The 57671-nt window shown below is 68.2% G+C and carries 47 protein-coding genes and 1 tRNA gene (1 of these 48 running past the window's edge); 37 read left to right on the forward strand and 11 right to left on the reverse strand.

What is annotated here, in order from left to right; all coding sequences use genetic code 11:
- Window positions 1-309 precede the first annotated feature (309 nt).
- Both E3O22_RS01795 and E3O22_RS01800 read left to right on the forward strand, forming a co-directional pair.
- Window positions 310-2829: an RNA helicase gene (locus tag E3O22_RS01795; RefSeq protein ID WP_194085908.1), complete on the forward strand. Its 2520-nt coding sequence runs from the start codon at window positions 310-312 to the stop codon at window positions 2827-2829.
- 39 nt (window positions 2830-2868) lie between these two features.
- On the forward strand, window positions 2869-3918 hold the full coding sequence (locus tag E3O22_RS01800; RefSeq protein ID WP_134393855.1) for a Gfo/Idh/MocA family oxidoreductase: 1050 nt from the start codon (window positions 2869-2871) through the stop codon (window positions 3916-3918).
- A gap of 98 nt (window positions 3919-4016) precedes the next feature.
- Here E3O22_RS01800 and E3O22_RS01805 read toward each other — a convergent pair whose 3' ends face one another.
- The 4 genes from E3O22_RS01805 to E3O22_RS01820 all read right to left on the reverse strand — a co-directional run bounded on the left by E3O22_RS01805 (window position 4017) and on the right by E3O22_RS01820 (window position 7930).
- On the reverse strand, window positions 4017-4508 hold the full coding sequence (locus tag E3O22_RS01805; RefSeq protein WP_134393854.1) for a LysM domain-containing protein: 492 nt from the start codon (window positions 4506-4508) through the stop codon (window positions 4017-4019).
- Between the two features lie 75 nt (window positions 4509-4583).
- Complete coding sequence (locus E3O22_RS01810) at window positions 4584-5957, reverse strand: L-serine ammonia-lyase (RefSeq protein ID WP_134393853.1); 1374 nt, start codon at window positions 5955-5957, stop codon at window positions 4584-4586.
- 42 nt (window positions 5958-5999) lie between these two features.
- A complete protein-coding gene (locus E3O22_RS01815) occupies window positions 6000-6518 on the reverse strand; it encodes a CoA-binding protein (RefSeq protein ID WP_370448397.1) in 519 nt (172 codons plus the stop codon).
- 119 nt (window positions 6519-6637) lie between these two features.
- The gene (locus tag E3O22_RS01820; RefSeq protein ID WP_134393851.1) at window positions 6638-7930 is read right to left on the reverse strand and encodes an O-acetylhomoserine aminocarboxypropyltransferase/cysteine synthase family protein; all 1293 of its coding nucleotides are present in this window, start codon (window positions 7928-7930) and stop codon (window positions 6638-6640) included.
- A gap of 120 nt (window positions 7931-8050) precedes the next feature.
- Here E3O22_RS01820 and E3O22_RS01825 point away from each other — a divergent pair, with 120 nt between their 5' ends.
- Window positions 8051-9226: an FAD-dependent oxidoreductase gene (locus E3O22_RS01825; RefSeq protein ID WP_134393850.1), complete on the forward strand. Its 1176-nt coding sequence runs from the start codon at window positions 8051-8053 to the stop codon at window positions 9224-9226.
- 56 nt (window positions 9227-9282) lie between these two features.
- Here the strand turns inward: E3O22_RS01825 and E3O22_RS01830 are convergent, their stop codons facing one another.
- The 3 genes from E3O22_RS01830 to E3O22_RS01840 all read right to left on the reverse strand — a co-directional run bounded on the left by E3O22_RS01830 (window position 9283) and on the right by E3O22_RS01840 (window position 13173).
- Entirely contained in the window at window positions 9283-10275 is a 993-nt protein-coding gene (locus tag E3O22_RS01830; protein ID WP_134393849.1) for a YeiH family protein, read from the reverse strand.
- Window positions 10276-10402: 127 nt separating this feature from the next.
- A complete protein-coding gene (locus E3O22_RS01835; RefSeq protein WP_134393848.1) occupies window positions 10403-11503 on the reverse strand; it encodes an acyl-CoA desaturase in 1101 nt (366 codons plus the stop codon).
- Window positions 11504-11685: 182 nt separating this feature from the next.
- On the reverse strand, window positions 11686-13173 hold the full coding sequence (locus E3O22_RS01840) for a dolichyl-phosphate-mannose--protein mannosyltransferase (RefSeq protein ID WP_134393847.1): 1488 nt from the start codon (window positions 13171-13173) through the stop codon (window positions 11686-11688).
- 39 nt (window positions 13174-13212) lie between these two features.
- Here E3O22_RS01840 and rsmI point away from each other — a divergent pair, with 39 nt between their 5' ends.
- From rsmI to E3O22_RS01955, 23 genes are all read left to right on the forward strand, one after another.
- Window positions 13213-14079, forward strand: a complete 867-nt coding sequence (rsmI, locus tag E3O22_RS01845) for a 16S rRNA (cytidine(1402)-2'-O)-methyltransferase (protein WP_134393846.1) — start codon at window positions 13213-13215, stop codon at window positions 14077-14079.
- 125 nt (window positions 14080-14204) lie between these two features.
- Entirely contained in the window at window positions 14205-15767 is a 1563-nt protein-coding gene (gene metG / locus E3O22_RS01850) for a methionine--tRNA ligase (RefSeq protein WP_134393845.1), read from the forward strand.
- Entirely contained in the window at window positions 15760-16737 is a 978-nt protein-coding gene (locus E3O22_RS01855) for a TatD family hydrolase (protein ID WP_370448396.1), read from the forward strand. The genes metG and E3O22_RS01855 overlap by 8 nt, the downstream gene beginning before the upstream one ends.
- A gap of 236 nt (window positions 16738-16973) precedes the next feature.
- Window positions 16974-17774, forward strand: coding sequence for a 16S rRNA (adenine(1518)-N(6)/adenine(1519)-N(6))-dimethyltransferase RsmA (gene rsmA, locus E3O22_RS01860; protein ID WP_241973333.1), 801 nt, complete (start codon window positions 16974-16976; stop codon window positions 17772-17774).
- Between the two features lie 52 nt (window positions 17775-17826).
- Window positions 17827-18762, forward strand: coding sequence for a 4-(cytidine 5'-diphospho)-2-C-methyl-D-erythritol kinase (locus E3O22_RS01865; RefSeq protein WP_134393843.1), 936 nt, complete (start codon window positions 17827-17829; stop codon window positions 18760-18762).
- 148 nt (window positions 18763-18910) lie between these two features.
- Window positions 18911-20716: an ABC-F family ATP-binding cassette domain-containing protein gene (locus tag E3O22_RS01870; RefSeq protein ID WP_134393842.1), complete on the forward strand. Its 1806-nt coding sequence runs from the start codon at window positions 18911-18913 to the stop codon at window positions 20714-20716.
- A 196-nt stretch (window positions 20717-20912) separates the two neighbouring features.
- A complete protein-coding gene (locus E3O22_RS01875) occupies window positions 20913-21782 on the forward strand; it encodes a MetQ/NlpA family ABC transporter substrate-binding protein (RefSeq protein ID WP_134393841.1) in 870 nt (289 codons plus the stop codon).
- A 66-nt stretch (window positions 21783-21848) separates the two neighbouring features.
- Window positions 21849-22910, forward strand: coding sequence for a methionine ABC transporter ATP-binding protein (locus tag E3O22_RS01880; RefSeq protein WP_134393840.1), 1062 nt, complete (start codon window positions 21849-21851; stop codon window positions 22908-22910).
- A 1-nt stretch (window position 22911) separates the two neighbouring features.
- Entirely contained in the window at window positions 22912-23571 is a 660-nt protein-coding gene (locus tag E3O22_RS01885) for a methionine ABC transporter permease (protein ID WP_134393839.1), read from the forward strand.
- A gap of 261 nt (window positions 23572-23832) precedes the next feature.
- Window positions 23833-24303 carry a hypothetical protein gene (locus tag E3O22_RS01890; RefSeq protein ID WP_134393838.1) on the forward strand — a complete coding sequence of 157 codons (471 nt, stop codon included), beginning with the start codon at window positions 23833-23835 and terminating at the stop codon, window positions 24301-24303.
- Window positions 24300-25112, forward strand: coding sequence for a lytic transglycosylase domain-containing protein (locus E3O22_RS01895; RefSeq protein ID WP_241976477.1), 813 nt, complete (start codon window positions 24300-24302; stop codon window positions 25110-25112). Before E3O22_RS01890 ends, E3O22_RS01895 begins: the two co-directional genes overlap by 4 nt.
- An 8-nt stretch (window positions 25113-25120) precedes the next feature.
- On the forward strand, window positions 25121-26962 hold the full coding sequence (locus E3O22_RS01900; RefSeq protein ID WP_166784530.1) for a PASTA domain-containing protein: 1842 nt from the start codon (window positions 25121-25123) through the stop codon (window positions 26960-26962).
- 168 nt (window positions 26963-27130) lie between these two features.
- Window positions 27131-28171, forward strand: a complete 1041-nt coding sequence (pstC, locus tag E3O22_RS01905) for a phosphate ABC transporter permease subunit PstC (RefSeq protein WP_134393836.1) — start codon at window positions 27131-27133, stop codon at window positions 28169-28171.
- Window positions 28171-29496, forward strand: a complete 1326-nt coding sequence (gene pstA, locus E3O22_RS01910; RefSeq protein WP_134393835.1) for a phosphate ABC transporter permease PstA — start codon at window positions 28171-28173, stop codon at window positions 29494-29496. Before pstC ends, pstA begins: the two co-directional genes overlap by 1 nt.
- Window positions 29493-31142 (forward strand): phosphate ABC transporter substrate-binding protein PstS, encoded by a 1650-nt coding sequence (gene pstS, locus E3O22_RS01915; RefSeq protein WP_241976478.1) that lies wholly within the window; start codon window positions 29493-29495, stop codon window positions 31140-31142. Before pstA ends, pstS begins: the two co-directional genes overlap by 4 nt.
- Entirely contained in the window at window positions 31139-33838 is a 2700-nt protein-coding gene (locus E3O22_RS01920; RefSeq protein ID WP_134393834.1) for a hypothetical protein, read from the forward strand. Before pstS ends, E3O22_RS01920 begins: the two co-directional genes overlap by 4 nt.
- Before the next feature lie 112 nt (window positions 33839-33950).
- Window positions 33951-35057 (forward strand): hypothetical protein, encoded by a 1107-nt coding sequence (locus E3O22_RS01925; RefSeq protein WP_134393833.1) that lies wholly within the window; start codon window positions 33951-33953, stop codon window positions 35055-35057.
- A gap of 36 nt (window positions 35058-35093) precedes the next feature.
- Window positions 35094-36158 carry a hypothetical protein gene (locus E3O22_RS01930; RefSeq protein WP_134393832.1) on the forward strand — a complete coding sequence of 355 codons (1065 nt, stop codon included), beginning with the start codon at window positions 35094-35096 and terminating at the stop codon, window positions 36156-36158.
- Window positions 36159-36265: 107 nt separating this feature from the next.
- Window positions 36266-37360, forward strand: a complete 1095-nt coding sequence (locus E3O22_RS01935; RefSeq protein ID WP_134393831.1) for a WxL protein peptidoglycan domain-containing protein — start codon at window positions 36266-36268, stop codon at window positions 37358-37360.
- Between the two features lie 45 nt (window positions 37361-37405).
- Window positions 37406-38224, forward strand: coding sequence for a hypothetical protein (locus tag E3O22_RS01940; protein WP_134393830.1), 819 nt, complete (start codon window positions 37406-37408; stop codon window positions 38222-38224).
- A gap of 158 nt (window positions 38225-38382) precedes the next feature.
- Entirely contained in the window at window positions 38383-39261 is an 879-nt protein-coding gene (locus E3O22_RS01945; RefSeq protein WP_134393829.1) for a sortase, read from the forward strand.
- Between the two features lie 220 nt (window positions 39262-39481).
- The gene (locus E3O22_RS01950; RefSeq protein ID WP_198410555.1) at window positions 39482-40294 is read left to right on the forward strand and encodes a phosphate ABC transporter ATP-binding protein; all 813 of its coding nucleotides are present in this window, start codon (window positions 39482-39484) and stop codon (window positions 40292-40294) included.
- Between the two features lie 44 nt (window positions 40295-40338).
- Window positions 40339-41859: a CYTH and CHAD domain-containing protein gene (locus E3O22_RS01955; RefSeq protein WP_134393828.1), complete on the forward strand. Its 1521-nt coding sequence runs from the start codon at window positions 40339-40341 to the stop codon at window positions 41857-41859.
- 3 nt (window positions 41860-41862) lie between these two features.
- Here E3O22_RS01955 and E3O22_RS01960 read toward each other — a convergent pair whose 3' ends face one another.
- The gene (locus E3O22_RS01960; RefSeq protein ID WP_134393827.1) at window positions 41863-42354 is read right to left on the reverse strand and encodes a MarR family winged helix-turn-helix transcriptional regulator; all 492 of its coding nucleotides are present in this window, start codon (window positions 42352-42354) and stop codon (window positions 41863-41865) included.
- A 123-nt stretch (window positions 42355-42477) separates the two neighbouring features.
- Here E3O22_RS01960 and E3O22_RS01965 point away from each other — a divergent pair.
- The 3 genes from E3O22_RS01965 to E3O22_RS01975 all read left to right on the forward strand — a co-directional run bounded on the left by E3O22_RS01965 (window position 42478) and on the right by E3O22_RS01975 (window position 45014).
- A tRNA-Gln gene (locus tag E3O22_RS01965) sits at window positions 42478-42549 on the forward strand.
- A gap of 62 nt (window positions 42550-42611) precedes the next feature.
- Entirely contained in the window at window positions 42612-44036 is a 1425-nt protein-coding gene (gene glmU, locus E3O22_RS01970) for a bifunctional UDP-N-acetylglucosamine diphosphorylase/glucosamine-1-phosphate N-acetyltransferase GlmU (RefSeq protein WP_134393826.1), read from the forward strand.
- Complete coding sequence (locus tag E3O22_RS01975; RefSeq protein ID WP_104100824.1) at window positions 44037-45014, forward strand: ribose-phosphate diphosphokinase; 978 nt, start codon at window positions 44037-44039, stop codon at window positions 45012-45014.
- A gap of 97 nt (window positions 45015-45111) precedes the next feature.
- Here the strand turns inward: E3O22_RS01975 and E3O22_RS01980 are convergent, their stop codons facing one another.
- Complete coding sequence (locus tag E3O22_RS01980; RefSeq protein WP_134393825.1) at window positions 45112-45480, reverse strand: hypothetical protein; 369 nt, start codon at window positions 45478-45480, stop codon at window positions 45112-45114.
- Between the two features lie 166 nt (window positions 45481-45646).
- On the opposite strand from E3O22_RS01980, the gene E3O22_RS01985 reads away from it, so the two are divergent.
- Entirely contained in the window at window positions 45647-46606 is a 960-nt protein-coding gene (locus E3O22_RS01985; RefSeq protein WP_134393824.1) for a hypothetical protein, read from the forward strand.
- A gap of 122 nt (window positions 46607-46728) precedes the next feature.
- On the opposite strand, the gene gndA is transcribed toward E3O22_RS01985, so the two are convergent.
- Complete coding sequence (gene gndA / locus E3O22_RS01990; RefSeq protein WP_241973334.1) at window positions 46729-48132, reverse strand: NADP-dependent phosphogluconate dehydrogenase; 1404 nt, start codon at window positions 48130-48132, stop codon at window positions 46729-46731.
- A 145-nt stretch (window positions 48133-48277) separates the two neighbouring features.
- The gene (locus tag E3O22_RS16530) at window positions 48278-48412 is read right to left on the reverse strand and encodes a hypothetical protein (protein ID WP_255570035.1); all 135 of its coding nucleotides are present in this window, start codon (window positions 48410-48412) and stop codon (window positions 48278-48280) included.
- Between the two features lie 112 nt (window positions 48413-48524).
- Between E3O22_RS16530 and E3O22_RS01995 the strand changes: the two genes are divergently transcribed.
- The 7 genes from E3O22_RS01995 to E3O22_RS02025 form a co-directional block, all read left to right on the forward strand.
- Complete coding sequence (locus E3O22_RS01995) at window positions 48525-49136, forward strand: 50S ribosomal protein L25/general stress protein Ctc (protein ID WP_134393822.1); 612 nt, start codon at window positions 48525-48527, stop codon at window positions 49134-49136.
- A 38-nt stretch (window positions 49137-49174) separates the two neighbouring features.
- Window positions 49175-49756, forward strand: coding sequence for an aminoacyl-tRNA hydrolase (gene pth / locus E3O22_RS02000; RefSeq protein ID WP_134393821.1), 582 nt, complete (start codon window positions 49175-49177; stop codon window positions 49754-49756).
- Between the two features lie 52 nt (window positions 49757-49808).
- Complete coding sequence (gene mfd, locus E3O22_RS02005) at window positions 49809-53435, forward strand: transcription-repair coupling factor (RefSeq protein WP_134393820.1); 3627 nt, start codon at window positions 49809-49811, stop codon at window positions 53433-53435.
- Window positions 53436-53484: 49 nt separating this feature from the next.
- On the forward strand, window positions 53485-54204 hold the full coding sequence (locus E3O22_RS02010; RefSeq protein WP_134393819.1) for a MazG family protein: 720 nt from the start codon (window positions 53485-53487) through the stop codon (window positions 54202-54204).
- A gap of 287 nt (window positions 54205-54491) precedes the next feature.
- Complete coding sequence (gene hisS, locus E3O22_RS02015; RefSeq protein WP_134393818.1) at window positions 54492-55748, forward strand: histidine--tRNA ligase; 1257 nt, start codon at window positions 54492-54494, stop codon at window positions 55746-55748.
- A 105-nt stretch (window positions 55749-55853) separates the two neighbouring features.
- Entirely contained in the window at window positions 55854-57134 is a 1281-nt protein-coding gene (gene eno, locus E3O22_RS02020; RefSeq protein ID WP_134393817.1) for a phosphopyruvate hydratase, read from the forward strand.
- A 125-nt stretch (window positions 57135-57259) separates the two neighbouring features.
- On the forward strand, window positions 57260-57671 hold the 5' portion of the coding sequence (locus E3O22_RS02025) for a septum formation initiator family protein (RefSeq protein WP_134343481.1). 65 nt of this gene lie beyond the right edge of the window; only the first 412 of its 477 coding nucleotides appear in the window; the start codon lies at window positions 57260-57262; its stop codon lies off the right edge, out of view.

Here is a 57671-nt window from a genome sequence, read left to right on the forward strand (position 1 = left end):
CGGCCAGTGCGGCGGCCACGCCGGCCGTCGCGGGCCGCCCGAGCCGTGCCGAGGCCGATCGGGCCGGCGGCCCGGGCGCGGGAGGCGTCGGCGACGTCGGAAGTGAGGACGAGGAAACGTCGCGGCTGGCCATGTCGCCAGCCTAGATTTGCGGCCTGTGAGTCCTCCGCAATGGCCCGTGACGGCCGCGGTGATCGGACATATCGTCCCTGTGTTCACGCTCAGCCGGAGGAGAGACCCTGCTCGGTTCCGACCCGGCCGCCGGGCGCGGAGCGGATGCCCAGTGGAATAGGGCAGGATCGAAGGATCATGGCAACTCTCACCGCCCTCCCGCATGTCACCGATCCCGATGTGCTGTTCGAGGCCTTCGAAACGTGGGCGGGGGAGCAGGGTCTGTCCCTGTATCCCGCGCAGGAAGAGGCCCTGATCGAGATCGTCTCCGGGGCGAACCTGATCCTCAGCACCCCGACCGGCACCGGTAAGTCCCTGGTCGCCGTCGGTGCGCACTTCGCCGCGCTCTCGGCCGGCAAGCGCACCTTCTACACGGCGCCGATCAAGGCCCTCGTCAGCGAAAAGTTCTTCGCGCTGGTGGAGATCTTCGGCGCCGAGAACGTGGGCATGATGACGGGGGATTCCTCGGTCAACTCCGACGCCCCGATCATCTGCTGCACGGCGGAGATCCTGGCCAACCTCGCCCTGAGAAACGGTGCGGACACTCCTGTGGATCAGGTCGTGATGGACGAGTTCCACTTCTACGGCGACCCCGACCGCGGCTGGGCCTGGCAGGTGCCGCTGCTGCTCCTGCCCGGGGTGCAGTTCATCCTCATGTCGGCGACCCTCGGCGACGTCACGTTCATCGCCGACGACCTCTCGCGCCGCACCCGTCGGACCACCGCGGTCGTCACGGGCGTGGAGCGCCCGGTGCCGCTGCACTACTACTACGAGACCACGCCCGTGCACGAAACGGTGGAGGAGCTACTGAAGACCGGGCAGGCTCCGATCTACATCGTGCACTTCGCCCAGGCGGCCGCGCTCGAACGGGCTCAGGCCCTCAGCAGCGTCAAGGTCGCCACCAAGGGACAGAAGGAGGCGATCGCTGAGCTGATCGGCGAGTTCCGCTTCACCACGAGCTTCGGCAAGACCCTGTCCCGGCTGATCCGGATGGGCATTGGCGTGCACCACGCCGGTATGCTGCCCAAGTACCGCCGCCTGGTCGAGCAGCTCGCCCAGCGCGGCCTGCTCCGCGTCATCTGCGGCACCGACACCCTCGGCGTGGGCATCAACGTGCCGATCCGCACCGTGCTCTTCACCGCACTCACCAAGTACGACGGCGTCAAGATGCGCCAGCTGAACGCCCGCGAATTCCACCAGATCGCGGGCCGCGCGGGCCGGGCCGGCTATGACACGGCCGGCACCGTCGTCATCCAGGCGCCCGACCACGAAACCGACAACCTCAAGGCCATCGAGAAGGCCGGCGACGACCCTAAGAAGAAGCGCAAGATCATCCGCAAGAAGGCGCCCGAGGGCTTCGTGTCCTGGGGTGAGCCCTCGTTCCAGCGGCTTGTGGCGGCCGAGCCGGAAACGATGCACTCGAGCATGCAGATGACCGCGGCGATGCTGATCAACGTCATCGGGCGCGGCGGCGACGCGTTCACCCACGTCCACGACCTGATCTTCGACAACCACGAACCCTGGAATCGCCAGCTCGCGCACGCCCGGCGTGCCCTCGGGATCTACAAGACCCTGCGCGCGGCAGGGATCGTGGAGCAAAGCGCGGCCGGGGACATCCGTCTCACCGTCGACCTGCAGCCCAACTTCGCCCTCAACCAGCCACTGTCGCCGTTCGCGCTCGCCGCGTTCGACCTGCTCGACGCCGACCCCGATGTGGCCGGCCCCGGCAGCGGCCACTACGCCCTCGACATGATCTCCATTGTCGAGGCCACCCTCGACAACCCGCGCCCGGTGCTGATGGGCCAGCAGTTCGCGGCCCGCGGCGAGGCCGTGAACGCCATGAAACGCGAGGGCATCGAATACGACGAGCGGATGGCGCTGCTCGAGGAGATCACCTGGCCGAAGCCGCTCGAGGAGTTGCTGCACGTCACCTTCACCACCTACAAGGAATCCCAGCCGTGGATCGCCGACTTCGAGCTCAGCCCGAAGACGGTCGTGCGGGACATGTACGAGCGGGCCATGTCCTTCGGTGAGTTCGTGGCCTTCTACAAGCTCGCCCGCAGCGAGGGCGTCGTGCTCCGCTATCTCTCGGATGCGTACCGGGCCGCCCGGCAAACCATCCCCGACGACGCCAAGACGGAAGACCTGCTCGACCTGATCGAGTGGCTGGGCGAGCTGGTGCGCCAGGTCGACTCGAGCCTGCTCGACGAGTGGGAGGAACTCATCCACCCGGACCTCGCCGTGCACTCGGATGCTGCCCAGTCGGTGCTGCCGCCCGCGCCCCGCCGCCTGACCACCAATACCCGCGCGTTCCGCATCCTGGTGCGCAACGAGCTCTTCCGCCGGGTGCAGCTGGCCGCGCTCGAGAACTACGACGCGCTGGGCGAGCTCGACCGGGAACACGGTTTCCACACGGATGCCTGGGTCGATGCCATGGACGGCTACTTCGCCGAGCACGACGAGCTGCTGACCGGGGCGAATGCGCGCAGCGCGGACCTGATCATCTTCGACGAGGGCGCATCCGTCTGGACCGTGCGGCAGATATTCGACGACCCGGCGGGGGACCACGATTGGGGCATCAGCGCCACGGTCGACCTGGCCGACTCCGACGAGCTGGGCGCCGCCGTCGTGCGCGTCACCGGCGTCGACCGGCTGTAGCGGGCCGGGCGGAGGCCGCACCGGGAGTACCGTGGGAGCATGACGCAGTCGCCAGCATCCGTCGCCCCAATCCGCACCGGACTGATCGGGTTCGGCACGTCCGGACGCGTGTTCCACAGCCCGCTCCTCGCCGCGAACCCCGAGTTCTCGCTCGACCTGATCGTCACCCGCGACCCCGTGCGGCGAGAGCAGGCCGGTGAGCGTCACCCGGGGGCGCGCCTGATGTCGACCGCCGAGGACCTGTTCGCCGCCGCGGACGACCTGGACCTGGTCGTGATCGGCTCACCGTCGGGCACGCACGTCGAACTCGCCCACGCCGCCCTCGACGCCGGGCTCGCCGTGGTCGTCGACAAGCCCTTCGCGGTGACGGCCCGGGACGGCCGCGGCTTGATCGAGAAGGCTGTGAGCCTCGGCCTGCCGCTCACCGTGTTCCAGAATCGGCGCTGGGACGGCGATTTCCTCACCCTGCGCGGCCTAGTCGCCGCGGGGGCGCTGGGCGATGTGCGCCGGTTCGAGTCCCGGTTCGAATGGTGGAAGCCGGAGCAGACCAAGTCGTGGAAGGTCGGCGCGACCATCCAACAGGGCGGCGGGGTGCTCTTCGACCTCGGCGCCCACCTGATCGACCAGGCCCTGCAACTGTTCGGCCCGGTCGACGACGTCTACGCGGAGACCCTCATTCGACGCCCGGGTGGGGCCGCCGACGACGACACCTTCGTGGCGCTGCACCACGGGTCGGGGGTGCGCTCGCACCTGTGGATGAACGGGATCGCCGCCCAGGTCGGCCCGCGCTTCCACGTCCTCGGCTCCGAGGCGGGCTACACCAAGTGGGGCCTCGACGGCCAGGAGACCGCCCTCGGGGCGGGTGCCCGACCGACCGACCCGGGTTTCGGCGTCGACCCGGAGTCCGCCTGGGGCGTGCTCGGACGGGACGGCGCGCTGACCCGGGTGCCGACCGAGCGCGGCAACTATGCGGCGTTCTACACCGGTCTGGCCGACGCGATCCTGCGTGGGGCGCCGATCCCGGTCGACCCGCGGGACTCGCTGCGCACGATCACCCTGATCGAGCGCATCAACCTGCTGACGCACTAAGGCACATGCGTCCCGGCCCCGCCGTTACGGCGGCCACAATCTCCGTCGAATTCGTACCGGAGCCGTAGCGAGACGCTGGGAACGTACCCCCGAGCGCGCTACCCGGTGGTTGTCCAGTCGAGGTTGATCACGTCCCGGATGTAGATATTCTCACCGAGACCCGACACCGACGGATTCATGCGCAACAGCTGCTGCACCGGTAGGTCGAAGCGCTGCGCGATGGCGAAGAAGTCGTCGCCCTCCAGCACGGAGTAGCTGGTCGGGGCGCCCGCACCATCGGTGACCGGGGCGCCGGTGGCACCCGTACTGGCGCCAAGGTCGACGGCCGGGCCCTCGGGCAGCGGCTCCACGGGCACGGCATCGGCGTTGGGCGTGATAGTCGGATTCGGCACAACCGGGGCCTCGGGCTCGGGGGACGGCGTGGGGGTGGGTGTGGGAGTCGCAGTGGGCGTCGGCGTGAAGGTGACCGTCGCGGTGACCACCGGAGCCGGGGCGCCGGCGCACCCGGTGAGGCCGAGCGGGAACAGCAGCATGGCGGCCAGAGCGACCCGCGCCCGGACAGGAGTGGTTGTCGGTCGCGCAGAATTCATCGGATGTCCCCCTCGCAGAAAGTTCCGTTCGTGCCCCCGAGCGGATGCGTCCAGCTTAGGGCGCGAGTGGCGATGTCAGCATTCGATCACGTTGACGGCGAGGCCACCCTCGCTGGTCTCCTTGTACTTGGTCGACATGTCCAGGCCGGTCTGGCGCATGGTTTCGATCACGGCGTCGAGGGAGACGAGGTGCGTGCCGTCGCCGTGCAGGGCCAGCCGGGCCGCCGACACGGCGGTCGACGCGGCGATGGCGTTGCGCTCGATGCACGGCACCTGCACGAGCCCGCCGACGGGGTCACAGGTGAGGCCCAGGTGGTGCTCCATCGCGATCTCGGCCGCGTTCTCCACCTGCCGCGGCGTGCCGCCGAGAACGGCGCAGAGTGCGCCGGACGCCATGGCGCAAGCGGAGCCGACCTCGGCCTGGCAGCCGCCCTCCGCCCCGGAGATGGAGGCATTGGCCTTCACGAGCGAACCGATGGCGACGGCGGTGAGCAGATAGCGACGGATTCCCGCGGCATCCGCCCCGGGCACGAAGCGCAGATAGTAGTGGCCGACTGCGGGGATGATGCCGGCCGCGCCGTTGGTGGGGGCGGTGACCACGCGGCCGCCGGAGGCGTTCTCCTCGTTGACGGCGAGGGCGAATGCATGCAGCCATTCGGTCGAGGTGTCGCGTTCACGCAACGGCAGCCGGTCATATTCCTCTAGCTGCATGCGCACGGCCGCCGCGCGGCGCTTGACCTGAAGGCCGCCGGGGAGGGTTCCGGTGGCCGCGAGCCCGGACTCCACGCAGTCGCTCATGGCGTTCCAAATTGCGTCGAGGCCGACGTCGAGCGTCTCGGTCCCGTGGATCGCCTCCTCGTTGGCGCGGGCGATGTCGCAGATGGCGACGGCGTAGAGGTCGCAGAGGGCGAGGAGTTCGGCGCTGGAGGAGTACTGCCGCGGCTGTGGCACGGCACTGCTCGGACCGATCGGGTCGCCGTCGCGCCGGATGAAGCCGCCACCGATCGAGTACCAGGTCTCCTCGAGCAGGGGGACGGCGTCGTGCCCCCAGGCCGTGAGGGTCAGCGCGTTGGGGTGGCCGGGCAGCCGGGTGCGCGCCTCGAAGGCCACGTCGTCCTTTCGCACGGGGATGGCATGGCTGCCGCCGAGCATCAGCACGGCGTCGTCGGCCAGGCCGGACCAGGCGGAGCGCACGTCATCCGGGTCGCAGGTCTCGGGGCGGAGCCCGGAGAGGCCGGCCAGGACTGCGTCGGGCGTGCCGTGGCCGAGTCCGGTCGAGCCGAGCGAGCCGTAGAGCGAGCAGCCGATTCGGGCCACGTCGGCGAGTAGTCCGGCATCGCGAAGGTGGTCCGCGAAGGTGAGCGCCGCCCGCATCGGGCCCACCGTGTGGGAGCTGGAGGGGCCGATGCCGATGGAGAAGAGGTCGAGTGCCGACACATACGCAGTCATCCGACCATCGTAACCGTGCCGGGGTTTCACCCCGGGGACGGATCAGCGGATGATTTTGCGCGCCGTGATCTGGCCGGTGTCGAACCCGAGGAGGTGCAGCCCGCCGTGGAACCGGGCGTGCTCGATCTTGATGCAGCGGTCCATCACCACGGTGAGTCCCTGCGATTCGCCGTATTCGGCGGCCTCCTGGTTCCAGATGCCCAGCTGCACCCAGACGGTGGGCACCCCGATTGCGAGCACCTCGTCGATCACGGCCGGGATGTCGCCGGCGCGACGGAACACGTCGACGATGTCGGGCACCTCGGGCAGCGACGTGAGGTCCGGGTAGGCCGTCTCGCCGAGGATGGTCGTCGCGTTCGGGTTGACGAAGTAGACCCGGTAGTCGCTCGACTGCTGCAGGTAGGTACCGACGAAATAACTGGAGCGGGCCGGATTCGGCGACGCGCCGACGATGGCGATGGACTTCGCCGCCCGCAGGATCTTCAGCCGGGCCTTGGCGTCGGGACCCACCCAGGTGCGCTGGGATTTCAGCAGCTTCGCGAGGGGGGAACCGGCGGGCACTGAGCAACTGAGCCCATTGGCGAGGTGCACGGTGTCGTGCGCGGTAGCATCCGTGACCGGTGCGGCGTCGCTGTCGGGGGTGGCGCCGGGGGTGGCGTCGATGTTCACGTGGTGCTCGCTCATCTGGTCCCCGCAATCCGGCTAAGGGCCTGGTCGAGGTCGTAGATGATGTCCTCGACGTCTTCGATGCCCACGCTGATGCGGACCAGGCCGGGCAACACGCCGGCGTCGGCGAGCTGGGTCTCGTTCAGCTGAGCATGGGTGGTGGAGGCCGGGTGGATGACCAGGGTCTTGGCGTCGCCGATGTTGGCGAGGTGGCTGGCCAGGTCGACCGATTCGATGAAGGTTCGCCCGGCGTCGCGGCCGCCCTTCACGCCGAAGCTGAAGACCGATCCGGGGCCCTTCGGCAGGTATTTGAGGCCGCGGTCGTAGTGCGGGTGGGCCGGCAGCCCGGCCCAGTTGACGTACTCGATCCGGGGATCGGCGTCGAGCCACTCGGCCACCGCGCGCGCGTTGTCCACGTGCGCCTGCATCCGGAACGGCAGTGTCTCGACGCCCTGGGCGAGCAGAAACGCGGAGTGCGGGGAGAGGGCCGGGCCGATGTCGCGCAGCTGCTCGGCGCGCAGGCGGGTGAGGAACGCGTACTCGCCGAAGTTGCCGGCCCACTCGAGACCGCCGTAGCTGGGCACCGGCTGGCCGAACAGCGGGAACTTGTCGCTGTGCCAGTCGAAGCGTCCACTCTCGACGACGACGCCGCCGAGAGTGGTGCCGTGCCCGCCGAGGAACTTGGTGGCGGAGTGGATCACGATATCGGCGCCCCATTCGATCGGCCGGGTCAGGTAGGGCGTGGCGATGGTCGAGTCGATCACCAGGGGGATCCCGGCCGCGTGGGCGACGGCGGCGAGACCCTCGATGTCGGCGACCTCGCCGGAGGGGTTGGCCACCGTCTCGGCGAAGATCAGCTTGGTTTTCTCGGTGATCGCGGCGGCGTAGTCGGCCGCGTCGGCGCTGCGCACGAACGTCGTCTCGACCCCGAACCGGCGCAGCGTCACGTCGAGCTGGGTGATCGAGCCGCCGTAGAGGTTGGCACTGGAGACGATGTGGTCTCCCGAGCCGGCGAGGCTGGCGAAGGTGATGTACTGCGCGGACAGGCCGCTGGCGGTGGCGACGGCGCCCAGCCCGCCCTCGAGGCTGGCCACGCGCTCCTCGAAGGCCGCCACGGTCGGGTTCGCGAGACGGGAGTAGACGTTACCGTACTTCTGCAGGGCGAAGCGGGCGGCGGCATCCGACGCGTCATCGAAGACGAATGCGCTGGTCTGGTAGATCGGCAGGGCCCGCGCGCCGGTGACGGCGTCGGGGATGTTCCCAGCGTGGATTGCCCGGGTCTTGAAACCGTACTCGCGATCAGCCATGGCCTTACGTTAGCGATGATCGCCGGGGAGACGGGACACGGGCGTAACAGTGCGAAACGGATGCCGACTTGCGGCCGCCCCGGTGCCCGCGCCTGCCGCCCGGTCGGGCAGGATAAGGGCATGGAAGAGCGCGTGGAGACGGTCGTCATCGGCGGCGGGGCAATGGGGTCGGCGACGGCCTGGCAGCTGGCGCGGCGGGGCCGGCCGGTCACCGTGCTGGAGCGGTTCACGCCCGGGCACCTCAACGGTGCCTCGCACGGCGCCTCCCGCAATTTCAACACCGCCTACGCCGAACCGACCTACGTGGCGATGCTTGCCGAGGCGTTGTCGCTCTGGCGCGAGCTGGAAGCCGAGACGCAGAGCACACTCCTGCGTCAGGTCGGCGTCGTCAATCACGGGGCGAATCCGTCGTTCGACCGAGTGGCGGCAATGCTGGCCCGGGTGGGCCTTTGCGCCGAGTTCCTCACGCCGGAGGCCGCAGCCGAACGCTGGCCGGGAATCCGCTTCGACGGCCGGGTGCTGTTCGCCCCCGACGCCGGCCGGGTGAACGCGGATGCCGCGGTGACCGCCCTGCAGACCGCCGCGGCCACCGCCGGGGCCGACGTGCGGCACGGCATCCGCGTGCAGCGCCTGGAGGTGCAGGGCGACGACCGGGTGCGGGTGACCCACGAGGCCGGCACGATCATCGCCCGCCGCGCCGTCGTCACGGTCGGCGCGTGGACCAGCGCACTGCTGGCCGGGGTGATTCCGATTCCGCGCCTCACGGTGACGCAGGAGCAGCCGGCGCACTTCGCCTTGCGCGACGCCTCCCCGGCCGCCGCCGCACACGCCGAGACCGAGTGGCCCGGCTTCAACCATGCGCCCGCCTGGTCCGACCCGCGCTACGGATACTGGTACTCGCCGGTCTACGGCATGTACACGCCCGGCCAGGGGATCAAGGCAGGCTGGCACGGCGTGGGTCCCGGCACCGACCCCGATGCGCGCAGCTTCCAGCCCGAGCCCGTTCAGCTGGCTGCCCTGGCGCGCTATGTGCGCGAATGGCTGCCCGGCGCAGACCCCGACACGCTCGACCCGGTCAGTTGCACCTACACGACCACGGCCGACGAGGACTTCGTGCTCGACCGGGTGGGCCCCGTGATCGTGGGGGCCGGCTTCAGCGGCCACGGCTTCAAGTTCACGCCGACGGTCGGGCGCATCCTCGCCGACCTGACCACGGGCACCGCAGCCGCTCCGCCGCGGTTCGCCCTGAACCGGGCGCCGAACGCCGCGGCCGGGGGCTGGCTCTCCCGCCGCTGAGCGCCACCGCGCTGATCGGCGTCGAATTCGTTCGGGACGAAGCCGCTGACACCGGCTCAGGGCAGCTGCACGGCGGCGAAGGCGAGGGTGGCGATCAGCGTCCAGGAGGTCAGCCCCACGAGGAGGGCCCTGCCTCCGGTGCGCAGGATGGAACCGAGGTTCACGGCGGCGCCGAGCCCGAAGAGCGCGGCCGCGAGCAGGTAGGTCTGCACGGTGTCCGCGCCGGCCAGCACGGTGTCCGGCAGCGGGACGAACGTGCGCACGAGAACGGCGGCCAGGAAACCGGCCACGAACAGGGGCACGAGCGGTGGGCGGAACGCGGGGGCATCCGTCACCGTGGCGACGCGCGTCTCGCGGCGGCGCTCGCCGACGGCGACGACGGCGACGATCGGCGCGAGTAGCAGCACCCGGGTGAGCTTCACGACGACGGCCACGGCCAACGCGGCGGGCCCGGCGATCTGCGCGGTCGCGACGACCTGGCCGACGTCGTGCACGCCGGCGCCGACCCAGTGCCCGAACTGCAGATCGGTCAGACCGAGCGGATGCCACAGCACCGGCAGCACCGCGATGGCCAGCGTGCCGCAGAGGGTGACCAGGGCGATCGGGGTGGCGGTGTCGACATCCTTCGCCTTGACCACCCCGCTCATCGCGCCGATCGCGGACGCCCCGCAGATGGAGAAGCCGGTGGCGATCAGGATCGGTTGGCGGCCGGGCAGGCGAACCGCGCGCCCGAGCCAGTAGGTGCCGACGAAGGTGATCAGCACGATCAGGACGGTGGTCATGATGGTCATCCAGCCCAGGCCCAGAATGTCCACCAGGCTCAGCTTCAGGCCGAGCAGCACGATGCCGATGCGCATGAACCGGGTGGCCGCGAGCTTCAGGCCCGGGGAAAGGACTCCCGTCAACGCACGGTGGGCGGCCGGGAGATTACCGGCGACGATTCCGAAGGTGACAGCGAGCGTGAGCAGCGGCAGGGCGGGGAAGACCGCGTGTACGATTCCGGCGAGCAGCGCGGCCGCGGCCGCGACCAGCACACCGGGCAGCCACATGCCACCGAGTTTACGGCCAGCTTTGCCTGCGGCGGGCCTGCTACCCGTAGCCGATCCATGAGAAAAGCCCCTCTCCCGCACGGGGACAGGGGCTGTGCTCACGGCTTGTCGGGGTGCGTCAGCCGATCTACCGGTGGTGGAAACGGGCGACCATCGGGCAGTCGAACGGGTCGCGAGCGCCGAGTCCGACCTTGTTCAGGTATGCGATGACGATGCCGTAGGACTCGAAGAGAGACGTCTCCGTGTAAAGGATGTCGTGCGTCTTGCAGTATTCCTTGGTGATCTCCTGGGCCTTGCGCAGGTGCGGCCGGGCCATGTTCGGGAACAGGTGATGCTCGACCTGGTAGTTGAGCCCGCCCATGAACGTGTCCATGAACGTGCCGCCGCGGATGTTTCGGGAGGTGAGCACCTGGCGGCGAAGGAAGTCCACTTTGCTCTCGTGGGGGAGCTGCGGCATGCCCTTGTGGTTCGGCGCGAAGGACGCCCCCATGTAGACACCGAAGACGGCCAGCTGCACGCCGATGAACGCGAACGCCATGCCGACGGGGAGGAAGTAGAAAATCGCGGCGACGTAGAGCACGATGCGGGTGGACAGCATACTGATCTCGAGCCAGCGCTTGTCCACCTTCTTCTTGCCGAAGACGGTTTTGAAACCCTGCACGTGCAGGTTGAACCCCTCGGCCATCAGGAGCGGGAAGAAGAGATAGCCCTGCTTGCGGGTGACGAACGAGCCGAGCCAGCTGACCTTCGCTGCGTCCTCTTCCCGGAAGACGATGAAGTCGGGGGCGATGTCCGGGTCCTTGCCGATGACGTTCGGATTAGCGTGGTGACGACTGTGCTTGTTCATCCACCAGGCGTAGCTGATGCCGACGAACAGGTTGGCGAGGATGCGCCCGGCGCGGTCATTCGCGCGGCCGCCCTCGAACACTTGGCGGTGCGACGCCTCGTGGGCGAGGAACGCGTACTGGGTGAGGATGATGCCGAGCACGCCCGCGACGATGAGCTGGTACCAGCTGTCGCCGAGCAGCACGAACGCGGTCCCGGTTCCCAGGGTGGCGAGCACCAGCATGGCGAAGACGAACCAGTAGAAACCCGTGGCACGCTTCAGCAGGCCAAGGTTGCGCACGGTGTGCAGCAGCGATGAATACTCGGTGGTGGGGTTTTTCGAATCGCCACCCGGGCGGGTCTTGACAATGCGCACCGTGGGTGCGGCAACAGCTTCCGACATGAGGCCTTTGGTTTGTATCCGGACTTCTCAGTCGGTGATAGAGCAAACACTCGTAAAACAGATACTCATATCCTATGGGCCGGACCCCTCGGACACGGGTGCTTTCACACCGCTTTCCCAGTCGCTATATGCCCACAGGGGCATATAGCTGGCTATCAGTTTCCCGGAAAAGCACGTGCAAATCAGCGCCAGCTGGGAAGCCAGATGTGCAGTTGCCAGAACGTAAACGGGGTCTGGATGCCCGTCCAGAGCGGGTAGAAATACGCGCTGAGGAGCGCGGCCGCCACCAGGAAGCCCAGCACGACCCAGCGTGCCCGGGGGAGGAGGAGACCGAGCACGAAGGTGAGGCCGAGGAGCAGATAGGGCTCGAACGCGATCGTGTAGAACTGGAACACCGTGCGGTTCAGATACATCAGCCACGGCAGGTAGCCGGCGACCAGCCCCATCAGGATCAGGCCGACCTGCCACTCGCGGTAGCGCGCCAGCCGGTACACCAGGTAGAAGGTCGCGGCCGTGGCCGCCCACCAGATCAGCGGGTTCGCGATTCCGGTAATCGCCTCGGAGCAGGTGGCGACGTCGCATCCGTTCTCGCCCAGCGCCGATCCGCGGTAGTACATGCTGGTCGGGCGCACCATGAACAGCCAGGTCAACGGGTTCGCCTGATACGGATGCGGCGTGGAGAGCCCCACGTGATAGGTGTAAGCCGCCACCTGGTAGTGCCAGAAGCTTTGCACCGAGTCGGGAATCCAGGCGAGGGCGCCGGTCCACGCGGCCTCCGGCGTAGTGGCCCAGTCGCGGTAGTAGCCTCCCCGGGTGACGAACCAGCCGGTCCAGGAGGCCAGGTAGGTGGCGACGGCTACCGGCACGATCAGCAGGAAGGTCGCCGGCGCCTGCTTGAGTACGGCGGCGCTGAACCAGAACGGAAGCCCGGCACGGCGCCGGGCGAGGGCGTCGACGAGAACAAGGTAGACGCCGAAGGCGGCGAGGAAGTAGATGCCCGACCACTTGACGCTGCAGGCGAGCCCGAAGGCAAGGCCGGCCGCGAGCAGCCAGGGCCGCCGCCACAGGGTCGGACCCCAGCCCGGCTGCCGCCCGGCCTCACGCGCCTGGACCAGGAGAGCAGACAGCCTGATGGCGTGCCGGTCCCGGTCGAGCAGCACAGCGCCGAACCCGAGAAGTGCGAAGAACATCACGGAGTTGTCCAGCAGGGCCACGCGCGACATCACGATGGCGTTGCCGTCGATGGCGAAAAGGAACCCGGCGATCACGGCCAGCACGGTCGACCCGAACAGCTTCTTCGCGATCAACATCAGCAGCACGACCGCCAGCACACCGATCAGGGCGGTGGCGATCCGCCAGCCCCAGCTGTGTTCGGGGCCGACGAGGGCCATACCCAGTGCGATCAGCCACTTGCCGAGCGGCGGATGCACCACGAACGACGGGTCGGACAGGAAGACATCGGTCTGCCCGGCGGCGAAGAGGGCGTCCGCCCCCTCGGGCCAGGTCGACTCATAGCCGAGGTTGTTGAGAGTCCACGCGTCTTTCACATAGAAGGTTTCGTCGAACACCAGCGAGCGCGGCACGCCGAGATTCCAGAGTCGCAGCACCGCCGCGAGCAGGGTCACCGCCAGCGGCCCGGCCCAATGGAAAACGCGGCTTGTCAGGAACACGTGACCATCGTAGTGAGCCGGGGCTGCGAGACTGGGATCATGATCCTCCTGGCTGCCACCCCGATCGGAAACCTGGGCGACGCGTCAACGCGTCTGATCGAGGCGCTCGGCACGATGACGATTATCGCCGCCGAGGACACCCGGGTCACCGTGCACCTGCTCAAGGCCCTGGGCATTGAGAACCGCCCGCGGCTGATCAGCCTGCACGACCACAACGAGCGCGGCAAGGCGGCCGAACTCGTCGAACTCGCCCGCGACACCGACATCCTGGTGCTCAGCGACGCAGGGATGCCGACGGTCTCCGACCCGGGTTTCCACCTGGTGGATGCCGCGGTGGCGGCCGGTGTCGTCGTGTCGGTGTTGCCCGGGCCGTCGGCCGTGCTCGCCGCGCTCGCCGTGTCCGGGCTGCCGACGGACCGGTTCACCTTCGAGGGCTTCCTGCCCCGCAAGCACGGCGACCGGGTCTCGGCCCTCCGCGAGGTGGCCGCGGAGCGGCGCACAATGGTGTTTTTCGAATCGCCCAACCGGCTGGCGGCCTCCCTGACGGATCTGGCTGCGGTGCTCGGGGCCGGGCGCCGCGTCGCGGTCTGCCGTGAGCTGACCAAGTTCTACGAGGAAGTGAAGCGCGGTACCGCGATCGAGCTGGCTGATTGGGCCGCCGGCGGGGTCAAGGGCGAGATCGCCATCGTGGTCGCCGGGGCGGAGGCACGCGTGCTGGATCTGGAGACCGGGGTGGTCGAGGTGCTCGCGCTGGTGGGGTCGGGCATCCGTCTCAAGGATGCCGCCGCCGACGTGTCCGCCGCCACCGGGCTCGGCAAGCGCGCCCTCTACGAGGCGGCGCTGGAGCGCAAGACGGGCAAGCCCGCCGCGGCCCGCACGGACTTTCAGGCTCTGCCTCTGCCCTGACGTTCCCTGCTCCGAACCGATTCGACCGAGATTTTGGCCGCCGCGGCTGCAGGACGCCCACCGCGACGAACGCGGCACAAGGTAACACGGCCAGTGGCATCCGCCGCTCCTAATAGGATAAGAGCATGTCCGACGGTTCATCTTTTTACATCACCACGCCCATTTTCTACGTGAATGATGTCCCCCACATCGGGCACGCCTATACCGAGGTGGCTGCCGACGTGCTCGCACGCTGGCACCGGCAGTCCGGCGAGGATGCCTGGCTGCTCACCGGAACGGACGAGCACGGGCAGAAGATCCTGCGCACCGCGACCGCCAACGGCGTCACGCCGAAGGAGTGGGCCGACCGTCTGGTCGAAACCGCCTGGAAGCCGCTGCTGAAGACGGTCGACATCCGCAACGACGACTTCATCCGTACCACCGATGTGCGCCACGAAGTGAACGCGCAGAAGTTCCTGCAGCACCTCTACGACTCCGGCCACATCTACACCGGCGAGTACGAGGGCTTCTACTGCGTCGGCTGCGAGGAGTACAAGCAGCCGAGCGACCTCATCGATGGGGTCGGCGAGTACGCCGGGCAGCAGGTCTGCGCCATCCACTCCATCCCCTGCGAGCTGCTGCACGAGAAGAACTACTTCTTTCGGATGAGCACGTTCGCCGACCAGCTCCTCGCCCTGTACGAGGAGAACCCGAACTTCGTACAGCCCGCGTCGGCGCGCAACGAGGTCATATCCTTCGTCAAGCAGGGCCTCAGCGACCTGTCGATCTCCCGCTCCAGTTTCGACTGGGGCATCAAGGTGCCTTGGGACGACAGCCACGTCGTCTATGTCTGGTTCGACGCCCTGCTCAACTACATCACCGCCGCCGGCTACGGCCACGACGACGAAAAGTTCAGCCGCCTCTGGCCGGCGACGCACGTCGTGGGCAAAGATATTTTGCGTTTTCACGCCGTCATCTGGCCTGCAATGCTCCTCGCCGCGGGCATCGAGGTGCCTCGCCAGGTCTTCGGCCACGGCTGGTTGCTCGTGGGCGGCGAGAAGATGAGCAAGTCCAAGCTCACCGGTATCGCCCCAAGCCAGATCACGGATACGTTCGGCTCCGACGCCTTCCGCTACTACTTCATGCGCGCGATCAGCTTCGGCCAGGACGGCTCTTTCTCCTGGGAAGACCTGTCCGCCCGGTACCAGTCCGAGCTGGCCAACGGCTTCGGCAACCTCGCCTCCCGCGTGATCGCCATGGTCGTGCGCTACTGCGACGGCGAGATCCCCACCGCCGTCGACTTCAGCGAAGCCGACGAGCTCATTCGCGGCACCGAGAAGAGGGTGACGGATGCCGCCACGCTGTCCATCGGACACCTCGCCATCCACGACGCCATCGCCGCGATTTGGGAACTGGTCGACGAGCTCAACGGCTACATCACCGCCCAGGAGCCGTGGTCGCTCGCGAAGGACCCGGCCAACCGGGACCGACTCGAAGCCGTGCTGGTCACCGCCGTGCGCGGACTGGGCACGCTCGCCGTGCTGCTCTCGCCGGTCGTACCGCAGGCCACGGCGAAGCTCTGGACCGCCCTCGGCGGCTTCGGACTGGTCACCGACCAGCGCATCGACCGGGCCTGGGAGTGGACCGGCGGCCCGCGGGTCTCCCCGCTCGAGGCGCTGTTCCCTCGCATCGAGGCCACGGTTGGCTAACGAGCCCGAGCCCGAGCCCGAGCCCGAGCCCGAGCCCGAAGCCGGCCCCGTGCGCCAGCGCGAAAAAGGCGCCGGCCGGGACCTGAGCTACCCGCCGCGGCCCGACCCGCTCGTCGTTCCGGTCTACGACAACCACACCCACTTGGAGATCGCCGACGGCGAGCAGTCGCTGAGCGTGGCCGAGCAACTCGACCGCGCGTCCAGCGTCGGCGTGCGCGGCGTCATCCAGGTCGGCGGCGACCTGAAGACCTCGCGCTGGTCGGCCGCGATGGCTGCCCGGGAGCCGCGCATGCTCGCGGCCGTCGCCATCCACCCCAACGAGGCCCCCGTCTACGAGGCCGCCGGCACCCTCGACGACGCCCTGGCCGAGATCGCCGAACTGGCGACGCGCCCGCGCGTCGTCGCCATCGGGGAGACCGGCCTGGACTTCTTCCGCACCGGCCCCGAAGGACACGCCAGCCAGCTCCGCTCCTTCGAGGCGCACATCGACATCGCCAAGCAGAACGGCCTCGCGCTGCAGATCCACGACCGCGACGCCCACGCCGCGGTGATCGAGACCCTGCTGCGGGTCGGTGCGCCCGATCGCACCGTCTTCCACTGCTTCTCCGGCGACGCCGAGATGGCCCGCATCCTCGCCGACAACGGCTGGTACCTCTCGTTCGCGGGAACCGTGACCTTCAAGAACGCCCGGAATCTGCGGGAGGCCCTGGCCGCGGTGCCGCGCGCTCTGCTGCTGGTCGAGACGGATGCCCCGTTCCTCACCCCCGCACCCTTCCGCGGCCGCCCGAACGCGCCGTACCTGCTGCCGCACACCCTGCGCGCCATGGCCGACCACCTCGAAACGGAGGCCACCATTCTCGCCACCCAGATTTCGTCCAACACCGAACTCGTCTACGGACGGTGGGACGCCGAACCGGTGACGGTCACCGAGCCAAAGCCCGACACGAGCCCGTTCGGAGGCCTCGCATGACCCCGCCCCGCCACGGCTACGCTCCCGGAGACGAACCCGAGGCCGGCACCCGACCCGTCAGCGACGAAGTGACCGGCGGCCGGCACGCCGCGCCGGCCGCCGTGCCGGAGTCGGCATCCGCTCTCGAAACGGATGCCGAGCCCGCGGACCCCGCGGCTGCACCCGCTGCGGCTCCAGCCGCCGCTCCCAGCGCACGGTCCCTCCTCGGCCCCGCCGAGATCCGCGACCTGGCCGAGATGCTGGGCGTCAACCCCACCAAGAAGCTCGGCCAGAACTTCGTCATCGACGGCAACACCGTGCGACGCATCGTCAAGGTCGCAACCGTCTCACCCGGCGACACCGTGCTGGAGGTGGGCCCCGGGCTGGGATCCCTCACGCTGGGGCTGCTCGAGACCGGCGCGACCGTCGTGGCCGTGGAGATCGATGACCGGCTCGCCGAGCAGCTGCCGCTGACGGTCGAGCTGATGCATCCCGGAGCGCCGCTCACCGTCATCCGCAACGACGCGCTCAAGATCACCGAACTGCCCGGCGACCCGAGCCGCCTCGTGGCGAACCTGCCCTACAACGTGTCGGTGCCGGTGCTGCTCTATCTGCTGGAGCACTTCTCCTCCATCCGGGCCGGAGTGGTCATGGTCCAGGCCGAGGTGGGGGAGCGCCTCGCGGCGCCATCCGGCAACAAGGTCTACGGCAGCCCGAGCGTCAAGGCCGCCTGGTACGGGGCATTCCGCACCGCCGGCAAGGTCAGCCGCCAGGTGTTCTGGCCGGTTCCCGGCGTCGATTCGATCCTGATCGCCTTCGAACGGCGCGCCCGGCCGCTTGAATCCGAGGAATTGCGCCGCGCCACCTTCGCCCTCGTCGATGCCGCGTTCCAGCAGCGCCGCAAAATGCTGCGCCAGTCGTTGTCCGCCGTTCTCGGTGACCCATCGAGTGCCACCGAGATCATGACGCGCGCCGGAATCGACCCTACCGAGCGCGGCGAGCAGCTCACGGTCGAGGACTTCCTGGCGATCGCCCGCGCCCAGCTCGCCGCACACTGACGCGTGCCGCCGCGGGGCAGTCGCGACTGTGCGGCTGGGCTAGGTTAGTCACATGACCAACCCGGCCCCTTCCCCCGTGGTGCATGCGCGGGCGCCCGGAAAGATCAACGTGTTCCTCAAGGTCGGTGCGGTCCTCGAAGACGGGTACCACGAGGTGGCCACCGCTTACCAGGCCGTGTCACTGTTCGAAGACGTGCGCGCTTGGCCGGCCGACGACTTCTCGGTCGTGTTCACCGGTCCCATAGACGCCTCGGGTCTCGCCGTCGACGGCAGCAACCTCGCCATCAAGGCCGCGCGCGCCCTGGCCCGTAAGGCCGGCTATCGCGGGGGAGTGCGCCTCTCGATCGAGAAGAACGTGCCCATCGCCGGCGGCATGGGTGGCGGGTCGGCGGATGCCGCGGCCACCCTCCTCGCGTGCGACACCCTCTGGGGAACCGACGCCACCCGCGACGACCTCATCGAGATCGCCGCGACCCTCGGCGCTGACGTCCCGTTCGCCTTCACCGGCGGCACCGCCATCGGCACCGGGCGCGGCGACCAGCTCAGCCCAGCCCTGGCCAAGGGGCAGTTCCACTGGGTGCTCGCCCTCGCCGACTTCGGCCTCTCGACCCCCGGCGTCTACAACGAGCTCGACCGCCACCGCGAACGCCACGCCCAGGACATCTTCCCTGCCCAGATCCAGCCCTCCGTCGACACCAACGTGCTCCAGGCGCTTCGGGCCGGCGACCCGCGGATGCTGGCCGAGGCCCTGCACAACGACCTGCAGGCTCCCGCGCTGCACCTGGCCCCCGGCCTGGGCAAGGTGCTCGAGTTGGGTGAGGCGAACGGCGCCCTGGCCGGCCTGCTCTCCGGCTCCGGCCCGACTGTGGCTTTCCTGGTCGCGGATGCCGACAGCGCCCTCGAACTCCAGGTCGCCCTGAGCGCGTCCCGCCTGCGCGTGGTACGCGCCACCGGTCCGGTGCACGGGGCCCGGATCATCCACGACTAGCTCCCCTTTTTTTGCCGCAACTGTGGCCCGATCGGACATCTGTTGCCGGTGTGTCGGCAACAGATGTCCGATTCGGCAACAGTCAGGCCACCGGGTGCGAAACCGGTGCGCGCGGGGCTCTCAGCCGCGCCAGCTAAACTTGAAGGCTATGGCACATTTGCTCGGGGCCGAGTCCCTGCACCTTGAATTTCCCACTCGCGTCATTTTTGACAGCGTCACCGCCGGTCTCAACGAAGGCGACCGGATCGGCGTCGTCGGCCGCAACGGCGACGGCAAGTCCACCCTGATGCGCCTGCTCGCCGGCCGGATGGAACCCGACGCGGGCCGCGTCACGCGCCGGCGCGGCGTCACCATCGGCATGCTCGACCAGTCCGACGACCTCGCTTCGGGCCAGACCGTGGGCCACACCATCGTCGGCGGCATCGACGAACACGTCTGGGCGGGCGACGCCAAGGTGCGCGACGTGATTGCGGGACTCGTGCGGGACATTCCCTGGGACGCCCTCGTCGATGACCTCTCCGGTGGCCAGCGCCGCCGGGTGGCTCTGGCCGCCGTGCTGATCGGTGACCACGACGTCATCTTCCTCGACGAACCCACCAACCACCTCGACGTGGAGGGCATCTCCTGGCTGGCCGGTCACCTGAAGACCCGCTGGGCCACGAACTCCGGCGGGCTGGTGGTCGTCACCCACGACCGGTGGTTCCTCGACGAGGTCTGCAACATGACCTGGGAGGTGCACGACCGCCTGATCGAACCCTTCGAGGGAGGCTACGCCGCCTACATCCTGCAGCGCGTCGAACGCGACCGGATGAGCAGCGTGATGGAGGGCAAGCGCCAGAACCTGATGAAGAAGGAACTGGCCTGGCTGCGGCGCGGTGCCCCCGCCCGCACCGCGAAGCCCAAGTTCCGCATCGACGCCGCCAACGAGCTGATCGAGAACGAGCCGCCGCCCCGCGACACCGTGTCGATGCAGTCGATGGCCATGCAGCGACTCGGCAAGGATGTCGTCGACCTGATCGACATCGGAGTGAAGTTCGGCGAGAAGACCGTGCTGAACGACATCACCTGGCGCATCGCACCGGGCGAGCGCACCGGCATCATGGGCGTCAACGGCGCCGGCAAGAGCACGCTGTTGAACCTGGTGGCCGGCACGCTGATGCCCACTACGGGCACGGTCAAGCGTGGCAAGACCATCAAGGTCGCCGTGCTCACCCAGCAGCTGTTCGAGCTCGACGGCATCCAGAACGACCGCGTCAGCGAGGTTATCGGCCGCCAGAAGACGTCGTACATGGCCGGCGGCAAGGAGATCACGCCCGGCCAGATGCTCGAGCGCATGGGCTTCATGAGCGCCCAGCTGACCACCCAGGTCAAGGACCTCTCCGGTGGCCAGAAGCGGCGCCTGCAGCTGCTTCTGATCGTGCTCGACGAGCCGAACGTGCTGATCCTCGACGAGCCCACCAACGACCTGGACACCGACATGCTCGCGGCCATGGAAGACCTGCTCGACTCCTTCCCCGGCACCCTGCTCGTCGTCTCGCACGACCGGTACCTGATCGAGCGCGTCACCGACAACCAGTACGCGGTCACCGAGGGCGGCTTCCGCCACCTTCCCGGCGGTGTGGACCAGTACCTCGAGATGCGCAGGAAGCAGACGAGCGGCATCGACAAGCCCGCCGAGGCGAACGCGGCGAACACCTCCGGCGGGAAGGCGTCGCGTAAGCTCGCCATCGGCGGCGCCGACCTCCGCAACGCGCAGAAGGAACTCGCCTCCATCGATCGCAAGGTCGCCAAGCAGAATGCGCGGGTCGCGGCCCTGCACGAGAGCCTCGCCGTGCACGACCAGTCCGACTTCGACGGCCTTGGCGTGCTCAGCACCGAACTACAGACGCTGGAGTCCGCCATCGCGGGCTTCGAAACCCGCTGGATCGAACTCTCTGAGCTGATCGAGGGTTAGTTTCGCAGATGCTGTGACCGCGTGTGACGGAGGAGCGCACGCGGCGCAGCATCTGCCGATAGCCTTGGGACGTGCCTCGCGATGCAGCGGCACAGACTCCCACCCCTTCTCGACCCGTGGTTCTTCTGTGCCCGAAAAACGCGCCGGCATCCGCCGCCGACCAGACGGCACCACAGCTGACAAAGGGAACCCCATCGTGAAGAAGAAACTGCTCGCCGCCCTCGCGGTCGTACCGCTCGCCGCACTGCTCGCCGGTTGCTCCGGCGCGGCCGCCGACGAGACCGTTAAGATCGGCGTCGTCGGTGCGAGCGACCCCTACTGGGCCGTCTACGAGGAGGCCGCGGCGGATGCCGGCATCACGGTCGACATCGTCGACTTCGCCGAATTCGGGCAGCCGAACCCGGCCCTCTCCGCGGGCGAACTCGACCTGAACCAGTTCCAGCACATCGTCTACCTCGCCGAATACAACGTGGCCAGCAAGGACGACCTGACGCCGGTCGGCGCCACCGCGATCTACCCGCTCGCCCTGTACTCCACCCAGTACGACGACGTCAATGAGATCAAAAAGGGCGACACCGTCGCGGTGCCGAACGACGCGAGCAACCTGGCCCGCGCGCTGCTCGTGCTGCAGTCCGCGAAGCTGATCACGCTGAGCGACGGCGGCAGCATCTACTCGACCCTCGACGACATCGACACCAAGAAGTCCAAGGTCACCGTGACCGCGCTCGAGGCGTCGCTCACCGCCACATCTCTTCCTGACGTTGCCGCTGCGATCATCAACAACGACTTCGTCGAGAAGGCCGGCCTAAAGGTCGATGACGCCCTCGCCCAGGACGACCCCACCGACCCCAACGCGTTGCCGTACGTGAACGTTTTCGCGGCCCGCGCCGAGGACAAGGACAACCCCACGTACCAGAAGCTGGTCGAGATCTACCAGACAACGAAGGCCGTTCAGGACGGCGTGCTCGACGTGTCCGCCGGGTCCGCCGTGATGGTCCAGACTCCGGTCGCCGACCTCGAGTCGTCCCTTGCCACGGTCGAGAAGGACACCGCAGCCCAGAAGTAGCGCTGTCCGACCTCAGCCCAGCACAGCCGCCCAGCCCGGCGCCACGCCAGTCAGTAAGGACGTCCCATGCCCGCCCCCACCCCCGTTGTCGAACTGCGTGACGTGAGTAAGGTGTACCTGCCCACGACCCGGGGCGGGGCCGAGGTCGTCGCCATCGACAAGGTCAGCCTCACGATCGACGCCGGGGACGTCTACGGCATCATCGGTTATTCGGGGGCAGGCAAGAGCACCCTGGTGCGGCTTGTGAACGCCCTCGAACGGTCGACGTCGGGCGAGATCCTGATCAACGGCACCGACATCGCCCGCCTGCCCGAGCGGGAGCTGCGCCCGGTGCGGCTGGGCATCGGGATGATCTTCCAGCAGTTCAACCTTCTGGGGTCACGCTCCGTCGCGGCGAACGTCGCCTATCCGCTCGAGGTGGCCGGCCAAACGAAGGAGAAGCGCCGGGCCCGGGTTGCCGAGATGCTCGACTTCGTCGGGCTCGGCGACAAGGCGGGCGCCTATCCCGACCAGCTCTCCGGCGGCCAGAAGCAGCGCGTGGGCATCGCGCGGGCCTTAGCCAGCCAGCCGGACATCCTGCTCGCCGACGAGGCCACCAGCGCCCTCGACCCGGAGACCACCTCCGAGGTTCTGGACCTGCTCGGGCGGGTGAATAAGGAATTCGGGGTCACCATCATCGTGATCACGCACGAGATGGATGTCATCCAGACCCTGGCGACGAAGGTCGCCGTGATGGACCAGGGCCGGGTGATCGAGCGCGGCGACGTATTCGACGTGTTCTCGAACCCGCAGCAGGCGGCCTCCGCCCGGTTCGTCTCGACCGTGGTCAAGGGTCTCCCTTCTTCGTCGGAACTCGCCGTGCTGCGGCGGCGTCACCCGGGTCGCCTCGTCACGCTGGCGTTCCGCGACAGCAGCGTCGATCAGGCCCGCGTGTTCGGCGAGTTCGTCTCCGCCGGCGTCACCTTCGAGGTCGTCTACGGCGGTATCAACGAGATCCAGGGCCGGTCGTTCGGGCACCTGACGCTGGCACTGGCCACGCCGGGGGCGACGGATGCCGCGGCCGACGCCGCCATCGACGCCGCGCTCGACCGGGTGCGAACCCTCACGACCGTGACCGAGGTGCGCTGAGATGGACAGTCTGATCGACCTGTTGCCCGAACTCTGGATCGCCGCGGGGGAGACCCTCTACATCGTCGGTCTCACGCTCTTCTTCGGCGGGATTGGCGGCCTGCTCGTGGGCCTCGGCCTGTATCTGACCCGCGCCGGCAGCATCCTCGAGAACCGCGGGGTCTTCGTGGTGCTGAACCTGCTGGTGAACATCGTGCGGCCGATCCCGTTCATCATCTTCCTGGCCGCCGCCCAGCCGCTGGCGCGGGTCGTGGTGGGAACCGGCATCGGAAACGCGGCGATCATCTTCACGATCTCTCTCGCGGCATCCTTCGCCATGGGACGGATCGTGGAGCAGAACCTGCTCACCGTGACGCCGGGCGTGATCGAGGCGGCCCGCAGCGTGGGGGCCGGGCCGATCCGGATCATCTTCACCGTGCTGCTGCCCGAGGCGCTCGGCCCGCTCATCCTCGGCTACACCTTCATCTTCGTGGCGCTCGTGGACATGTCGGCGGTCGCCGGCTACGTCGGCGGCGGCGGGCTCGGAAACTTCGCGCTGCTCTACGGCTACCGCCAGTTCAATCCTGTGGTGACCTGGGCGGCCGTGCTGCTGATCATCGTGCTCGTACAGCTGGTGCAGTTCCTCGGAAACTGGCTGGCCCGGAAGGCATTCCGCCGGTAGGACGACCCCCGAGTGTGGGACATCTTTCGCGCGTTCTTACAGCGCCGGCCATCCCTCGTTCACCTCCGGTTCAGGTGATGCTCCCGGACCGGACATTCGTGGGCTGGAAAGTACACGCGGGGTCGGCCTATCCGAGCCGCTTACACGTCACAGTGGCCCCTTCGCTGCATCATCCTTGCCCAGGGAGTCATCTTGTCGCCGAGCCCGAGCATCGTCTTCTCGGCGTTTGAATCCGCCGCCGACCCCCGATTGCACGGATGGGTGGCTTTCCGTGAAAGTGTGCAGAATGTCGCCACTCCCGTTAGGGCGGTCGCCGTGCGGGACGGGCACCGCGCCGGTCCCTTGCTCACGGGAGCGCCGCGGCACTCCGGCATCTGGCGACTGCTCGCCTCGAACCGGCGCGAGCTCGGCCGTAGCTCCTCCGTCTACGCAACGTTCTCCAGCGCGCGAACCCACGTCCTCGAACTCAAAGGCCAGTGCGATTCGATGGTTGCCACGGTTGTCACGGGTCCCAGGGCCGGCACACACGGGTGGGTGATCAGCGTCGGTGATGTAGTCGTGATGACTGCAGGGCGCTGGTATGGCGCGGCGTCGACCAGCCGTGAGGCCTCGGCTGGAACCATTGAGGCTTTCCACAGCGCGCTCGTCGGTGCGGACGCCCGTCACGCCACGGAGGCCGGGCAGCGCGGCAACCGGGTCCTCTCCGACGAGGAACGGGCACTGTCCTGGTGACCGTGCGCAAGCACCGCGGAACCACCATGATCGCCACGGTCGCCGGCCTCTCCGTACTCGGCTGGCTGGTCTTCGGCTGGCTGGTACCCGGTTTCCAGGCACCCGAGGGCGTGCGGGCCAGTGTCGCACCGGCCGCGGCGGCGGTCATCACCACCGTGCCGCCAGAGCTTGCCCGATCGCTGCCCGCGGCCGAACCAGCGCCCGCCACGCTTGCCCTGCCGACGGCTGCGCCTCCGATTGATGGCAATGCGGCGCTCGCCGACCCTGCCTGGGCCGTCCGCGTCTCCCAAGCGGCCGGCATCCCCGTGCGCGCCCTGCTTGGCTATGCGGGGGCGTCCCTGGCCCTGGCGGCCGAGCGGCCGAGCTGCCGCCTCGGCTGGACTACCCTGGCAGCCCTCGGCAACATCGAATCCGAGCACGGCACCCACAACGGTTCGGAGCTCGGAGCCGATGGCGCCGCCCGCCCGGGCATTTTCGGCCCGGCACTCGACGGCAATGCCTTCGACGCGATGGGCGACACCGACCGTGGGGCCTGGGACGGCAGCACCGAAGGGGACCGTGCGGTCGGGCCACTGCAGTTCATCCCCGCGACCTGGCAGCGGTGGGGTGCCGATGGGAACGGCGACGGCGTCGACGACCCGCAACAAATCGACGATGCCGCCCTCGCTGCCGGCCGTTACCTCTGCCACTATGGCGAGCTGTCCCGGCCCGATCGCTGGCGCGCCGCCGTGTTCGCCTACAACCACGTCGATTCCTACGTGAACGCGGTCGCCGCGACGGCCGATTCCTACGCCGATCTGGCAGGTTGAGGAGTTTCGTGACGGACAAGACCCCGGCTGGAGACGGCCTGATCTCCGGCAGGTACCGGCTCGGCGATCTTCTCGGTACCGGTGGGTCGGCATCCGTTTTCGCCGCCGTCGACACCGCCACGTTTTCGGACGGTGACGTCGGCGCCCACCGGGCGGTCGCACTCAAGATCCTGCACCCGCACCTGTCGCGGTCCGACCACTCCCGGCGGGCGTTCCTCGCCGAGGCCACGGCGGCGGCCGGCCTGCGGCACCCGAACATCGCACAGGTGCTCGGCATCGGCGTGCACGACACGGGAGAGGAACCGCAGGCCTGGATTGCCCTCGAACTCGTGCCCGGCATCACCCTCGCGGAGCACATCGAGCGGAACGGTGCCCTCGAGCCGGGCCAGGCGCTCACCATCGCCTCGGCCGTGTTGCGAGCGCTCGAGGCCTCACATGCTCGTGGACTGATCCACCGGGATGTGTCCCCGGCGAACATCATGGTCGACACCGACGACGGGGGAGGATTCTTGATCGGGGATGTTCGGTTGCTCGATTTCGGTCTGGCGGATGCCGCCGGCAGGCCGGTCCTCGGAACCGACGTCCTGCGCAGCGCACCCGCGCCGCAGGCCCGGGAGGATCAAAAGGCTCCGGGTCTGTCAATCGAAGCCGTCGCCCCGGGCGTCCTGGGCAGTGTGTACTACATGTCGCCGGAGCAGGCCCGCGGCGGCGTCGTCGACGAACGAGGCGACCTCTACCAGCTCGGTGGCGTACTTCACTTCGTGCTCACCGGGAAGCCGCCGTTCTCGCGAGATTCGGCTGCTGCCGTGATGCGGGCTCACGTGCTGGCGCCCCCGCCGGTGCCCTCGGTCCTGCGTTCCGGTATTCCTCGCGCCGTCGACCGGATCGTAGTCAAAGCGCTGATGAAGGATCCCGCGAGCCGATTCCAGTCTGCCGCCGAGATGGCGGGCGGTATCGGAATCCTGATAGCCTCCGGCGTTGTCGGCCCGGCCGGGCGGGGCCGAGCGGCGGGAGATGAGCGCACCCGGGTATTCGGGCAGACCGCCGCACCGGCATCCGACGAACCGGGATCCGTCGCACCGGGATCCGAGGCCCCGGCCGGCGACTTACCGGGTCCCGACTGGGCGCGCAGCGGCCGCACCCGGAGCGGCAGCGGGCTCTGGCTTCTGGCCCTGCTGGTCGTCGGGGGCATCGCCGTCGGCTGGGTCGTGGCCGCGGGCGGGTCCGAGCCGGCGTCGATCGCCGTCGCGAGCAGTCTCCCCACGTCGCCGCCGACGCCGAGCCCGGTGCCCGCGACCGACGGCATTTCAACGGACATCCTGATTCAGAGAGTTCGGATGCCCGAGCTCACCTCCTTGACCCTCGCTGCAGCCCGAGCAGCGCTCGCCGAGGCCGGACTGGAGGTCGGCGCCGTCGAGACGCAGGCCTCGGCCCTGCCGGCCGACACCGTCCTGGCGAGCCTCCCGGCCGAGGGAACCCGCATCGATCCAGGCCGCACGGTCGACCTCGTCATCGCCTCCGGATCGAACGCGATCCCGACGGTGCGGGGACTCACCCAGGCCGCGGCTGCTGTCGCCTTCGAGGAGGCCGGTTTCGTCGTGCTGACTGAGTCCCGTGCGGACTCTACGGTGCCGCCGGGCACGGTGCTCGCAAGCCTTCCGGCGGCACAAACGGTGTGGCGTCTGGGGACAACCGTTACATTGATCGTGGCGAGCGCGGCCTTTCCCGTGCCTGAGGTACCTCCGACTCCCGCCCCGACGTCCACATCGCAGACGCCGACGCACGCGCCGACGAACGCCCCGGACCCGGGCGCGACCCCGGCGCCCGCGGCCACGTCAGCCTCCCGCTGAGCCGACGCCGCGGCGGCGGCGATCACGCCCGGTCAACTCTCCACTCCGCGTCCATCTCTAGCTGGACAAATCGACGCTCAGTGTTAACCCAGCGCCCCAAACATATGTCTCGGACGTGCTACCGCCGCGTTCGTTCCGCTCCCCACACCCGAATGTGCAAGGACACCCATGTCGTTTTCGACCCTCTTCGACGCGCCTGCGGTCGAGCCGCCAACGGTCGATCCGGCGAACCCGGACTCGTCCCCGCGCCGCTTACTCACAGCACGTCCCTCGGTCTCGGACTCGGTGTTCCGTTCGGTGGCCTTCTTCGCCGGCTGCATCACCGTGGCGATCATGCTCGCCGTGGGCGTGTTCCTGTCGTTGCGTGCCTCGGAGGCCCTCGGCGTCGCCGGATTCAGTTTTCTGGTCGAGCAGGACTGGTCGCCGGAGTCGCAGAAATTCGGCATCGCATCCGTCTTGTTCGGCACCATCACGATCGCGGTGATCGCGATGTGCGTCGCCGTGCCGCTCGCCCTCGGCACGGCCCTGCTCATCTCCGAGGTCGCCCAGGGCCGGATGCGCTCCACGCTCGTCACGCTCGTCGACCTGATGGCCGCCGTGCCAAGTGTGGTCTTTGGCCTCTGGGGTGTCTTCTTCCTGCAGGCCAACGTGATCCCGGTCGCCACCTGGATCTCCACCTACTTCGGCTGGATCCCGTTCTTCCGGGTCGAGGACATCACCGGCCAGACCCTGACCGAGGCGAGCGCCTTCACCTCCTCGGCGTTCATCGCCGGCATCGTGGTGGGCCTCATGGTGGTGCCCACCCAGACCTCGGTGATGCGCGAGGCCTTCTCCCAGGCTCCGATCGGCGAACGCGAGGCCGCGTTCGCCCTCGGGTCGACGCGGTGGGGCATGATCCGTGCGGTCGTGCTGCCCTTCGGTCGCGGCGGCATCATCGGCGGCACCATGCTCGGCCTCGGCCGAGCCCTCGGTGAGACCATCGCCGTCTACATGATCATTTCCCCGATCTTCACAATCAACTGGGAGGTGCTGAAGACCGGCACCAACTCCGTCTCCGCACTCATCGCCCTCCGCTACGGCGAGTCCAGCTCGTTCGGCCTCTCCGCGCTGATGGCAGCCGGGCTTGTCCTGTTCCTGATCACCCTCGTGATCAACTTCACGGCCTCGTCGATCGTGGCACGGTCCCGATCCGGGGCAGAGAGCGACTGATGACGATCCTCCTCGAACCCACCGGAACGGTCACCCCCGAACCGACACCGACGGCCCCGGCGCACACCACCACGATCCCGTCCCCCGGGGGCGCCCCGATCGGCCCGCGACGCCGGGTGCGCGGCGCCCGCCTCGACGACCGGTTCAATGTGCTCGGCGCCGCCTCCGCAGGCATCGCCGTCGCTGTGCTGCTGTTCGGTTGGTTCAGTCCGCTCTCCGGCGGCGTCGGCTGGCTGCTCGTGGCCTTCATCGCCTTCATCGGCTTCTACGCCCTGCTCGTGAGCTTCGCCAGCGACTGGCAGGAGGTCAAGGACCGGGTGATGGGGGTGTTGCTCGCCAGTGCCGGGGTGGTGCTGTTCGGCGCGCTGGTCTTCGTGGTGGCGTTTACGCTGGTGCGCGGCCAGGAGGCCCTGCCGCACCTGAACTTCTTCACGCAGAGCATGGAGCTCGCCGGCCCGCTGGACGGCCTCGAGGTCGGTGGAATCGTGCACGCGATCCTGGGCACGCTGATGCAGATCTCGATGGCCCTCGCCATCACGATCCCGCTCGGAATCCTGACGGCGCTCTTCCTCAACGAGGTCGGCGGCAAGTTCGCCCGCTTCGTGCGCACGATTTCGGATGCGATGACGGCCCTGCCCTCCATCGTCGCCGGACTCTTCGTCTATTCCGCGATCATCGTGTTGATCACCCATCAGCGCTCGGGCTTCGCTGCGGCGATGGCCATCACCGTCATGATGCTGCCCATCGTCATCCGGGCCTCCGACATCGTGCTGCGGCTTGTGCCCGGCAACCTGCGCGAGGCCGCCTACGCCCTCGGGTCGACCCGGTGGCGCACGGTGTGGCACGTCGTTCTGCCGACGGCCCGGCCCGGTCTGGCCACGGCCGTGATCCTCGGCACGGCTCGCGGAATCGGCGAGACCAGTCCGGTGCTGCTCACATCCGGGGTGACCGCCGTCGTCAACTGGAACCCGTTCGAGGGTCCGATGATTTCCCTGCCGCTGCAGGTCTTCGACTTCGTCAAGTCCCCGGAGCCGAACATGATCGCCCGCGGCTTCGGCTCCGCTGCCGTGTTGATCCTGTTGGTGCTCGCACTCTTCGCGATCGCCCGCCTGATCGGGGGTAAGGGTCCCGGCCAGCTGGGCCGCCGGCAGCAGGAGCGGGTCGTCGCGGCATCCGCTCGCGACCTTCAGCGCATCACCCTTCAGGGCGACCGCCGAGTCCTGCTCGACGCCTCGGCCGCGCAGGACGACCACCGGCCACCGCCATCCGCGCCTACGCCATCCGCCCCACCGTCAGACCCCAACCCGAAGGAGACGTCCTCGTGACGCGCCAGCCCCGGCGGATTCGTGCAATCCGCGCCCTGTTCGCCCTTACCGTCGTGCTGGTCAGCGTGCTCGGCACCGTGCCTGCCCAGGCCGTGAGCTACGACCCGATCACCGGCACCGGCTCGACCTGGTCGCAGAACGCCCTCGACCAGTGGCGCAAGAACGTGGCCTCGAACTATGGCATGACCGTCAACTACTCGGGCGTCGGCTCGTCGGCCGGCCGGCGTGACTTCGTCGCTGGCAACGTCGACTTCGCCGTCAGCGAGATCCCGTTCCAGACCCGGCCGGAGGACAACTCGGCCCCCGAGGTGCCGTCCCGCGGCTACGCGTACATGCCGATTGTGGCCGGCGGCTCCTCGTTCATGTACAACCTCAAGATCGGCGGGGTGCGGGTCTCCAACCTGCGCCTCAGCGGTGAGGTGATCACCAAGATCTTCACGGGCGTCATCACCAAGTGGAACGACCCGGCGATCCAGACCGACAACCCCGGCCTGGCGATGCCCGACAAGGGCATCGTGCCGGTCGTTCGCTCCGACGGCTCCGGGTCGACCGCCCAGTTCACCCTCTGGATGTCCAAGCAGCACCCTGACCTGTGGAGCGCCTTCTGCGCCAAGGTCGGCCGCACCTCCTGCGGTCTCACCTCCCAGTACCCGACTTACGGCAACGCCAAGGCACAGAGCGGCTCCTCCGGCGTGGCCGGTTATGTGAGCCAGGACTACGGCGAAGGCGCGATCACCTACGTCGAGTACTCCTACGCCCTCGAAGCCGGATTCCCGGTGGCCAAGGTGCTCAATGCGGCCGGCTATTACGTGGAACCCACCGCCGACTCGGTCGCGGTGGCCTTGCTCCAGGCGCAGATCAAGACGGATGTCCCCGTCACCAGCCCCGACTACCTCACCCAGATCCTCGACGGCGTCTACAACAACGCCGACGCGCGCAGCTACCCGTTGTCGAGCTACTCCTACATGATCGTTCCGACCGCGGTCGGCGGTGTCTTCACGGAGAAGAAGGGCCTCACCCTGGGGGCCTTCGCAAACTACATGCTCTGCGAGGGGCAGCAGCAGGCGGAGGCTCTCGGGTACTCGCCGCTGCCGATGAACCTCGTGCTGGCCGGGTTCGACCAGATCAAGCGGGTGCCCGGCGCGGATGTCTCCGGCGTGGACATCAACAAGTGCAACAACCCGACGTTCAAGCCCGGCGATTCGCCCTCGAGTAACCAGCTGGCCGTGACGGCCGCGCAGCCCGCCGAGTGTGACAAAGTCGGCACCAGCCAGTGCACGACCGGCACCGCCGGCGCGCCGGGCGATACTCCGACCTCCGGTACGGGCACCGGCGGCACCGCCGCGGGCGGTGCCGCGGCGGCCGATGCCGCTGCGGGTGCTGCTGGGGGTGGCGTGGCGGCCGGCCCAACGGATGCCGTGGCCGCGGTCTACGACGAGAACGGTGCCCTGGTCTCGGCCGGAGGCACCGGTTCCGGGGTTGTGGGCAACGCGGTGGCCTCGCCGTTCACCCTCCCCGACACCGGCTGGGGAGCCCAGCAGGGCATTATGCTCTTCGCCGGAATCCTCCTGATCGGGTCGGCTGTGCTGCCGCCGGTGCTCTGGCGGCGGCTGAAGCCGCTGGCCGCGAAAGCGGGCTTGAAATGACGCGCCGTACCGTTGCCACGGAGTCGATCTGGGTCCGTGCGGGTGCCAGCGGAATCGTCGTCGGTTTAGTCGTGGGGATCGGGGTATCGGTTCTCGGCGCGCTAGCCCCGTCGCCGGCGTCCGCCGACACCTCGAGCGCCGTCACGGTCACCGCGGCGAGCGCGATCACGCCCACCGGGTCACCGTTTCCCGACCTCGCGGTGACGGTGTCGAAGACGACGGACCTCACATCTGAGGGTGTGCTCGTCAGTTGGACCGGTGCAGGCAATAAGAAGTCCACCCGGCCGCAGGGCAACGTGGGCGGTGAGAATTTCCTGCAGATCGCGCAGTGCTGGGGCGAGGACCCGTTGCATCCCGGGCATCCCGACCGCACGACCTGCCAGTACGGCGCTTTCGCAAACGCGGGGCGCGACTCTGGGGTCGTACCCAACGTCGACCCCGAAGATCCTGAAGCGGTCGAGGCCGCCAAGGGTCTGGCCCCGAACATCGCGGCAGAGGATGAGCAGTACACCACCCCGAACTACGGCGCTTCCGCGGGCCCGTTCACGGCTATCCCTTTCAGGGCGGCCAGCGGCGAGTCCATTTCGGCGGTCTTCAAGAACACCGGTTCCTCCGTGCCGACCCACTACATCACCGACACAGCAGGCAAGGTACAGACCGCCCGCGGTGACGCGACCGCCGATGGCGTTACCCTGCCGAGCGGCATCGTCGGCGTCGACCTGGCGTCGAACCAGTTCTACACCCCGTTCACCTCGAATGAGATCAAGTGGGCCGGGTCCGATGACACCGGCACCGGGTCAGCGAAGTTCGAGATGCAGACGTCGATGCAATCACCGGGCCTCGGCTGCGGCCAACCGGTCATCGTCACCGGGCAGCCGACGACGGGCCAGTCCTGCTGGCTCGTGATCATCCCCCGAGGCACCGGTGACTCTGGAGTGACCCAGATCATCCGCCCCGGCCTGTTCTGGGATGCATGGCAGCACAGCGTCGCCGTCAAGCTCGATTTCAAGACCGTCGGCATCCGTTGTGAGATCGGCAGCTCCGAAGCGCAGCTGAGCGGCAGTGAGCTCATCGCCGGTGCGATCTCCTCCTGGCAGCCCGAGTTGTGCGCCGGCACGAACGGTTCGGCCTTCGTGCTGTCGACCGGCAGTGAGGCCGATTCCCTCGCCTCGGCTGCACAGAAGGTCCCGGGACCACTTGCCTTCACGTCTAGGCCCTACAGCACCACCGCCGCGGACCCCCTGCAATACGCCCCGGTCGGCATCGCCGGTATCACGGTGAGTTTTGCGATCGACAGACGTGTCAGGCCATCCGGGGATGTTCCGCAGGCCTACATCGACGCCGAGACCCAGGCTTTCAAGACGGTGAATCTCACGCCGCGACTGCTGGCGAAACTTCTCACCGCGTCCTACATCGGTTCCCTGCCGCCGGGCGCCGACCTCACCCACGTGAACTACACGAGCTACGCCGAGCAGGGAAAGAATGCGGCCAACATCACGCGTGACCCGGAGTTCCTCAAGATCAACGACCCGGAGTGGGCCTACCAGGACCTGAATAGCATCTCGCTCTCCGATGTGCTCGCGCCCTCCGGCCGCTCCGATCTGGCCACACAACTGTGGCACTACGTATTAGCGGATACCGAGGCGGTCGCCTTCTTGAACGGCACCCCCGACGAGTCGGGCATGATCGTGAACCCGTACTACTCCACCAGCACCGCGGTGAACCCGACCGGCACGGGGCTGACCCTCCCCAAAGACAGCTTACCCAAGGCCGACCCGGTCGAGACTGTCCCCGATACCGCTTCCACCGCTCCGGGTCCTGTGAACCTTGTTACGTGGCGGCCCTACGCCTCTGATTGGGAAACCGGTGCCTACTTGACACTGCGCGGCGACGGGCAGGCGCTGGGCGAGTGGGATCTCAATGCCACCCCGCGTAAGTACCAGAAGGCCGTGCGCAGTCTCGCGGGCGATCAGGCAGTGCTCGGTCTCACCACGACGGCGTCCGCAGCTCGCTTTCAGAATGTGACGGCGTCACTGAGGAACTCTGCCGGGGAATTCGTCGCGCCGACGTCGGGGTCGATGCTCGCGGCGGCCAGCGCAATGACACCCACGCCCACACAGTCGAAGGTGCTCGAGTACGATCCACAGTCGGCGCAGGCGATGGCGGCGCCCACTGCCTACCCGCTGACGATGCCGGTCTACGCGGCCCTGAATCCACTGCAGACCGACGCGGCCCTCCGTGCCAAGTACGCGAACCTGATCACCTACGCCGCATCGCGGGGCCAGGTCCCCGGCACGGCCCTGGGGCAGCTCCCGGCGGGCTACGCGCCGATGCCACAAGCCTGGATCGCCCAAGCCCTGCTGGCGGCGACGGCGATCAAGGACGGCATCAGCCCGATTACGAAGCCTGTCTCCCCATCGATCCCTGCGGCGGCCTCCAGCGGCGCGACGGCCACCTACTCCCGTCCGGCGGCAGCCAGCGCGGCGACCGCCGTTGCGGCCGCCGCGGCGCCCGTCACCGGTGTCGCAGCCGATCCCGCGGCGACAGGCTCAGCGGCAGGCCCGCTCGTCGGCAAGCCGACCCCCGACGACCCTGCCATCGGCCCGGTCTCTGCTGCGGTTCCCGCTGGACTACTCGCCGGACTGTTCGCAGCAGGCTCGGTTCCCATGATTTCGCGCTTCAGGAGACGATTCTGATGCCGCGTACCGGCTTGACGACTCGATACGGGGCCTGGGCACCGGAGCGAAACGCCAGGAAAGACGCGTCCGCCCGGAAGCGTCTCGAGCACCACATCCGAAAGGCATCACAGTGATTTCGAAGAAGGCTATTGCGCTCTGCGCAACTGTCGGCGTTGCCATCTCCGGCATTGCCCTTGCTTCACCGGCCATGGCTGACCCCGTGTCCAACAGCTACAGCATCGTGGGCTCCGACACCCTCGAGGACGTCGTCAGCGCCCTCGCGAACGGAACCAATGTAACCGGGTCAGTTGTGCGTTCCACGGTCAACTCCGCAACCATCGGGTCATTCGACGCTACGGGCTCGGCGTACATCACCACGAAGCCCAACGGGCCGCGCTTCGGCCGGCCCAACGGCTCCGGTGACGGCGTCAAGGCGCTGAGCCGCTCAATCGACGGTGGACAGTACACCTCCGGTTCCACCGGAAGCCCGGCCAACGTCGTCATCTCCGGCCAGGTCGACATCGCACGGTCCTCAAGCGCGGGAACCCGGAACGACGCCGGCGAGCTTCTCTATGTTCCGTTCGCCCGCGACGCCATCGCGTACGCCTATAAGGGTGCAGCGACGGGCATCGAGGGAATCAATGCTTCACAGATGAAGAGTCTCTACGAGTGCTCACCCGGCTTCCAGATCAGCGGTGTCACGGTCACGCCGATCATTCCCCAGAACGGATCCGGCACCCGCAAGGATTTCCTGGCGAAGATCGGCTCGACTGAGACGCTCATGAAGACCGTCACCGAGGGCGGCTGTGTCGTCGAAGGACAGGAGCACGACGCGACCACCCTGACCGCCGAGTCCGTCATGCCGATGGCAGTATCTCGTTGGGTTGCCATGAACACCGGTGCCTCGTACGACAAGCGAGGCACCGGCATACTCGGTTCCCTCGTTGCCGGCGTCACGCCGATCACCGGCACTGGCACCACGATGGCTCCGAACTCCGCGTACTACGCAGACACCACCTGGGGTCGCGACACCTACCTCGTCGTCGAGAACGCGAAAATGGACTCCACAAATGTGAAGTACGACGCAGGTCTCTTCAAGCTCCTTGACTCGGCTCAGGGGGGCGCGCTCACCAACGCCCAGACGCTGGTGTCCAAGGCTGGCGCCGTCAAGAAAAAGTTCGGATTCCTCCCTCCCACGACCGGCGTCGTCTCGTACCGCGTCGCAAAGACCGCGTAGCCGGCACCTCCACCACCGAGAACAGGAACAGATTTCATGAAGCTCAATCACAAGACCCGCTTCGCCGCTGTTGGAGTTGTGTCACTGGCGCTCGTCGCCGGTTCAGCCATCGCCTCCGCGAGCGCCGTCACCCAGGTCAACGGCTCAGACGCGCCGATGTACACCTACGACACGGACGGCGTACTCGTCACCAACCTTGCCCGCACTTGGGGCTTTGACGAGGACCTCTACTCCGGTTCCACCACCGCCGCCTACGACGACTCCTACCTGTGCCCCGCGATTTCGACCGGTGCGAGCATCTTCCTGTCGCCGGTCGGCGGCGAGCGCAGCGTCGGCGCGTGGTCTGCCACCGCGGTTTCCGCATTTGCCCCGGGCCGGACCACCGAGGTCGTCGCTCCGACTCTAACCCCGGGTATCATGATCAACGGTACGCCGGGCGCTTTGGCAAGCAAAGCGAGTGGCGGACGATACAGCCTTGGCCTCGCCTGCACCACGAACAGCGGTGTGACCGTCGTTGGTGCCTTCTACCGCACGATCAACATGACTCCCGTCACCGGAGTCTTCACGTTCGAGCTCCAGGAAGACGGAGGCACGCCGCCGCCGCCCCCCATCAATGCAATCGCTCTCGCTCCGACAACGACCGCTGCCGTAGTGTCCAACGGCGTGCTCGCGCTGACGGTCCCGGCCGGCGCCGCGGCGTCGTTCGGCACCCCGTCACTCGTGAGCAACAAGTCGACCACGACCGGCACCCTCGGCAACATCACGGTCAACGATGGCCGGGTACTCACGCGCGAAGGCTGGAACCTCAGCGCGACCGTCGCGGACTTCAAGAACAGTACGGATGCGACGAACATCATCAGCAAGTCCCAGCTCGGCGTCGCGCCGAAGCTGGTCGTTGCCGGCACGTCCGCGACCGGCGTCACCGCCGCCGCGGTCCAGGTGGCCGGTGCGGCATCCGGGACGTACAACTTTGCCTCCGGCTCGGCAGCGAACACGGTCGGCGACAGCGTTCTCAACGCAGACCTGACCTTCGTCGCTCCTCAGGACAAGGCCGCCGGCACCTACACCTCGACGATGACCCTCACGGTCGTCTCGAAGTAGGAGCAGGCACCAGCTGAACAACGGGGGAGGAACGGCGTTCGCGCCGGTCCTCCCCTTCCTCTCACACTGTTTTCCGCCAACGCAGCATCCGCAGAAAGACCGCAGAAATGAGTACGCCGATCGTGACCCTCCGCACCGCCGCCCCCCGCCTCCTGTCTGTCACCGCCGGCGTGTTGGTCACCCTGGGATTGACCGTCAGCCTCGGCGTCTCAGGGGCCTCCGGCGCCTGGGCGGCCGACTCCGACGGTATCGCCGGCGCACCCTCTGCCGGCGGCGGCGTCGACCAGTCCCGGTCCCGGTTCAGCTATCAAGTCGAACCCGGCCAGACGCTCCAGGACGAATACCTGGTCGAGAACACCGGCACCACCGTGCAGGCCGTCACCGTCTACGCCACTGACGCCTTCAACGCCGACGACGGCAGCTTCGCGCTCCTCGAGGGAGCCGCGACCCCCGCGGACGCCGGAACCTGGATCGCTTTCGACAACGGCACCAACAGGATCCAGGTCACGCTCGACCCCGGCGCCCGGCAGGTGCTGCCGTTCACCGTGACGGTCCCGGCCGATGCCACGCCCGGGGACCACGCCGGCGGCGTCATCGTCTCGGCCCTCTCCCCGGCCGGACAGGTCACGGTCGACCGGCGCGTCGGCATCCGCCTGTATGTGCGCGTCAAGGGCCCGCTGCAGCCCGGCCTGACGATCAGCAGCATCGAATCGTCCTACCAGCCGAGTGTCAACCCGTTCTCGGGCGAGACCACCCTGAAAATGAGCCTGACCAACAACGGGAACGTGTCGCTCGGTGCCGACACCGTCTCGCAGGTGCGCGGCTTGTTCGGGATTCCGCTCTCCGGGCTGGTCGATCAGGAGATCTCCGAGATGCTGCCCGGCAGCTCCCGCACGGTCAGCATTGTGATTCCCGGCGTGGGCGCCTGGGTCTACCTGAACCCGCACGTGTCGCTGGCCGCGACCGTCGACGAGGACGCCCTCGCCGCGGGAGTGCTTCCGACCGGCGCGCGCAACAGCGACCTCTTCGTGGTGCCGTGGGCGTTTCTCCTTCTGGTGCTGGTCGGGGGAGGGACCTGGCTGATCGTGCGGTTCAGCCGCAAGCGCGACGCCACGCAGGCCGCCGCCTGGATCGAATACACGGAGGCCGAGGCGCGCCGCAAGGCGCGGGATGAAGCCCCGGCCGAGTTTGCCTCTCGTTAGCTTTCCCGTCAGATCATCGAAACCTTGGACGTGCTAACTAAACCGGTGCTTACCTCCCCTGCCGTGCGCCGGCTTCCGATCGTGGCTCTCATCGCTCTCCTCGCGATGACGGGCATGGTCGGTGTCGCCCTGGGCGCTGCTGCCCCCAGTGCCGTCGCCCGAAGCGCGACTGCCCCCAGTGCCACGTCGGCGACGGATGATCCGCGCGGCGTCGATCTGTCCGTCACGGTGCTCGGACCGACCGGATCCTCGTCACCGGCGGCGCCGGCGGGGCCCGGCGCCACGCCCCGCACGACGGCGCCGCAGCCGGCAAAACCAGCCTCGGTGCGCGGAGTCACCCAAACGACTGCAGCAGGGTCGGCCGCGGGGACCCACGCGCTCGGAATCGACCCCACGGCCGTGGGCGGCGTCCTCTATGTCAGCGGCGTCACCGCGTTGCCGAAGCCGGACTTCGGCCCCGGCGGGGGCGACATCGTGCTGGCCTTCACCCTGAAGAATGTCACGACCACCCCGGTCACGTCGAGTCTCAAATTCTGGATCACGAACGCTGTCGGCATGCAGTTGGCCGCAGTCGACGCCGTCGAGGTCGCCGACCTTTCACCAGGGGAGACCCGCACGGTCACGGCCACCCTGCCCGACGTCGGCCAGTGGACTTTGTTCACCGGTCACGTCACCTTGACGCCACCGACCGAGGTTCTCGGAACGGCGCTGGGACCGGTGTCCCGGGAGTCCCTCGTCGTCATCCCGCCCTACTTCCTCCTGCTTGTGTTCACGGCCGCCGGCGCATTGACTCTGGGCTTGCGGAAGCTGCCCGTCGTGCGTCGTGCTCGCAACCCGGCAATCGGCGATGGGATGGCGTCGTGACCATCGCAAAGCCGACGCGCCGGTTCAGGGCACCCGGTACGGTCCGCCCGCCCGGCCGTCCCGGCCGTGCGGAATCCAGTCGGCGGTCCGGACCGCCGCGGCCTCCGACGGAGCCCGGAGCACCCAAGCCGCCGAAAATCCCCAGGCCACCCCGACGGATGCCGACGCCCCCGCGACCGCCGGTCGACCTCAGCTCGCGTGATCAGGCCATCCGTTCGACCCTGACGATCCTGGCCGTGCTGATCCTCGGTCTGCTGGCCAACATCACGGTGCTCGGTCAGCTGCAACACGTCGTCAGCCAACAGCGGCTCACCAACACGTTCCGGTACGAACTCGCCGAGGGAACCGCTCCGGTCAGCGAGGGCACGGTCGACAAGGTCCTGCTCACGGCGGGCACGCCCGTCGCACTGATCGACATTCCGTCCATCGATGTGCACGAGATCGTGGTCGAGGGCACCGACTCCGGCACCCTGCGGGCCGGGCCGGGCCACCGCCGCGACAGCGTTCTCCCGGGGCAGGCCGGGTACAGCGTCATCATGGGCCGGGCCGCAGCCTTCGGCGGACCGTTCAGCCGACTCCAGGAGTTGCGCCCCGGGCAGGAATTCACCGTCATTACCGGCCAGGGCGAACACACGTACTCCGTGCTCGGCGTTCGCTACGCCGGCGATCCGACGCCGCCCGCGCTCGGAGCCGGAAAGAGCCGCCTGGTGCTCGAGACCGCGCGCGGCCCGGCCTTCGTGCCCACCGGCGTCGCCAGAGTGGATGCGGAACTCGTCTCGGAAGCGAAGCCCGCCGGCCCCCGCCAGACCACCTATCTGACCCTGCCGCTTGCCGACAAGGAACTGGCCACGGACACGTCGACCGTGTGGGCGCTCGTCTTCGCGCTGCAGTTCCTGCTCGTGATCGAGCTCGCCGCAGTCTGGGCATTCAGACGGGTCGGCCCCCGCAAGACCTGGACCGTGTTCCTTCCCGTGGTCACCGTTGGTGGGGTCTTCGTGGCCGACCAGCTCGTGCGCCTGCTCCCGAATCTGCTCTAGCAACCCGAAACGAGTGGTTATGAACGAGAACGTGTTCGACGACGAGTTGACGCAGGTGCTTCCGGCTGTGCCGCTCTTTCCCGCAACAACGCCACCACCACGATCGGGGCAGCGCGACCGGAAGCTGCGCCTGCCTGCCCGGTCGGTGTCGAACCGGCGCAGCCGTTTGGGCGGATCGGGCTCGCCGTGGTCAAAACGCCCGGCCGGCCCAGATCTGGTCATCGACGCGCCCTCGCATCAACCGAGCGCGCGCGCCCCTCTCGCCACGCTCGAGGGCCGCAACGTTTCGGCCTGGTTCGGCGAGCGCCAGGTTCTCGACCGGGTCAACCTCGTGATGCCCGCGGGCGTCATCACCTCGCTGATCGGGCCGTCGGGTTGCGGGAAGTCGACGTTTCTGCGCATCCTGAACCGGATGCATGAGCTCGTTCCCTCGGCGAGCCTCGCCGGCCAGGTATTGCTCGAGGGCGAAGACATTTACGACCCGGAACGCAAGCTCGTCGACGCTCGCAAACACATCGGGATGGTCTTCCAGAAGCCCAATCCCTTCCCGGCGATGTCGATCTACGACAACGTGATCGCGGGCCTCACTCTCACCGGCCAGCGTGCGTCGAACGACGAGAAGGACTACCTCGTCGAGAGCTGCCTGACCAAGGCCGGTCTGTGGAAGGAGGTCCGGGACCGTCTGCGCGCCCCGGGTGGCGGGCTGTCCGGCGGCCAGCAGCAACGCCTGTGCATCGCCCGATCCCTGGCGGTGACTCCGCGCATCCTGCTCATGGACGAACCGTGCTCGGCCCTCGACCCTACGTCGACGCGGGTGATCGAGCAGACCATGCTCGAACTCGCCCGGGAGGTGACCATCGTGATCGTGACCCACAACATGCAGCAGGCGCAGCGCGTCTCGCAGAACTGCGCCTTCTTCCTCGCCGCGCAGGGTACGCCCGGCGGGATCGTGGAACACGGACCCACCGACGCCATGTTCGGCAACCCGATCGACCCGCGCACGGCGGACTACGTTAACGGCCGGTTCGGGTAGACGGTGCGGTCGGCGCTGGCGCTGTTTCGGCCTAAGCTGTGGCCATGACCACTGTGGGTTTCGCCGAGATCGAACGCAAGTACGACGTGAATCCGGCTACGGTGTTGCCGCTGCTGCACGACCTTCCCGGCGTGACGCACGTCGAGGAGCCCATCGAACACCAGCTCGACGCGGTTTACTACGACACCGATGATTTTGTGCTCGCGGCGCGGCACCTGACCCTCCGCCGCCGCACCGGAGGGGATGACGCCGGCTGGCACCTCAAGCTTCCGGTGTCACCGGACGAGCGCCGCGAGCTGCGCGAATCGCTCGGAGACAACCCTGACCGTATCCCCGAATCGCTGCTGAACCTGGTGCGGGTCCACCTGCGCGGGCGCCAGCTCGTGCCGGTCGTGCACCTCCAGAACCGGCGCATTCTGCACCGTCTGGTCGGCGAGAACGAGGCCGTGCTGGCCGAGGTTTGCGATGACCACGTGGAGGCAGAGAGGTTCGCCCCAGTGCCGTTGACCCAGACCTGGCGGGAATGGGAGGTCGAGCTCGTACACGGCTCTCGCGACCTGCTCGACGCCGCCCAGGAGCGGCTGTCGTCGGTCGGCGTGGAGCCATCCGTGAACCCGTCCAAACTGGCCCGCGCCCTCGGCGACAAGGTGCCGGAGTTCGTCACGGTCTCGGCGATCCGGCCGACCCGCAAGAGCTCGGCCGGCACCGTGCTGATGGCCTACGTGCAGGAACAGGTGCGTGCGATCGGCGTGCAGGATGCACGGGTGCGGGAGAACGACTCGGACGGCGTGCACCGGATGCGCGTGGCCACCCGCCGCTTGCGCTCGGCCCTGTCTACCTACCGGGACCTCCTCGACAGGTCGGTCACCGGCCCCATCCGTGATGAGCTGCGCTGGCTGGCCGGCGCGCTCGGCGCCGCCCGGGACGCGGAGGTGATCCGGCAGCGCCTCGCCCATCGGCTCGCTCAGGAACCGGCCGGGCTGGTCGTGGGCGCGCTGGGTGAGCGAATCGACACACACTTCGCTGACGTCATCCGCGTGGCCAGGCGCCAGACCCTCGAGACCCTCGACTCCGAGCGGTACTTCCGGCTGCTCGACACGCTCGACGCCGTGCTGACCACCCCGCCGCTGCTCACCCGGGCTGACAAGCCCGCGAGCACCGTCATCCCCGAACTGATCCGTGCCGACTGGAAGCGGCTGCGCGCAGCGGTTTTCCTGGCGCAGGGAACCCCGTCCGGTGCCCTTCGCGATGAGGCGTTGCACGAGGCGCGGAAGCGGGCCAAGCAGCTGCGCTACGCGGCCGAGACGGCGGCGCCGCTGCGGCGCACCCGCGCGGCGCGGCTCGTGGCCGCGGCCCGGCAGGTGCAGGACACCCTCGGCGACCACCAGGACAGCGTCGTTGCCCGGGACGTGCTGCTCCGGCTCGGCATGGCCGCGTACCTGCAGGGGGAGAACGCCTTCAGCTACGGCCGGCTGCACGCCGTGGAACAGGGCGGGGCCGCCGCCGTGGAGACGCACTTCTTCCGCACCTGGCGTGACTTTCCGAAGGCTTCGATCTCGAAGTAAACCCTAGTCGAAGCCGAGGCTGAGCTTGCGCAGCAGGGTCGCGAGTCCGGCCTGCTCGCTCGGCGACAGCGTGGCGAGCAGCTCGGCCTCGGCGTCGACCAGCCGGGTGATGGCGGCATCCACCCGGGTCAGGCCGGCCGGGTTCATCCCCACGAAAATGCCGCGCCCGTCGTTGGGGTCCGTGCGCCGGGTGACCAGCCCCCGCTCGACGAGCCGGTCGATCCGGTTGGTCATCGTGCCGCTGGAGACCAGCGTCTGCTGCAGCAGGGCTTTCGGGCTCAGCTCGTAGGGTGCCCCCGCACGGCGCAGCGCCGAGAGCACGTCGAACTCCCAGGAGTCCAACTCTGAGCGGGAGAACGCGGTGCGGCGGGCGCGGTCCAGGTGCTTGGACAGACGGGCCACGCGTGACAGCACCTGAAGCGGTGCGAAGTCGAGGTCGGGCCGTTCGCGCAGCCAAGCGTCAACGATCCGGTCGACTTCGTCATGTGCGGGCATCCGTCTATTATCCCGTTCGGGCACGCCAACCGGCGCAGGAGCGCGTCCCAGGAGCGCCGGGGCGCGCTATCGGCGCGATATCTGGCAGACTTGTTACCGTTGGTCGGCCGTCGGTCGGCGAATTCCGCCGTGGTGTAATGGCAGCACGACAGCCTTTGGAGCTGTTAGGTCTAGGTTCGAGTCCTGGCGGCGGAGCACTGCATGGCGTCACCATCCGGTCTTCCCCGGGCGGCTCCACCGAAGCTAGAGGAAACCCCGTGATTGATTCCCGACTCGCAATCGTCGTGCTGGCCGCCGGCCAGGGCACCCGCATGAAATCAAGCACTCCGAAACTGCTGCACGAGCTGGCCGGTCTCCCCATTCTCAGCCATGTGCTGGCGACATCCCGCGCCCTCGAAGCGGCACACGTCGTCACCGTGGTGCGCCACGAGCGCGACCAGCTGGCCGCCCTCGTCGGCAAGGACCTGCCCGAGAGCCTGATCGTCGACCAGGACGAGCTGCCCGGCACCGGACGGGCCGTGGAGCAGGCCATCACCGCCCTCCCCGATGACTTCGAGGGCGACGTGCTCGTGGTCAGCGGCGACGTGCCGCTGCTGAACGCGGCCACGCTGGCCAGTTTCGTCGCCGCGCACCGCGACCGGGACGTCTCGGCCACCGTGCTCTCCTCCTTTCCGGAGGACGCCACCGGCTATGGCCGCATCGTGCGCTCCGAAGAGGGCGCCTTCGACCGCATTGTCGAGCAGAAGGATGCGACGGCCGAGGAACGTGCCATCTCCGAGACGAACGCCGGGGTCTACGTCTTCCGCGTAGCCGAGTTGCGCGAGCAGCTGGCCAACGTCACCACCGAGAACGCGCAGGGAGAGAAATACCTCACCGACGTGGTCGGGCTGCTACGCCAGGCCGGGGCCGAAGTGCGGGCCGTGCCGGTCGCGGACGCCTGGCTGGTGGCGGGCATCAACGACCGGTCCCAGCTCAGCGAGACCGCGCGCCAGCTGAACGGCCTCATCGTCTACGGCTGGCAGTTGGCCGGCGTGACCGTGCAGGATCCTGCTACCACCTGGATCGACCTCAAGGCAAAGCTGGCTCCGGATGTCATCATCCGGCCGGGTACGCAGATCCTCGGTTCGACCGTGATCGAGACCGGTGCCGTGATCGGCCCGGACACCACCCTCCTCGATTGTGAAATCGGCGAGAACGCGGTGGTGAAGCGCACGGATGCGACGCTCGCGGTCATCGGCGCCGGCGCATCAGTCGGTCCGTTCGCCTATCTGCGCCCGGGCACGAGCCTGGGCGCTGACGGCAAGATCGGCACCTTTGTCGAGACCAAGAACGCGACCATCGGCGCGGGTAGCAAAGTGCCGCACCTCAGCTACGTCGGCGACGCGACCGTGGGAGTGGGATCGAACATCGGGGCCGGCACGATCTTCGCCAACTACGACGGTGTGACCAAGAACCACACTGAGATCGGGTCCCACGTGCGCACCGGGTCGCACAACGTGTTCGTCGCGCCGATTAGGATTGGGGACGGAGCGTACACGGGTGCCGGAACAATCGTCCGTAAGGACGTGCCGGCCGGGGCCTTGGGCCTCACCGTGGCCCCACAACGCAATATGGACGGCTGGGTACAGACCAACCGCCCAGGAACCGACGCGGCGGCGGCTGCGGCAAAGAGTGGAGACTAGGTGTCTGGAATCAAGACCAGCGGCGAAAAGCGACTTGTATTGGTTTCGGGGCGAGCACACCCGCAACTGGCATTGGACATCGCCACGGAACTTGGTACCGAACTCGTTCACACCGACGCACGCACCTTCGCGAACGGCGAGATCTACGCGCGCTTCGACGAGAGCGTGCGCGGCTCGGACACCTTCGTGATCCAGTCGCACACCGACCCGATCAACGAGTGGCTGATGGAACAGCTGATCATGGTCGACGCGCTGAAGCGGGCCTCCGCCAAGCGCATCACCGTCGTGGCGCCGTTCTACCCTTACGCCCGCCAGGACAAGAAGGGCCGCGGCCGCGAGCCGATCTCGGCCCGGCTGATCGCCGACCTGTTCAAGGTCGCCGGAGCCGACCGGATCATGGCCGTCGACCTGCACGCCGCCCAGATCCAGGGTTTCTTCGACGGCCCCGTCGACCACCTCTTCGCCATGCCCGTGCTGCTCGAGCACTTCAAGGAGAAGCTCGACCCGGCCACCCTGACGGTCGTCTCGCCCGACATGGGCCGCGTGCGCGTCGCCGACATCTGGAGCGACAAGCTCGGCGCCCCGCTGGCCATCATCCATAAGCGGCGCGACCCGAAGGTCGCCAACCGGGTCTCCGTGCACGAGATCGTCGGTCAGGTCGAGGGTCGCGTCTGCCTGATCGTCGACGACATGATCGACACCGGCCGCACAATCGTTCTCGCCGCCGAGGCTTTGCGCGCCGCCGGCGCGATCGGTGTCGTCGTCGCCGCAACCCACGCCGTGTTCAGCCATCCGGCGCTGGAGCTGCTGCAGAATCCCGCGATCTCCGAGGTCGTCGTCACCGACACCCTGCCGATCCCCGAGGAGAAGCGCTTCCCCACGCTCACCGTACTGCCGATCGCGCCGCTTCTGGCGCGGGCCATCCACGAGGTCTTCGACGAGGGTTCCGTCACCTCGATGTTCGAGGGCGCCGCATAGCCGCGGGCCCTTCGCACAGCGAACCCCGGCCGGTCGTCGACGAATGTCGGTGACCGGCCATCGGTCTGTCCGGGCCCGGTCCTGATCGGGGTCGGGTCTACACGGGCATCTCGGTGCTGGGCGTCCGGGGCGCCGAGGGAATGATGCCGAGCGGCACGACATACGTCTCGCGCTCGTTCAGATCGATCGCGTAGCACTGCCAGCCGAAGCCGCCCGGGCCGCTCAGCTCGAAGCGGGCGTCGAAGTCGACGGCGCCCGGATAGTACCGAGCCGTGGCCACGCTGCACGCATTGGCGGCCGTGGTCGTCGCCACCTGCACGCTCGTCAGGATGCCGGGCACGATCAGCGCCACGAGCCCGAGCACGACGACGATGCGCATGATCAGGAGGGTGCGCGGGCTGCGCAGGGGCCGGCCGGCATCCAGCGGCTCGTAACCGGAGAGTTCGGGGTGGTCGTCGCTCGTCATCAGGCTCCCAGTATCGCAAACCCGGCTGCTTCGTGCTGGAGCTCCCCAACAGTTTGTCCCGCCGGGAGCGACGCGGCCACCCCTCCCCAGGCTCCCCGGGCCGCGCGGGACCCACGGAACACGGGGGAGCGGCACCGTACCCGCTTCACACCGCGACCCTCGGCAGATGGCTGACGCGCGAATCGACGAGCACACCGGGTTGTACCTCTCGGGCGGGGCCGCCACCACGGAGTCAGGTGACCGGCAGTTTCGGCGTGAGGCGCAGTTCGGGAGGAGCGCACTACGGTTACGCCGTGGTGTCTTCACCACGACGGATCACTGGGGGCCGCTCTCACCGCGACAGAGGCACCTCGCCGAGATCCGCGCGGTCGTCGCCACGCGGACGCGCGACCCTCTGATCAGCCATCAATCGGCGGCGGCCGTGTGGGGGATTCCCCTGGCTGAGGCCTGGCCGAGCACGGTGCACGTGCTCGCACCACCGCAGTCCGGGGCGCGGAGCAAGAATGGCGTGACGGTCCACCGCATCGACGTTCCCGACGGTGACATCGTCGACATCGACGGGATGCTCGTGACCAGTCCCGCGCGCACCCTGCTCGACCTGGCACGCACCACGAGTTTTGCCACAGCCGTCGTCGCGATCGACCACGCCCTCAACCCGCGAAGTGCATCCCCGGAGGTCTTCCTGACGGACGAGGTGCTGCGCGAGAAACTCCAGGAGTCGGTGTCACCCCGGGGATGGGTGAAGGCGGAACGGGCCATCCGCTTCGGACGGCCCAATGCGGACAACCCGGGTGAATCGCTCATTCGCGTGGCGATCTTCGAGCTGGGCTTCCCCGATCCCCTGCTGCAGACGTGCCATCGCAACCCTCGCGGCGGCTTCTACTTCACCGACTTCGAGTGGCCGACCTATCGTCTGATCGGGGAGTTCAACGGGCAGGACAAATACCTGAAGGCAGAGTACCTCCGGGGACTCACGCCCGGGGAAGCGGTCACCCGGGAGAAGGTGCGCGAGGATGACCTCCGCGCGGAAGGCCATCGCATGGCCCGCTGGGGTTCGGCCGATGTGCGCCGGCGCGGTTCGCTCCTGCGCATCCTCACAACCGCAGGGCTCCCGGTCCTCCGCTAATCTGCCGGCTGGCACACCGGTGTTGCCAGAGCATAAAACTGTTGCCGAAGCGGACACCTGTTGCCGGTGTGCGGGCAACACTCGTCCGCTCCGGCAACAGTTGCGGCACCGGAGGAGCGGGTCTAGTGCGAGGAGCCCTCGGTCTCGATCTCGCTGCGGTCCCCGGACCACAGGGTGTGGAAGGTTCCGGGCATGTCGACGCGCTTATAGGTGTGCGCGCCGAAGAAGTCGCGCTGGCCCTGCACGAGTGCGGCGGGGAGCCGCTCGCTCGCGAGCGAGTCGAAGTAGCTGAGCGCCGACGCGAAGCCGGGAACCGGGATGCCCGACAGTGCCGCGGTCGAGACCACCCGGCGCCACGCCGACTCGCCGTCGGCGACGGCCTGGGCGAAGTACGGGTCGGCGAGCAGGGAGGCGATCGACGGGTCGTTGGCGTAGGCGTCGACGATGCGGTTCAGGAACTGGGCGCGGATGATGCAGCCGCCGCGCCAGATCGTGGCGATGGCGCCCTTGTCCACGGTCCAGCCGTACTTCTTCGCACCGGCGATGATCGCGTCAAAGCCCTGGGCATAGGCAACGACTTTCGACGCGTAGAGCGCCTGGCGAACGTCGTCTTGGAAGGTGTGGCCGACGACGGCGATTTCCGGGCGGGCGGTGATGGCGGCGCGCACGGGGACGCGCTGCTCCGGGTGGCTGGACACGGCGCGGGCGAAGACGGCCTCGGCGATGCCGCCGACGGGCACGCCCAGGTCGAGCGCGTTCTGCACGGTCCACACGCCGGTGCCCTTCGAGCCGGCCTCGTCGAGCACGACATCGATAAACGGCAGGCCGGTCTTGGCGTCGACCTGGCGCAGCACCTCGGCGGTGATCTCGATCAGGTAGCTCTCGAGGTCACCCTCGTTCCACTCGGTGAACACGTCGGCGATGGCGGCGGGGGAGTGCCCGGTCACCTTGCGGAGCAGATCGTATGCCTCCGCGATGAGCTGCATGTCGGCGTATTCAATGCCGTTGTGGATCATCTTGACGAAGTGACCGGCGCCATCCGTGCCGATGTGAGTGACGCAGGGGACGCCGTCGACGACGGCCGCGATCGATTCGAGGATCGGGCCGAGGGTCTTGTAGGCCTCCACCGAGCCGCCGGGCATAATGCTGGGGCCCTTGAGAGCACCCTCTTCGCCGCCGGAGATGCCGGCGCCGACGAAGTTCACGCCCGTGGCGCGCACCTCTTTCTCGCGGCGGATGGTGTCCTGGAAGTCGGCGTTGCCACCGTCCACGATGATGTCGCCGGGCTCGAACAGGTCGGTCAGTCGGCTGATCACGGCATCCGTGCCCGCACCGGCCTGCACCATGATGATCGCGGTACGCGGCTTCTGCAGCGACGCCACGAACTCCTCGATGGTCTCTGAGGCGACGAAGCCGGCCTCGGGGTGCTCGGTCGTGAGCAGGCGGGTGCGCTCGGGGGAGCGGTTGTACACCGCCACGGTGTTGCCCGCACGGCTGGCCAGGTTGCGGGCGAGATTCGAGCCCATCACCGCCAGTCCCACTACGCCAATGTTTGCCTGTGCTGCGCCGGTTTCGGCCACGTTTGCTCCTTCAGCTATCTGTTCTCAGAACTCCTTCAAGGCTAGTCGCTCGGCCCATGGCCGTGACGTGGGGTGACGCGGGCGGCGTTGGTCACGGATGCCGCTGCGCGCGTTCGCCGCGCGCCGTCGCCTCCGCTAGACTGAGGAGTTGAACTTCGGCGAGGGCTGCCGCCCGCCGGGAAACCGAGGGTGCGGCATCCGTTATCGACGCGGCGGAATGCTTCACGGCCTTTCCTCACGCTGACACGCGTTCGAGTTGAAAATGAACCAGTACCCATCTTTGCGGGCATCGTCCGCAAACCAGATCTGGGCCGTAGCGGTCCGCAAGGAGATACACCATGGCTGACGCCACCAACAAGATTGTCGCCGACCTGCGCGTGAAGTTCGGCAAGGGCGCCGCCCGCAAGCTGCGCGTGCTGGGCAAGATCCCCGCCGTCATGTACGGCCACGGCACCACCCCGGTTCACGTTGCGCTTCCCGCGCACCAGATCGGCCTGCTGCTGCGTCGTGCGAACGCCGTCCTCGAGCTGGACATCGACGGCAAGACCCACCTGACCCTGGTCAAGGACGTGCAGAAGGACCCGTTCCTGCAGATCATCGAGCACCTCGACCTCATCGTCATCCGCAAGGGTGAGAAGGTCCAGGTCGAGGTTGCCGTGCACCTGACCGGTGAGTCGGCCTCCGGCACCATGGCTGACCTGGACTCCAAGACCCTTCTTCTCGAGGTCGAGGCCACCAGCATCCCGCAGAACGTCCAGGTCTCGATCGAGGGCCTCGAAGACGGCGACCAGATCCGCGCGAAGGACGTCGTGCTGCCCAAGGGCGCCACGCTCGTCTCCGACGAAGAAGCCGTCGTCGTGCTCGTGCACCTGCCTGCCGAGGAAGAGGAAGAGGAAACAGAAGAGGGCGAGGCCGTAGAGGGCGACGCCGAGGCTGCCCCCGCCGAGTAGTCATTCCCTTCTGGTTTCGTCGCAAGCGGAGGATTCCCCTGGACGACAATCTCTGGCTCGTAGTCGGGCTCGGCAACCCCGGGCCCGACTACGCCAGCAACCGACACAACGTCGGCCACATGGTGGCTACCGTGCTCGCCGACCGCGTGTCGGCCAACTTCAAGAACCATAAAACGAATTCCTCGGTTGCCGAAGGGCGCAGTTTCCCGGGAGGTCCGAAGCTGGTGCTGGCCAAGCCGAACACGTACATGAACGTGACCGGCGGGCCGGTGGCCGCGCTCCTGCGCTTCTACTCGCTGGAGCCGGCACGCCTGATCGTGATCCACGACGACCTCGACCTGCCGTTCGACACAATGAAGATCAAGGTCGGCGGGGGCCACGGCGGCCACAACGGCCTCCGGGACATCATCGCCGCCGCAGGCACGAACGAGTTCATCCGCATCCGCGTCGGCATTGGGCGCCCGCCCGGCCGCCAGCCCGCCGCGGACTTCGTGCTGCACGACTTCACGTCCACCGAGCGATCGGCTCTGCCCAACCTGTTGACGGATGCCGCCGACGCGATCCAACTGATCGCCGCCGAGGGCGTCGCCGCGGCGCAGCAGAAGTTCCACGCCCCCTGATGCCCTCTGGCCGCCCGGGTTGGCTGTCAGCCTGGTTGCGTAGACTTGTCTGGTGACTCTTCAGGGCTTAATTGCCACACTTTCGCGCGCCTCCACATTCGACAATGCCCTCGCCTTCGCGAACCGGGACGTCGACTTCTCCCTCACCGAGGGGCTCCGCGCGCCGTTGCTCGCCGCGCTGCTCGAGCAGCGCACCCGGCTGGAGAAGGCCCCGGCCCTGCTGCTGATCACCGCCACCGGGCGGGAGTCGGAGGCGCTGCACGAGAACCTTGCCTGCTTCGCGGCCGACGCCGAGATCATCGACTTCCCGGCCTGGGAGACGCTGCCGCACGAACGGCTCAGCCCCAGCGCCGAAATCGTCGGTAAGCGGCTCTACGCCCTGCGACGGATGCGCGAGTGGGAAGAGAACGCACCGGCGGGGCGGCGCCCCCTGATCGTCATCGCGTCCGTGCGCGCCGCGCTACAGCCCGTGGCCGACAACCTCACCGACTACGAGCCGATCGACCTGGTCGCCGGCCAACGCGGCCACGACCTCTCCGCCATCGCGCGCCAACTCGTCGACGTTGCGTACGCCCGGGTGGACATGGTCACCCGGCGCGGCGAGTTCGCGGTGCGCGGCGGTATCCTCGACGTGTTCCCGTCGATCGCCCCACACCCCTTCCGGGTCGAGTTCTTCGGCGACGAGGTCGAACAGATCCGCGCGTTCTCGGTCGCTGACCAGCGCTCCTTCCCTGACCCGGTCGACTCGGTGAGCCTGCCGCCGAGCCGCGAGCTGTTGCTCAGCCCCGCCGTGCGGCAGCGGGCGCGCGAGATGCAGCACGAGTTCCCGAGCCTGTCCGGCCTGCTCGCGAAGATCGCCGAGGGCATCCCGGTCGAGGGCATGGAGAGCCTCGCGCCCGCCCTCGTCGACCGGCTCGTGCCGATCACCCACTACCTGCCCGCCGAGGCGGCCGTCGCCGTCATCTCGCCCGAGCGCGTCGCATCCCGCGCGATCAGCCTCGCCGAGACCAACCGGGAGTTCCTCGGCGCCGCGTGGAGCGCCGCGACCGCGGGCGCCGAGGCGCCGATCGACCTGGAATCCGGCGACTTCCTCACCCTCGGGCGGCTGCGCGAGGCCGTGCAGTTCAGCGCGCCCGGCGCCCCCGCGTCCGCACACGTGTGGTGGACCCTGAGCTCCTTCCAGGCGGCGCCGACGGACGCGCCAGTTCTTCCGGAGCACCGCGAAATCGACGACCTGCTCACGGTGCGGGTCGAGGGCGACGCCGTGCCGAGTTTCCAGGGCAACGTCGAGGGCGCCGTCGGTCACCTGGCCGAGCGGCTGAAGGCCGGCTGGACCGTCGGCATCGTCGCCCAGGGTGCCGGGCTGGTCGAACGTGCCGCCGACGTTCTGGCCGAGCGGGAGCTGCCCGCCCGGATCGTCACGGAATGGCCGAGCCGACCCGAGGCCGGTATCGCCTACCTGCTGAAAGCATCCGTCGACCACGGTTTCGAACTGCCGGAGACGAAATTCTCCCTGGTCAGCGAGTCAGAATTCTACGGCCGCACCGTCGGCTACGACGCGCGCCAGGTGAAGAAGCTGGCCAGCCGACGCAAGAACGTCGTCGATCCGTTGCAGTTGAAGGCCGGCGACCACGTCGTGCACCAGACGCACGGCATCGGCCGGTTCATCGAGCTCACCCAGCGTGAGGTCTCCAGCGGCGGCCGCAACCCGGTCAAGACCAAGCGCGAATACCTCGTGCTCGAGTACGCGCCGTCGAAGCGCGGGCACCCGGGAGACAAGCTCTACGTGCCCACCGACCAGCTCGACCTGGTCAGCCGCTACGTCGGCGGCGAGGCGCCGGCGCTGAGCAAAATGGGCGGCAGCGACTGGTCGGCGGCGAAGACCAAGGCGCGTCGTGCCGTGCGGGACATCGCCGTCGAGCTCGTCAAGCTCTACTCCGCACGGATGGCCAGCAAGGGTCATGCCTTCGGGCCGGACACCCCCTGGCAGCGCGAGCTGGAGGAGGCCTTCCCATTCGCGGAGACGCCCGACCAGCTCACCACCATCGACGAGGTCAAGGCCGACATGGAACGGCCCATCCCGATGGACCGGCTGCTCTCCGGCGACGTCGGGTTCGGCAAGACCGAGGTGGCCGTGCGCGCCGCGTTCAAGGCGATCCAGGACGGCAAGCAGGTCGTCATGCTCGTGCCCACCACCCTGCTCGTGCGCCAGCATATGGAGACGTTCCAGGAACGCTTCGCCGGGTTCCCGGTGCACCTGCGCGCGCTCAGCCGGTTCCAGTCCGAGAAGGAATCCCGCGAAACCATCGCGGGCATGCTCGACGGCACCGTCGACCTCGTGATCGGCACCCACCGGCTGCTGTCGGACTCCATCGTGTTCAAGGACCTGGGTCTCGTGATCATCGACGAGGAGCAGCGCTTCGGCGTGGAGCACAAGGATGCGCTGAAGAAGCTCAAGACCAACGTGGATATCCTCGCGATGAGCGCCACGCCCATCCCGCGCACGCTGGAGATGGCGGTCACCGGCATCCGGGAGATGTCCACCCTGGCCACCCCGCCGGAGGACCGGCACCCGATCCTCACCTTCGTCGGACCGTACTCCGACCGCCAGGTGGCCGCGGCCATCCGGCGGGAGCTGCTGCGGGAGGGCCAGATCTTCGTCGTGCACAACCGGGTGTCGAGCATTAACCGGGTGGCCGCGAAGCTGGCCGAGCTCGTACCCGAGGCGCGGATCGCCGTGGCGCACGGCCAGCTGCCTGAGGCCCAGCTCGAACAGGTCGTCGTGGACTTCTGGGAGCGCAAGTTCGATGTGCTCGTCTCGACCACGATCATCGAGACCGGCCTCGACATCGCCAACGCGAACACGATCATCATCGACCGGGCCGACAAGTTCGGGCTCAGCCAGCTGCACCAGCTGCGCGGGCGGGTCGGCCGTGGCCGCGAACGCGCCTACGCCTACTTCCTCTACGACGAGAACAAGCCGTTGACTGAGATCGCCCACGACCGGCTGTCGACCATCGCGGCGAACAACGAACTGGGCGCCGGCATGCAGGTCGCGCTGAAGGACCTCGAGATCCGCGGCGCCGGCAACCTGCTCGGCGGCGAGCAGGCCGGCCACATCGCCGGGGTCGGCTTCGACCTCTACCTGCGCATGATCGGCGAGGCCGTGAGCACCTTCCGCGGCGACGTCGCGGAGGGCCAGACCGAACTTCGGCTGGAACTGCCCGTCGACGCGCACATCCCCGAGGACTACGTCGACAGCGAACGGCTGCGCCTCGAGGCCTACCAGAAGCTGTCCGCCGCCAGCTCGCCGACGGCCGCGAAGGATCAGATCGACCTGGTTCTCGAGGAGCTCACCGATCGCTACGGAGAACCGCCGCAGCCGGTACAGAACCTGGTGCTGGTGTCGCGCCTTCGCTGGCTGGCCCAGCAGGCCGGCCTGGGCGAGGTCGTGGCCATGGGCTCAAACCTGCGGGTGTCGCCGGCGAACCTCGCCGACTCGATGCAGGTGCGCCTGCAGCGCATGTACCCCGGCTCGCGCTACTTCACCCAGAACGGTGCGCTGACCGTGCCCATGCCGCGCATCAACGGGGAACCGCTCGGGGATGCGGCGCTGATCGCCTGGGCCGGCAACCTGCTCGACGCTCTCTTCCCGCGTCCCGTCGCCGCGGTCGCGTAGCCCGCGGCCGGTGCAGAACCCGGCAATTCGGGACGATTAGAGTTGTCTCGTGACCCTTTCAGACATCCCCGCCGGCCCGGCACCGGCCTCCAGTCTCGATGAGCTGGTTCGCGTGGTGGCTCTGCTGCGAGCCCCGGGCGGATGCCCGTGGGATGCCGAGCAGACCCACGAGTCGCTGGTGCAGTACCTGACCGAGGAGACGCACGAACTGATCGAGGCGATCGAGTCGGGCAGCCGCGACGAGATGCTCGAGGAGCTCGGCGACGTGCTCTACCAGGTGATCTTCCACGCCGACCTGGCCGCGCACACCGACGGCGAGGGCTTCGACATCCACGATGTCGCCGCGCACATGACCGCGAAAATGGTCGGGCGGCATCCGCATGTCTTCGGCGACGTGAACCTGGAAACGGCCGACGACGTGGCCCGCGCCTGGGACGACTTCAAGGCCGCGGAGAAGCCCTCCCGCACGAGCGTGCTCGACGGGATCCCGCAGGGAATGCCGGCGCTCGCGCTCGCCGACAAGGTGCTCGGCCGAGCCCAGAAGATCGGGCTGATCGGCACCGAGGCCGCGTTCCCGCTTCCGATCGAGACCGAAGACCAGCTCGGCCCGCTGCTGCTGGCCATCGTGTCTGCGGCCAAGAGTCACGGGCTCGACTCCGAACGTGCCCTGCGCACGGCCCTCCGCGGTCTGCAGGACGAGATCCGCGAGGCCGAGACGACGGATGCCGGCGACGTTGCCGACGCCGGCATCATCGGGCTGCCCGGCTGAGGCCTGCGCGAAGGCCTGCGCGAAGGCTTGGGCTGAGGCCACGCGACGGTGCCGACAGGGCGGTGCCGGAACCGTCCAACCATGAGCCAGACATCCTTCAATGGTCCTCTGTCCGCGCAGATCGGGGCTTGTTTCGCGCCGCCCGGGGCTCGATGCCCATGCTCCTGACCATCGCCCGGGGTGCCGGTGACGACCACGTCGACATCGAGCACTACATCGTATGTGAAGCCGTGTCGGGCGTCCCGGCGGAAACGGACGGGCCGACCCGAACTGACACAATTGGGGCTATGGCAACACCAGTGACCCCTCCCCGTGGCATGCGCGACTTCCTCCCCGCCGACAAGGCATCCCGGGAGCACGCGCTGGCCGTGATCCGGCGAAGCTTCGCGGCGCACGGCTTCGACGAGATCGAGACCCCCGTGATGGAAGACGCGGCCCGGCTGCACTCCGGGCTCGGCGGCGACAACGAGAAACTCGCTTTCGCCGTGCTGAAGCGTGGGTTGAAGCCGACGGATGCCGCGGCCGCCGCCGAATCCGGCGACCTGCTCGGGCTGGCAGACCTGGGCCTGCGCTTCGACCTCACCGTGCCGCTCGCCCGGTTCTACGCGACTCACCGGGCGGAACTGCCGACGGTGTTCCGGTCCATCCAGATCGCGCCGGTCTGGCGGGCGGAGCGTCCGCAGAAGGGCCGCTACCGGCAGTTCGTGCAGTGCGACATCGACATCATCGGCGAGTCCGGCCTGCTTGCCGAGATTGAGCTGATCACCGCGACCGCCGCCGCGCTCGACGCCCTCGGCCTGACCGGGTGCTCCATCCGCGTCAACGACCGCCGCATCCTGACCACCCTGCTCGCGCATTGGCGTGTGGCGCCCGAGCTGAACGAACGCGCGCTGATCGTGATCGACAAACTCGACAAGATCGGCGTCGACGGGGTCGTCACGGAGCTCGCTGGCCTGGGCATCGCCACCGACGGCGTGGCCGATACCCTGAGCCAGATCGCCGATGCCGGTTGGACGGTCGCAGAGCCGACCCCGCCGATCTGGCTCGACACGGATGCCTTCGCCGACCTGCTCGCGCTGCGCGCCGCGCTGCCCGAGGTGCGGCTCGTGTTCGACCCGACCCTGGTGCGCGGGATGGGCTACTACACCGGCACCATCTTCGAGATTTCACACCCCGATCTGGGCTACTCCCTCGGCGGTGGCGGCCGGTACGATGGCATGATCGGCCGCTTCCTCGGCACCGAGGTGCCGGCGTGTGGGTTCTCGATCGGGTTCGAGCGTATCGTCGACCTGCTGGGCGTGGATGCGGCATCCGCTGAGAACGCCGTCGTGCTGGTGTACGACAAGGGAACAGACCCGGCCCGACTCGTGGCGCTCAAACGAACACTGGTCGAACAGGGCCTCCGGGTGCGCCTCGAACAGCGCACCAAGAACGTCAAGGCGCTGCTGGAACGCGCGGCCGGCGCCGGTTACGGGCGCTACGCGTTCGTCGGGGCGGATGCCTCCGGCGCGGGCGAACTCGATTTCCGTCCTCTCGGCGGCTGAGGCCAGTCGCTAGACTGTTATGGGATTGGAACACGGCGCTGTCTTCCTCGATTCCTTCAGACCAACACCCCAACAATTAAAAAATATAGGAAACAGGAGATAGCTGTGGCTCTCATTGAGGCAGTAGTAGCGCGCGAGATTCTTGACTCCAGAGGCAACCCGACCGTTGAGGTCGAGGTATTGCTTGATGACGGTTCGGTCAGCCGTGCCGCCGTTCCGTCCGGCGCATCCACCGGTGCGTTCGAGGCTTACGAGCTGCACGACGGCGACAAGTCACGTTATTTGGGCAAGGGCGTCCGCAAGGCCGTTGACGCCGTCATCGACGAGCTCGGCCCGGCAGTCGAAGACCTCGACGCCGCTGACCAGCGCATCATCGACGCCGTCCTGAACGAGACCGACGGAACCGACAACAAGCACCGCGTCGGCGCCAACGCTATCCTCGGCGTCAGCCTGGCCGTCGCCAAGGCCGCCGCAACCTCGGCCGGCCTGCCGCTGTTCCGCTACCTCGGTGGCCCGAACGCACACACCCTTCCGGTCCCGATGATGAACATCATCAACGGAGGCTCCCACGCCGACAACGACGTGGACATTCAGGAATTCATGGTCGTCCCACTCGGCGCCGAGTCCTTCGCCGAGGGCCTCCGCTGGGGCACCGAGACCTACCACGCCCTCAAGGCGCTGCTCAAGTCCAAGGGCCTCTCCACCGGCCTCGGCGACGAGGGTGGCTTCGCCCCCAACCTGCCGAGCAACCGTGCCGCTCTCGACCTCATCGTCGAAGCCATTCAGAACGCCGGCTACACGCCCGGCAAGGACATCGGTCTGGCGCTCGACTGCGCCGCCTCCGAGTTCTACAAGGACGGCGTCTACCACTTCGAGGGCAAGGAACTCACCGCCCTGGAGCTGTCTGCGTACTACGTCGAGCTCGTTGCCACCTACCCGCTCGTCTCGATCGAAGACCCGCTCGAGGAAGACGACTGGGACGGCTACGTTCACCTCACCGCCGAGCTCGGAGACAAGGTCCAGATCGTCGGCGACGACCTCTTCGTGACCAACCCGGTGCGCCTTGCCAAGGGCCTGGCCCTCGGCACCGCGAACTCCATCCTGGTCAAGGTCAACCAGATCGGCACCCTGACCGAGACGCTTGACGCGGTGTCCCTCGCGCAGCGCGCCGGATACACCGCCGTCATCTCGCACCGCTCCGGTGAGACCGAGGACACCTTCATCGCCGACCTCGCGGTTGCGACGGATGCCGGCCAGATTAAGACCGGAGCACCCGCCCGCAGCGAGCGCGTCGCCAAGTACAACCAGCTGCTCCGCATCGAGGAAGAGCTGGGCGAGGCCGCCGTGTACGCGGGCCGCTCTGCCTTCCCTCGCTTCACGGCATAGTTCGACTGGAGCTCTCGGAGCGCGGGTTCATCCCCGCGGCTTCGGGAGCTCCATTTTTTTGTCCGATTGCGGTTAGGGTTCCAGTGCGGGACAACCGCGACCAGCGATTCACGAAGGGAGTTGCCGTGGCCAGGAAACGCGCCGAAGAACAGCCCGTCGCGCTGCCCCCGACCGAGACCGCGGCCGCGCGCTGGCTGCGCGGCCTGCGCCTGTCCGGGTTTTCTCTGGTGATGATGGGCCTCCTGATCATGGCCGTGATCGTCCTGGCGCCCGGCATCCGCACCTACGCCGACCAGCGCCAGCAGATCGAATCGCTCACGGCGGCGGTCGAGGCCCAGCAGGGCGCGGTGGAAGAGTTGAAGAGCGAGCGAGAACGCTGGAACGACCGCACCTACGTCACCACGCAGGCCAGGGACCGACTGTCCTATGTGCTTCCCGGCGACGTGAGCTTCCTCGTGATCAACGATCTGGCCCTGCCCGTCGCGGGTGACGCGGCCGCACCGGTCGCCACCCCCACCATCCAAACCACCAACGTCG

This window comes from Cryobacterium sp. TMT2-18-2, from assembly GCF_004402245.1.
Lineage (GTDB): Bacteria > Actinomycetota > Actinomycetes > Actinomycetales > Microbacteriaceae > Cryobacterium > Cryobacterium sandaracinum.

Bases quoted from the DNA above. Each gene is read 5' to 3' on its own strand.
- E3O22_RS01885 (WP_134393839.1), top strand. From the start codon at position 22,912: ATGGACAGTCTGATCGACCTGTTGCCCGAACTCTGGATCGCCGCGGGG.
- E3O22_RS01935 (WP_134393831.1), top strand. From the start codon at position 36,266: ATGAGTACGCCGATCGTGACCCTCCGCACCGCCGCCCCCCGCCTCCTG.
- E3O22_RS01810 (WP_134393853.1), bottom strand. From the start codon at position 5,957: ATGACTGCGTATGTGTCGGCACTCGACCTCTTCTCCATCGGCATCGGC.
- pstA (WP_134393835.1), top strand. From the start codon at position 28,171: ATGACGATCCTCCTCGAACCCACCGGAACGGTCACCCCCGAACCGACA.
- E3O22_RS01920 (WP_134393834.1), top strand. From the start codon at position 31,139: ATGACGCGCCGTACCGTTGCCACGGAGTCGATCTGGGTCCGTGCGGGT.
- gndA (WP_241973334.1), bottom strand. From the start codon at position 48,132: ATGGGCTCGAATCTCGCCCGCAACCTGGCCAGCCGTGCGGGCAACACC.
- E3O22_RS01805 (WP_134393854.1), bottom strand. From the start codon at position 4,508: ATGAATTCTGCGCGACCGACAACCACTCCTGTCCGGGCGCGGGTCGCT.
- E3O22_RS01800 (WP_134393855.1), top strand. From the start codon at position 2,869: ATGACGCAGTCGCCAGCATCCGTCGCCCCAATCCGCACCGGACTGATC.
- hisS (WP_134393818.1), top strand. From the start codon at position 54,492: ATGGCAACACCAGTGACCCCTCCCCGTGGCATGCGCGACTTCCTCCCC.
- E3O22_RS01995 (WP_134393822.1), top strand. From the start codon at position 48,525: ATGGCTGACGCCACCAACAAGATTGTCGCCGACCTGCGCGTGAAGTTC.
- E3O22_RS01930 (WP_134393832.1), top strand. From the start codon at position 35,094: ATGAAGCTCAATCACAAGACCCGCTTCGCCGCTGTTGGAGTTGTGTCA.
- rsmI (WP_134393846.1), top strand. From the start codon at position 13,213: ATGATCCTCCTGGCTGCCACCCCGATCGGAAACCTGGGCGACGCGTCA.
- pstC (WP_134393836.1), top strand. From the start codon at position 27,131: ATGTCGTTTTCGACCCTCTTCGACGCGCCTGCGGTCGAGCCGCCAACG.
- E3O22_RS01980 (WP_134393825.1), bottom strand. From the start codon at position 45,480: ATGACGAGCGACGACCACCCCGAACTCTCCGGTTACGAGCCGCTGGAT.
- E3O22_RS01880 (WP_134393840.1), top strand. From the start codon at position 21,849: ATGCCCGCCCCCACCCCCGTTGTCGAACTGCGTGACGTGAGTAAGGTG.
- E3O22_RS01835 (WP_134393848.1), bottom strand. From the start codon at position 11,503: ATGTCGGAAGCTGTTGCCGCACCCACGGTGCGCATTGTCAAGACCCGC.
- E3O22_RS01960 (WP_134393827.1), bottom strand. From the start codon at position 42,354: ATGCCCGCACATGACGAAGTCGACCGGATCGTTGACGCTTGGCTGCGC.
- E3O22_RS01825 (WP_134393850.1), top strand. From the start codon at position 8,051: ATGGAAGAGCGCGTGGAGACGGTCGTCATCGGCGGCGGGGCAATGGGG.
- E3O22_RS01830 (WP_134393849.1), bottom strand. From the start codon at position 10,275: ATGTGGCTGCCCGGTGTGCTGGTCGCGGCCGCGGCCGCGCTGCTCGCC.
- E3O22_RS01870 (WP_134393842.1), top strand. From the start codon at position 18,911: ATGGCACATTTGCTCGGGGCCGAGTCCCTGCACCTTGAATTTCCCACT.
- E3O22_RS01820 (WP_134393851.1), bottom strand. From the start codon at position 7,930: ATGGCTGATCGCGAGTACGGTTTCAAGACCCGGGCAATCCACGCTGGG.
- metG (WP_134393845.1), top strand. From the start codon at position 14,205: ATGTCCGACGGTTCATCTTTTTACATCACCACGCCCATTTTCTACGTG.
- E3O22_RS01945 (WP_134393829.1), top strand. From the start codon at position 38,383: ATGCCGACGCCCCCGCGACCGCCGGTCGACCTCAGCTCGCGTGATCAG.
- E3O22_RS01795 (WP_194085908.1), top strand. From the start codon at position 310: ATGGCAACTCTCACCGCCCTCCCGCATGTCACCGATCCCGATGTGCTG.
- E3O22_RS01985 (WP_134393824.1), top strand. From the start codon at position 45,647: ATGGCTGACGCGCGAATCGACGAGCACACCGGGTTGTACCTCTCGGGC.
- rsmA (WP_241973333.1), top strand. From the start codon at position 16,974: ATGCTGGGCGTCAACCCCACCAAGAAGCTCGGCCAGAACTTCGTCATC.
- E3O22_RS01865 (WP_134393843.1), top strand. From the start codon at position 17,827: ATGACCAACCCGGCCCCTTCCCCCGTGGTGCATGCGCGGGCGCCCGGA.
- E3O22_RS01955 (WP_134393828.1), top strand. From the start codon at position 40,339: ATGACCACTGTGGGTTTCGCCGAGATCGAACGCAAGTACGACGTGAAT.